The following is a 57671-nucleotide window of genomic DNA, read 5'->3' as shown; positions in this document are numbered from 1 at the left end:
TAACTTTAACTTAGATAGAAAATCTTATAACCACACATCAAAAACGACAGACGCTGAAAAGACAGCCCAACAAGAAGCAGTTTTAAACAAATCATTCCGTCAAGCCATTAACTTTGCCTATGACCGTACAGCTTATGGAGCTCAGTCACAGGGGGAAGAGGGAGCAACAAAGATTATCAGAAACTTGCTCGTTCCACCTTCATTTGTAACACTTGATGGTAAAGATTTTGGTGATGTCGTCGCTTCTAAGATGGTTAACTACGGCCAAGTATGGCAAAATATTAACTTTGCTGACGGACAAGATGCCTACTATAATGCTGATAAGGCTAAAGAAGCTTTTGCACAAGCTAAGAAAGAATTGGAAGCTAAGGGTGTTCAATTCCCTATCCACCTAGACTTACCAGTTGACCAGTCTGTGAAGAAGGGTGTCCAAGAGGCAAGTTCATTTAAGCAATCTATTGAGTCTGTCTTAGGCACAGATAACGTCGTTATCGATATTCAAATGTTGAGTACAGAAGAAATGGATAGTATCGGTTACCTTGCGAATACAGCGGCTCAAAAAGACTATGACCTCTACAATGGTGGTTGGGGACCTGACTATCAGGATCCATCAACTTATCTTGATACCCTTAACCTTACAAATGGTGGTTCATTGCAAAACCTTGGATTAGAACCTGGTGAAAGTAATACTAAAGCAACTGCAGTTGGTTTGGATACCTATACTAAGATGCTGGAAGAGGCTAATGCTGAACAAGATTTGAACAAACGTTATGACAAATATGCTGAAGCTCAAGCATGGTTGGTGGACAGCTCTCTAGCAATTCCAAACGTGTCTCTTGGTGGAACACCAGGAATCAGAAAAACAGTTCCATTCTCTACTGCCTTCTCTCAAGCGGGTAACAAGGGTGTTGAATCATACAAATACCTTAAGTTACAAGATAAGATTGTCACAACGGCTGAGTATGAAGAAGCTAGACAAAAATGGCTGAAAGAAAAAGAAGAATCTAATAAAAAAGCCCAAGAAGAATTAGCTAAACACGTTAAATAATCAGTCTATTCAACAGGAAAAACGATAGTTTCTCAGGAAGCTATCGTTTTTGTATAGTTTGAAACTATAACTAGCTCTTGAAAACAAGAAAACGAAGGATCCAAAATAAGTGGTACAATAGTTACTATAGATTTGGAGGTAAAGTATGAGCAAATTATTTCATATCAACACAATTTTAGCACAAGCAGGGATCAAGTCTGATGAAGCAACAGGTGCTTTGGTTACACCAATCCACTTTTCAACGACTTATCAGCATCCAGAATTTGGTCAATCCACTGGATTTGACTATACTCGCACTAAAAACCCAACTCGTAGTAAGGCAGAGGAAGTCTTGGCAGCTATTGAATCAGCCAAGTATGCTTTAGCGACTAGTTCAGGTATGTCTGCCATTGTACTTGCCTTTAGTGTCTTCCCAGTAGGAAGCAAGGTTTTGGCTGTCCGTGACCTTTACGGTGGTTCTTTCCGCTGGTTCAATCAAGTGGAACAGGAAGGACGTTTCCACTTTACTTATGCAAACACAGAAGAAGAGCTAATTGCTGAGCTAGAAAAGGATGTGGATGTACTTTATATTGAAACACCAACCAACCCTTTGATGTTGGAATTTGATATCGAAAAATTGTCAACATTAGCTCATGCTAAAGGTGCTAAAGTTGTCGTTGATAATACCTTCTATAGCCCGATTTACCAACGTCCAATTGAAGACGGGGCAGATATCGTCCTTCATTCAGCGACAAAATACCTTGCAGGACATAATGATGTTCTAGCTGGTGTAGTTGTGACAGACAGTGCGGATTTATACGAAAAACTCTTTTACAATCTCAATACGACTGGGGCTGTTTTGTCACCATTTGATAGTTATCAATTGATTCGTGGTCTTAAGACCTTGTCACTTCGTATGGAGCGCTCAACAGCCAATGCCCAAGAAATTGTAGCCTTTTTAGAACAATCACCTGCAGTTAAAGAAGTCCTGTATACAGGACGTGGGGGGATGATTTCCTTTAAAGTAGCTGATGAGAAGCGTATTCCTCATATCTTAAATACCTTGAAAGTATTCTCTTTTGCTGAAAGTTTAGGTGGGGTTGAAAGTCTGATTACATACCCAACTACTCAAACCCATGCAGATATTCCTGCAGAGGTTCGTCATTCTTATGGATTGACAGATGACCTCTTACGTTTGTCTATTGGAATTGAGGATGTTAGAGATTTGATTGAAGACTTGCGTCAAGCCTTGTAAGGATAAAACTATGGGAAAATATGATTTTACGACCTTGCCCAATCGTTTTGGACACCATACATACAAATGGAAAGAAGCAGAAACTGACCGTCAAGTATTACCGGCTTGGATTGCTGATATGGACTTTGAGGTGTTACCTGAGATTCGTCAGACAGTCCATGACTATGCAGAGCAATTAGTCTATGGCTATACCTATGCTAGTGATGGGTTGATTGAAGCTGTTCAAAATTGGGAGGAAAAGCAGCATGGTTATCGCTTTGATAAGGATGCCCTAGTCTTTATCGAGGGAGTGGTACCTGCCATTTCAACAGCTATTCAAGCCTTCACCAAGGAAGGTGAAGCAGTGCTCATTAACACACCGGTTTATCCTCCTTTTGCTCGCAGTATTAAGCTCAATAATCGTAGACTAATCACCAACTCTCTAGTAGAAAAAGACGGACTTTTTGAGATTGATTTTGATCAATTAGAGAAAGATTTTGTCGAAGAGGATGTGAAACTCTACGTTCTCTGCAATCCTCATAATCCTGGTGGACGTGTTTGGGGAAAAGAGGTTTTGGAGAAGATTGGACAACTGTGTCAAAAACATGGAGTTTTGCTAGTTTCTGATGAGATTCACCAAGATTTAGCCTTGTTTGGAAACAAGCACCAGTCATTCAATACGGTAAATGAAGCCTTCAAAGAATTTTCACTGATTTTAAGCAGTGCTACCAAGACCTTCAACATTGCCGGAACGAAAAATTCCTACGCTGTCATCGAGAATCCAAAGTTGAGACTTGCTTTCCAAAAGCGCCAGCTTGCTAATAATCAACATGAAATCTCAGGTTTAGGATATTTGGCAACAGAAGCAGCCTATCGCTATGGGGAAGATTGGTTGTCAGAACTCAAAGAACTAATCGAGAAACACATCAATTATGTAGTCGATTTGTTTGGGAAAGAAACGAAAATCAAGGTCATGAAACCTCAAGGGACCTATCTTATTTGGCTTGATTTTTCAGCCTATGAAATTAGCGATGAAGAACTAAGAAAACTCTTGAGAGACGAAGCCAAGGTTATCCTGAATAGGGGCTTGGACTTTGGTGAAGAAGGAGCCCTTCACGCTCGCTTAAATGTAGCCATGCCTACATCTGTCTTGGAAGAAGTTTGTCAACGAATCATTGCCACTTTTTCAAATTATTAAAAACCTAGCCTTTTAGGAGAAAAGTACTCCTAGAAGGCTATTTTTATAGGCAGAAATGTGGTATAATTAAGAGATAAAGTAAAGGGGAAACTATGGCTAAATTGATTCCAGGAAAGCTTCGAATGGAGGGAGTAGAACTCTACGAAACTGGTCAGATTGAAATCATCAAAGAACAAGACCATCGCATCTATGCGCGTGTAGCGGATGAAGAAATTCGCTATAGTTTGGATGATGATTTGATTTTTTGTACCTGTGCTTTTTTCAAAAAAAGAGGTTACTGTGTTCATTTGGCGGCATTGGAATATTACCTAAAAAATGACCAACTAGGACAAAAAATTTTACTCAATCTAGAGGCTAATCAGGAAGAAAAGGAAACTGTTGAGACACAAGTGACTTTCGGAGGAAAATTCTTGGAGTCTATCCAAACACCTAGTCAGTCTGACCGCTATCAGCTTTCTGCTCAAGGACAGGTGGAAGCAGGAACCAATCGCATTATCTGGACCTTAAGAATTGGTCTTTCTAAGCAAGAAAAGTTTTATGTGATTAGGGATATCCCTCTTTTCTTAAAAGTCATAGAGGCCGCTAAACCATACATGATAGGAAAACATTACGAGACCTCATTAAGACTTGAGTATTTTGATAAAGCCAGCCAAGAAGTTTTGAGTTTCTTGCTAGGCTTGATTGAGGAGAAAACAGTCAACCCTACTTTTTTCCAAAATCAAGGGCGACATCTCTATTTCCCTAAGACTTTTTTTGAGCAAGGTGTCAGCCTTCTGATGGGCTTAGATGTATTCCAATTTGATCACCAGCTTACAACATATCATCATCTTCTTTTCCAAGATTTTGATGGTCAAGCAGGTTTGTTTTCTTTTGAGATTAAAGAACAATCCAACTATTATGAGATGGAAATCCTCGAACGGACAGGGGTCAATGTCTTTTATGGGGGACAAGTCTTATTCTCTAAAGGCAATTTTTGCCTGATGACGAAAAAACAGGCTAGTTTATTAGATGCGCTTAGAAAAGTTCCTTTAGATCATAGTGGCAGGAAAATCTTGCAGTTTGATAGTAGCGTTCGAGATCTCTTAGCTTCGACTCTGTTCCAGTTTAAAGAACTCGGAAAAGTAGAGGCACCTGAGTCTCTTAAAATCCAATCTTTTCGTCCCTCTTTCTACATGGAACGAGAAGAGGACGGATCTATTCGTTTAGATATGCAGTTCCAATATGAAACTTGCTTAGTAACTACTCGAAATGAACTAGAGAATCTCCCTTTTGCGAGTGATATTCAACTAGAAAAACAGATTTTTCAGTTGGCTTTATCTGCTGGATTTGAAGCAGATTTTCGTTCATGGCGTCAGAGTTTGAAAGCTGATGCAGTCCATACGTTCTTTCAGGAAATTTTGCCAGCCTTTGTGGCCCTTGGAGAATTAAAGATTTCTGAGAGCTTGCAAAATCTTTATCAGGTTCAGAAACCTCAAATTCATATCTCATCCAAGGGAAGTCTTTTAGAAATTCAATTTGATTTTCAAGATATAGATCAAGAAGAAATCAATCGAGCAATGAAGGCTCTGGTTGAAAAGCAAGATTATTATATTTCTTCCACTAACCAGGTTTATTATTTCGACGAAGAGACCAAACGTATCCGTCAGGATTTGGATGATTTGGGAATGGAAGAGATAGAGAGTGATTCTTTCCATGCTCGCAAGTCTTTGGCTTATACCCTATCTCATCTGTTTAAGGATCAAGACCAAGTAACATTTACCGAAGAATTTCGTCATTTGGCCCACGATTTGACGCATCCAGAGGATTTTCCGATGACAGCTCTGAATATCAAAGCTGATCTCAGAGATTATCAGAAAAAGGGGATTCAATGGCTTCAAATGCTTCACCATTATGGATTTGGTGGGATTTTGGCGGATGATATGGGACTTGGTAAGACCTTGCAAGCTATTGCCTTTCTGAGTAGCCAGCTTCAGGAGAATAGCCGTGTCTTGATTCTTGCTCCATCGGGTCTCATCTATAATTGGGCCGATGAGTTTCAAAAATTTGCACCAAATTTGGATGTAGTTGTTGTGCATGGATTGAAGCCTTATCGCGAGACTATTTTAGCAGAAAAACATCAGATTTATGTGACTAGTTATGCTACTTTCAGGCAAGATAGCGAGATTTATCAGGATTTATCTTTTGACTTTCTATTTCTAGATGAAGCCCAGGTGATGAAAAATGCCCAGACTAAAATCGCGAAAACGTTGAGAAAGTTTGTGGTACCATCAGTTTTTGCTCTATCTGGAACACCGATTGAAAATAACATTGGCGAATTGTGGTCTATTTTTCAAATAGTCTTGCCAGGACTTTTGCCAGCAAAAAAAGACTTTATGAAATTGCCTGCTGAGAGAGTGGCACAGTTTATCAAACCATTTGTCATGCGTCGAAAAAAAGAGGATGTTCTTACAGAGCTACCTGATTTGATAGAAGTTGTTTATAAGAATGAACTGGAAGACCAGCAAAAGGCCATCTATCTAGCTCAACTTCAACAGATGCAAGAGCGTTTGGGTCAGGTGACTGATTCAGAATTTCAACGAAATCGAGTTGAAATTTTAACAGGACTCATGCGCCTTCGCCAGATTTGTGATACTCCTGCCCTATTTATGGAAGATTATAAGGGAGATAGCGGGAAGCTTGATAGTTTGCGAGATTTGCTAAGTCAAATTGCTGAGGGAAATCATCGTGTACTCATCTTCTCTCAATTTAGGGGAATGTTGGACCGCATAGAAAAGGAGTTGCCACAGCTTGGCTTGACATCCTTTAAAATTACAGGTTCAACTCCTTCACAGGAACGCCAAGAAATGACCAAGGCCTTTAACCAAGGTGAGTGCGATGTATTTTTGATTTCTCTAAAAGCTGGTGGGGTTGGTCTCAATCTTACTGGTGCGGACACGGTTATTCTGGTCGACTTATGGTGGAATCCAGCAGTCGAATCGCAGGCTATTGGTAGGGCTCATCGCATGGGACAAGAACAAGCTGTTGAAGTTTATCGCCTAGTAACTCGAGGAACAATCGAAGAGAAGATTCAAGAGCTACAAGAGCAGAAAAGAAATCTGGTCTCAGAAGTCTTGGACGGAACAGAGTCTCGTGGAAGTCTGACACTTTCTGAAATTCAAGAAATATTAGGAATTTCTGAAGCCAAGACTTGAAAAATCAAGACTTTACGCTATAATGGAGTATTGAAAGGAAATAAAAATGAAGCAAGAACGATTTCCAATAGTGTCAGATGATGAGATCATGCTGACAGAGATGCCATTTATGAATTTATATGATGAGTCGGATCTCATCAGTAATATCAAGGGAGACTACCAGGACAAAAACTACTTGGAATGGTCACCAATTACTACCGAAAAAAAGTCACCGGTTCAAGCATCAGATAAGCTACCTGATAAGAAGGAAAAATCCTATGCTGAACTTGCTCGTGAAGAAGCAAGAGCTGATCTAAAACGGAAACGTTCAGCAAAGTATTTGACTCAAGATGTTAGTTTTACGAAACGTTATAAACCTTCAATTAATGTAGTAAGACAGGCAAATCAGCCTACGGCTCCTTTCCAAAAGGAAAATCCTGGGGAGCTAGCAAAATTTAGTGACAAACTAACTCAGAGCCATTATATTTTGGCTGAAATGACACCTCAGATGCAGCAAACTACCAAAGAAGAGCATCTCGGACCAAAAAAGAATAATTATGATTTTCTAAAGAAAAGCCAGATTTATAACAAAAAAGTAAATCAAACAGAAAAAGAACGTAAAATTGCTCAAGAGTTGAACTTGACAAATATGACAGAGTAAAGGGGAAAAAGATGGCAAAAACCTATCATTTTATCGGAATTAAAGGATCAGGAATGAGTGCCTTGGCTTTGATGTTGCACCAAATGGGGCACAAGGTCCAAGGATCTGATGTGGAAAAATATTACTTTACACAACGTGGGCTAGAGCAAGCAGGAATTAAAATTTTACCTTTCGATGAGAAAAATCTTCAAGGTGATTTAGAAATTATCGCTGGGAATGCCTTTCGTCCAGATAACAACGTTGAAATCGCCTATGCAGACAAGAATGGGCTAAGCTACAAACGTTATCATGAGTTTCTTGGTAGCTTTATGCGTGACTTTATCAGCATGGGGGTTGCTGGTGCACACGGTAAGACCTCAACAACTGGGATGCTTTCTCACGTCTTGTCACACATTACTGATACTAGCTATCTAATTGGAGATGGTACAGGTCGTGGCTCTGAAAATGCCAAGTATTTTGTATTTGAATCAGACGAGTATGAACGCCACTTTATGCCATATCACCCAGAGTACTCTATCATTACTAATATCGACTTTGACCACCCTGACTATTTTACAAGTTTAGAGGATGTCTTCAACGCCTTCAATGATTATGCGAAACAAATCAGCAAAGGTTTGTTTGTCTATGGTGAAGATCCAGAGTTGCGTAAGATTACGTCTGATGCTCCAATCTATTATTATGGCTTTGAAGCAGAGGGCAATGACTTTGTAGCTAGCGAACTTCTACGTTCTACGACAGGGTCAACTTTTACAGTTCACTTCCGTGGTCAAGAACTGGGTCAATTCCACATTCCAACTTTCGGACGCCACAATATCATGAATGCAACAGCAGTGATTGGTTTGCTTTATACTGCTGGCTTTGACTTGAATTTAGTACGTGAACACTTGAATACTTTTGGAGGCGTTAAGCGTCGCTTTACAGAAAAGATTGTCAATGATACTGTTATCATCGATGATTTTGCGCATCACCCAACTGAAATTATCGCAACTCTAGATGCTGCACGTCAAAAATACCCAAGCAAGGAAATCGTTGCTATTTTCCAACCGCATACCTTTACTCGTACAATTGCTTTGTTGGATGATTTTGCGCAAGCCTTGAACCAGGCTGATGCAGTTTACTTAGCAAAAATCTATGGTTCTGCTCGTGAAGTTGACCATGGTGATGTTAAGGTTGAAGATTTAGCAGCCAAGATTGATAAAAAACATCAAGTCATCACTGTTGAAAATGTATCTCCTCTCCTAGACCATGATAATGCTGTCTATGTCTTCATGGGAGCTGGCGATATTCAATCATATGAATACTCATTCGAACGTCTCTTGTCAAATTTGACAAGCAATGTTCAGTAAGGAAAATTATGGAATTTCCAATTAATATCAGGGAAGCTCAGGTTTCAGATATCGAACACATTTGTTTGATACAAGAGAGTAGCCAGAATTCCCAAGATATATTGACTCGAGAAATATTAGAAGAACGTATCCGCAATTTTGCGGATACGTTTCTCTTAGCTAGTCTGAATGAGCAAGGGATTGCTTATATCTCAGCGACGATTCTCACGAACGACTCTTTAGACAAATGGATAGTAACTATTAGTAAGGAAGATTTTAGGCGAGATAACGCAATCATCCTTGAAGAGATATCCGTACATCCAGACTTTCAGAAACAAGGTTTTGGAACCTTGTTACTTGCAAGTCTTAAGGAAGTTGCCTGTCAGAAAAATAGTCCAGCTATTTATTTGCTCTGTAAAGATGAGTTGCTTTCCTACTTTGAAATGAATGGGTTTCTGGAACAAGGAATTGTAGAAGGGGAAAGGAGCAGTGAAGTTGCCTTTCTTATGTGTTGGAGAAATCCTTTTTACCAGGAGGAATTATGATTATTCGACAAGCTAGACTTAGTGACTTAGATCGTATTTTGGAAATTGAATTAGAGAATTTCTCAATTGAAGAAGCCATACCTCGCTCTGTTTTTGAAGCACATTTAAAGGAGATTAAAACTAGTTTTCTAGTTGCAGAAAAAGAAGGTGAGATTCTCGGTTATATTGAAGGTCCAGTAGTCCCTCATCGCTATTTGCAGGACCAATCCTTTACAGAAGAAACAGAAGACCACAGTCATCAAGAAGGTGGGTATATATCTGTGACATGTCTGTCTGTTGCAAAGAAGGCTCAATCCTTGGGGCTTGGAAGAAAACTCTTAACTGCCTTAAAGGAGGTGGCTCTCAAGCATGAACGTGAGGGGATCAATCTGACCTGCCACGACTACCTCATTGAATACTATGAAAAGCATGGTTTTGTGAATGAAGGCAAGTCTAAGTCTCAATTTGCTGGAGAAGAATGGTATGACATGGTCTGGGAAAATAGGAATTAGAGGGGAGAAAGGCTTATAAGGTTGCTTTTCTCTAGTTTTTAAGATATAATATTAAGGATTATCAACAAGGAGGTAAATACCTTTGAGCGAAAATTCAAATGAAGAAGAAAAGTTAAGTTTTAAAGAGCAAATTTTACGCGATTTAGAACGACTTAAAAGAGAGGCCAACGAAGCCGAACAAACTGATGATCTCTTTTCAGCTTTAGAAGATTCTTCTAAATCAACTCCAGAAAAAAAAGAACCAAGTATTTCTGAAGAAGAGTTAATTGCAAAAACAGTTTCAACTGTGGACCAATTGATTGATAATGCACCAGTTGTCCCTCCGCGTCCAACTGTTACAGAAGAAACTGCAGAAGAGGTAGTCGAGTCACCTCAAACAATCTCTGAAAAAGAAGAAAAATACTCGATTCCAACTAGGGTTTCAGTTTCTTACCAAACTCAAGATGCTTCTCCCGATGAAGATAAAGCAGTAAGCTTTGCCTCAAGCAAAGAAGAGTTTACAAATGAAAATCATGCTGAAGATAAATCTGAAGCGGCAGAACTTCCTAGAAGAAGTCGTAGAGAATCTGTAAAACCAATTAAGAAAAAGAAAAAATCTCGCTTAAAAGGATGTTTAGTAACAACGTTGGTACTATTGATTCTATTTGGTGCGGGTGGATTCTTTGGCCTTAGTTATGCTAAATCAGCCCTACAACCTGTAGACCCAAATTCTAAACAATATGTGAGAGTTCAAATTCCAGATGGAGCCAATACACAACAAATTGGTTCAGCTTTAGAAAAATCTGGAGTCATTAAAAATGGTTTGGTCTTTACAGTATATGCCAAGTATAAAAACTACACTGAATTGAAGTCTGGTTATTACAACTTGCAAAAGAGCATGAGTGTTGAGGATGTGATTAAAGAATTACAAAAGGGTGGCACACCTGAACCTCAAGAAGTTACTCTTGCAGAATTAACGATTCCTGAAGGTTATACTTTGGAACAGATTGCTCATACTGTTGGTCAACTTCAAGGTGAATTTAAAGAGCCTATGACAGCAGAAGCTTTCATGGCTAAGGTCCAAGATGAGACCTTTATTGCCCAAGAGGTTGCCAAATATCCAAACTTACTTGAAAGCTTACCAGCTAAAGATAGCGGTGTCCGTTATCGCTTAGAAGGATATCTTTTCCCTGCAACATATGCTATCAAAGAAAGCACTACAATTGAAAGCTTAATTGATAACATGCTTGCAGCTATGGACAAGAACCTCTCTCCACATTATGCGGCTATCAAGGAAAAGAACTTAACTGTTAATGAGCTCTTGACAATTGCGTCACTTGTTGAGAAAGAAGGAGCAAAAACAGAGGATCGTAAGTTGATTGCTGGAATTTTCTACAATCGCTTGAATCAAAATATGCCTCTTCAAAGTAATATTGCTATCCTTTATGCAGAAGGTAAACTTGGTCAAAACATCAGTCTTGCTGATGATGCAGCTATTGATACTTCTATTGATTCACCTTACAATGTCTATACAAAAGTAGGTCTAATGCCTGGACCGGTTGATAGTCCAAGCTTAGATGCTATCGAATCAAGTATCAATCAAACAAAGAGTGACTATCTCTACTTTGTGGCCAATGTTCAAGATGGTAAAGTTTACTATGCAACAACACGAGAAGAACATGACCGTAACGTTCAAGAACATATCAATAGTAAATTACATCAATCAAATAGCACAAACTAAAATTATGTGGTTTTCCACATAATTTTGCTTTAAAAAAGTAAAATATATTTAAAAAATTAAAAGAAAGTTGAGAAAAATGGTAGAAAAAACTTATCCAATGACATTGGAAGAAAAGGAAAAACTAGAAAAAGAATTAGAAGAATTAAAATTAGTGCGTCGTCCTGAAGTCGTAGAACGTATCAAGATTGCTCGTTCATACGGTGATTTGTCCGAAAATAGTGAGTATGAAGCAGCTAAGGATGAACAAGCCTTTGTTGAAGGACAAATCTCAAGCTTGGAGACAAAAATTCGTTATGCAGAAATCGTTAATAGCGATGCAGTTGCTCAAGATGAAGTTGCCATTGGAAAAACTGTAACCATCCAAGAAGTTGGAGAAGACGAAGAGGAAGTTTACATTATCGTTGGTTCAGCTGGTGCAGACGCTTTTGCAGGTAAAGTATCAAATGAAAGTCCAATTGGTCAAGCCTTGATTGGTAAGAAAACAGGTGATATTGCTACAATCGAAACACCTGCTGGAAGCTATGATGTTAAGATTTTAAAAGTTGAAAAAACAGTTTAATAGGATAGAAAAGAAGGAGTAGATACAGGGAAAGCGCTTCCTATCACTCCTTTTCTTCATTCTAAAAACTTGAGGAGACTAGATGAATTCAGAAAATAAACATAAAAAGAAAAGTAAAATGGAACGTGGATTAACCAATCGTCACGTTCAGGTGATGGCCATTGCGGGAACAATTGGGACTGGACTATTTTTGGGAGCTGGTCGCTCTATTAGTTTAACGGGACCTTCGATTGTCCTTGTCTATATGATTACGGGTGGTTTTATGTATCTCATGATGCGAGCTATCGGAGAGATGTTGTACCAGGACCCAGAGCAACATACCTTTATCAATTTTATTACTCGTTATCTAGGTAAGGGCTGGGGCTATTTCTCAGTTTGGTCTTATTGGTTATCGGTGATCTTTATCGGAATGGCTGAAATAACAGCCATCTCTCACTATGTTCAGTTTTGGTTTCCATCCTGGCCATCTTGGTTGATTCAGGTTGTTTTTCTAACAATTTTAGGACTGGTCAATCTGATTGCTGTTAAAATCTTTGGAGAAGTAGAATTTTGGTTTGCCATGATTAAAATTGTGGCTATTCTTGCCATGATTGCGACAGGTGTTTTTATGGTTTTGACCGGCTTTGAAACTCCTTATGGTTCAGCAAGCCTGACAAATATCAGTGAGCATTTCTCCCTTTTCCCAAATGGTGGTATGAACTTTGTCATGGCCTTCCAGATGGTTTTCTTTGCCTACTTGATGATTGAATTTATCGGTGTTACTACATCTGAAACTAAGGATCCAAGAAAAGTATTGCCTAAGGCTGTTAAGGAAATTCCTTTGCGAATTATCTTTTTCTACGGTGGAGCTCTCTTAGCTATTATGTCTATTATTCCTTGGCGTGAGCTTTCTGCAGCAGATTCACCATTTGTAACGGTATTTGAACTTGTTGGTCTTAAGTGGGCGGCTGCTTTGATTAACTTTGTTGTCTTGACTTCAGCAGCGTCAGCCTTGAATTCAACCCTTTACTCAACAGGTCGTCACTTGTATCAAATTGCCCATGATTCACCCAATCGTTTCTTGAAGGCTATTAAGGCAGATACTCTCTCACGACACAACGTTCCTCAGAATGCAATCATTGCTTCTGCCGTATTGATTGGTTTTGCTGCCTTCATCAATGTTCTTCCTGGAGTATCAGATGCCTTTGCTTTGATTACAGCTTCTTCATCAGGTGTTTATATCGCTATCTACATCTTGATCATGGTAGCCCATCTCAAATATCGTAAGTCTAAAGACTTTATGGCAGATGGCTATCTCATGCCTCAATATCGCTTGCTAAATCCTCTGACCATGCTCTTCTTTATCTTTGTGTTTGGAACACTCTTCTTACAAGAGTCAACTGTAATGGGAGCTAGAGGTTCAGCAATCTGGATTGTCGCTTTTGGGATTTACAGCCAATGGAAGTTTAGAAAATAAGTCAGAAGCTCATCAACTCAGGTTGGTGAGTTTTTTTAATTTGACAGTTATTTAAAATAGGAATATAATCAAGGCGTAAGTGTCTTTGAGGAGGGTTTGATGCATATTAGATTGGAGAATACAGAGTCTCAGAAAGCACAAGAAATAGGGAATTTGATTCGCTCTTATAATCGTTCTATAAGGGAAACTGCTGAAAGTGAGCCACTTAATCTTTATATCGAAGATGAACAAGGTCAACTCCTAGCTGGCTTAGTAGCAGAGACTTTCGGGAATTGGTTAGAAATTGAGTATTTGTTTGTGAAGGATGACTTGCGAGGACAAGGAATTGGTTCCCAACTATTGCAGCGAGCAGAAAGTGAAGCTAAGAATAGAAATTGTCGCTACGTTTTTGTGAATACGTATCAGTTTCAAGCGCCAGCCTTCTATCAGAAACATGATTACCAGGAAGTCTTTACCTTAAAAGACTATCCCTGCACTGGACAAAGGCACTATTATCAAAAAGATTTGTAAATTAAAATTGGGAATGAAATAAAGTGATTAGATACATAATGATGGAGATAGGCTAATGGATATCATACTAGATATGGGAAATGTTCTATTGGAATGGAACAAGGATAAGATTTTGAAAGCTGTAGCTAAAACCCAGAAAGATTATCTGATATTAGACAAGGCTATTTTTCAGTCGGGACTATGGGAAAGGTTGGACCTGGGGACCTTGACTCGAGAAGAATTGGTTGATAAGGTTCTTTCCCTATTAGGAGATTGCTATCAGAAAAAGGTTGAAGAAGTCATTTGGAACTGGCCTGCCTATATCGATATTTACACGGAAGTCTTTCCGCTTCTTGCACGTTTAAAGGAAAAAGGCCATCGTATTTTTGTCCTATCTAATACCTCACCAGTTTTTTATGAATTATTGAAAGATCAACTAGCACCTCTAGAAAAGATTTTAGATGGGTTTGTTCTTTCCTGTGATATCAAGGCTATCAAACCTGATCGAAAAATGTTTGAAGAAATCCTCCGTAAATATCAGTTGGATCCAGCAAATTGTGTCTTTCTTGATGATATAGCAGACAACACTAACATGGCTGAAAGTTTAGGCATCAAAGCCTATCAAGTCAAACAGAGAAGTGACGTTGTAGATATTTTGAAAAAATTTGAATAAGCTGAAAACTCTCTATCATTTAGTTGGTAGAGAGTTTTTGTTAAAAAAATCGTACAAAATGACAGATATATATTGCATAATGTAAATTATATGATATAATGAACTTGGAAAGAAGCGAAACTTTTTTAAATCTAAAAGGAGGTAAGAAGTGGCTAAGAATTTAAAATTAAAACTCGCTCGAGTGGAGCTTGAACTGACACAAGGTGACTTGGCAGAAGCTGTGGGTGTGACTAGACAAACTATCGGTTTAATAGAAGCTGGGAAATACAATCCTAGTCTTTCCCTTTGCCAATCCATTTGTAGATGCTTAGGGAAAACTTTAGATCAATTATTTTGGGAGGAAGAAGATGAAAAATAGATTTTATTATTATCAATTATTGGATGAAAGAGAAGAACAACTGATGAATAAAGCTGGTGCAGAGAGTTTTCATATTTCTATCGGATTATTGTTTCTAGCTTATTTCATATCAGTGTTAGCACCAAGCTTTTTTAATCCTAGCATGCTTCTCGCTATTATTATCATAGGGAATTTTTACTTTATCAATCGTGCTCGCAATCTCGGTGTGACCTACTATAGTCGTTTTCATTTTACAATTTTAGGTTGCCTATTATTAACTCTAGTGATTACAGCTACCTTGATGCTACAGAACTACCAGTTCAATATCGAAATTTATCAGCACAACCCTCTACATATTAAGTATATTTATGCATGGGTCATTACATATCTCCTTTATCTTCCTTGGGTCTTTATTGGAAACTTAGGATTAAAAAGTTATGGTGAATGGGCTCAGAAAAAGTATGAAAAAGATATGGATAAGCTCGAGAGCATGGAATAGCTTGTTAGCTTTTTATCAATATCGATAAATTGTGTTATAATAGTACTAAATTATGAGAAAAGAAGAAACATTTTCATCTTTTTACAAATAGGGAAGAAGGACAGTATATGTACCCAGATGACAGTTTAACTTTGCACACAGATTTGTATCAGATTAACATGATGCAGGTTTACTTCGACCAAGGCATTCATAACAAGAAAGCAGTTTTTGAAGTTTTTTTCCGCCAACAACCTTTCAAAAACGGTTATGCTGTATTTGCAGGTTTGGAACGAATTGTGAACTACTTAGAAAACCTGCGCTTTTCTGAGAGCGATATTGCTTATTTGGAATCACTTGGTTATCATGGTGCCTTCTTGGAATATCTCCGTAATCTCAAGTTGGAATTGACTGTACGTTCTGCTCAAGAAGGAGACTTGGTATTTGCCAATGAACCGATTGTTCAAGTGGAAGGTCCTTTGGCTCAGTGTCAATTAGTTGAAACAGCCCTCTTGAATATCGTCAACTTTCAAACATTGATTGCGACTAAGGCGGCTCGTATTCGTTCAGTCATTGATGATGAACCTTTGATGGAATTCGGAACACGTCGTGCGCAAGAAATGGATGCAGCTATCTGGGGAACTCGTGCGGCTGTTATTGGTGGTGCCAATGGAACTAGTAATGTACGCGCAGGGAAGCTCTTTGGTATTCCGGTTTTAGGGACTCATGCCCATGCTTTAGTACAAGTTTATGGAAATGATTATCAGGCTTTCAAGGCTTATGCCTCAACGCACAAAAACTGTGTCTTTCTAGTAGATACATACGATACTCTTCGCATCGGTGTTCCAGCAGCGATTCAGGTTGCGCGTGAACTTGGTGACAAGATTAATTTCCTTGGTGTCCGCATTGACTCTGGAGATATGGCCTATATCTCTAAAAAAGTTCGTCAACAACTGGATGAAGCAGGATTTACGGATGCTAAGATCTATGCATCCAATGATCTTGATGAAAATACCATCCTTAACCTCAAGATGCAAAAAGCTAAGATTGACGTCTGGGGTGTAGGTACTAAACTCATCACTGCTTATGACCAACCAGCACTTGGAGCAGTTTACAAAGTTGTTGCTATTGAAGACGAGAATGGTCATATGCGCAATACCATTAAACTTTCAAATAATGCAGAGAAAGTTTCAACACCAGGTAAGAAACAAGTTTGGCGCATCACCAGTCGTGAAAAAGGTAAGTCAGAAGGTGACTATATTACCTATGATGGTGTCGATGTTGCTAGCATGACTGAAATCAAGATGTTCCATCCAACCTATACTTACATCAAGAAAACTGTCCGTAATTTTGATGCTGTTCCACTCTTGGTAGACATTTTCAAGGAAGGTAAGCTGGTTTATGACTTACCAAGTCTGCCTGAAATTCAAGCCTATGCTCGTAAGGAATTTGATAAGCTCTGGGATGAATACAAACGCGTACTGAACCCACAACATTATCCTGTGGACTTGGCTCGTGACGTATGGCAAGACAAGATGGACTTGATTGATAAGATGCGTAAGGAAGCTCTAGGCGAAGGAGAAGAAGAATGAGTTTACAAGAGACCATTATCCAGCAACTAGGTGTAAAACCAGTGATTGACGCCAAGGAAGAAATCCGTCGTTCGATTGACTTTCTAAAAAGATATTTAAAGAAACATCCTTTCCTAAAAACTTTTGTATTGGGTATTTCTGGAGGACAAGACTCGACCTTGGCAGGACGCTTGGCTCAACTAGCTATAGAAGAAATGAGAGCTGAAACAGGGGATGATAGTTATAAATTCATCGCAGTTCGCCTGCCTTATGGGGTGCAAGCTGACGAGGATGATGCTCAAAAAGCCCTAGCTTTTATTCAGCCAGATGTTAGTTTGGTAGTCAACATTAAAGAGTCTGTAGATGCTATGGCAGTGGCTGTAGAAGCAACAGGGAGTGCAGTTTCCGATTTTAACAAAGGAAATATCAAGGCTCGTAGCCGAATGATTGCCCAATATGCCCTTGCAGGTGCTCATAGCGGAGCTGTTATCGGGACGGACCATGCTGCGGAAAATATCACAGGTTTCTTTACCAAGTTTGGTGACGGTGGTGCAGATATTCTCCCACTCTATCGCCTCAATAAACGCCAAGGAAAACAACTCTTGAAGGAGCTTGGAGCTGATCCAGCCCTCTATGAAAAAGTTCCAACAGCAGATTTGGAAGAGGAAAAACCAGGCATTGCAGACGAAGTAGCCTTGGGAGTCACTTACAATGAAATTGATGATTACCTCGAAGGTAAACAAGTAAGCCCAGAAGCCCAAGCAACCATTGAAAAATGGTGGTACAAAGGCCAACACAAACGCCACCTACCAATCACAGTGTTTGATACGTTTTGGGAGTAAAAAAGTCCGGGGGACTTTTTTAGCCCGAGCATAGAAATGAGAAAGCGAAGAAGGTTCAAAGGGACCTTTTTCGCTTTATAACTTGAATAGGGGAATAAGATAGGTCAATGCAAGTTTGAACCCAACCATAAAATAGAAAGTGAGTTACGATTATGAAAGCACTAGGTACACAAACTATTGAGACAGAACGTTTGATACTAAGGAGATTTGTGGAAGATGATGCTCAAGCCATGTTTGATAATTGGGCTTCACGCTCAGAAAATCTGACCTATGTGACTTGGGATCCACACCTAAATGTCGAACAGACTCGAAATTCTATAGGCAATTGGGTAAAATCCTATGACGATCCAGATTATTACAAATGGGCTATTTGTCTCAAAGAAAGTCCAACACATGTCATTGGAGATATTAGTCTGGTCAGTGTGGATGAAGAAAACTCTAGCTGTGAGATAGGATATATCTTAGGGATGGACTACTGGGGACGAGGAATCATGACAGAAGCCTTGAAGTCAGTTTTATCATTCTGTCTGGATGAGATTAGATTTAAAGAGGTTGATGCTTGCTATGTAAGTCTAAACCCAGCATCTGGTCGTGTTATGGAAAAGGCGGGTATGACTTTTTGGAAGACGATTCCAAATGCAGTTGAACGAAAAGGCTATATAGCTGATAAAATTTATTATCAAATCAAAAAATAAGATGGAAAAGTCTCACTTTTCCATCTTATTTTTTATAGATTGATTTTAATCAAAGTAAAGCAAATCTTTGATGGTACTTGTAAAGAGGTCAAAACCGTCTTTTGTAACAACACCACAGTCTTCGATGCGTACTCCGACTTTACCAGGGATATAGATACCAGGCTCAACTGAGAAGCACATACCTTCTTCGATAACCATGTCGTTTCCTTCCATGATTGAAGGGAATTCGTGGACATCCATACCGATACCGTGTCCGAGACGGTGGTTGAAGTATTCACCATAGCCAGCTTTTTCGATAACTTCACGGGCAGCACGGTCTACTTCATGTGCAGTCACACCAGGTTTGATAAAGTCAAGGGCAGCTTGTTGTGCTTCCAGAGTCAAGTTGTATATATCTTTCTTGAATTGGTCAGGTTTACCAACAGCGACTGTACGAGTCATATCTGATGCATAACCATTCACCATCACACCGAGGTCAAAGAGGAGAAGGGCATTGTTTTCGACCTTGTTGGCTCCAGGAATACCATGTGGATTTGCAGCGTTATCACCTGTCAAAACCATAGTATCAAAACTCATTTCATAGCCTTCGCGTTTCATGGCAAAATCAATCTGTGCGATAATATCAGTTTCAGTATTATCAAGAGAGATATTGTCAAAACCAACTTTGACAGACTTGTCTGCATAGACACCTGCTACCATCATCTTTTGCACTTCGTCAGCTGACTTGATCAAGCGCATACGCTGGATCAGTGGAGTCAAGTTTTCAAATTCGGCAGTTTCAAAGACAGATTTTAAACCGTGGTATTTAGTCAAGATGAGGTTGTCAAACTCAACTGCTACACGTTTGAAATCAAGTTGTGGCAAGGCGTTTTGGATTTTTTTCCAAGGATTTTCAGAGTCCACATAACCAACAACCGGGAATGAAACAGTGCTAGTTGCTCGCTCAACTTCAAGGGCTGGGACAAAGAGAAGTGGTTCCTGGTCTCCAAGGACAAAGAGGAACATTTGGCGTTCGTGTGGATCACTGTAAAAACCAGTGAGGTAATTGATAGTGACGGGGTCAGATACGACTGCGACGTCTAACTTTTCAGATTCGAGATATGTTACAATTTGTTGTAATTTAGACATATGTTACCTTCTTTCTACCCCTCTATTTTTGCAAAAATTAGTAGAAATTGCAAGAGAGAAGGGGAAAAGAGCCTAAAAAAATTCCAACAGCTAATAGCATGTTGGAATAGAAAGATTAGTTGAATTCTGCCTTGCTTTTCACATCGCTGTATTCTTCAGCGACTTCTTGGCTCAGGATATCCTCATAAGCTGGAAGGACGATGTCCTGACCATACTTTTTCTTGAGGGCAGTAGTGACCAAGCGATAGGCTAGGTTGGCATTACGAGATAAGATAGGCCCGTGGAAATAAGAACCGAAAACATTTTTATAGTGAACACCTTCTCCGATTTTCTCTTCATTATTTCCATTTCCGTATACGACCTGCCCGAGTGGTTTTTGGTCATCTGAGAGGAAGGTACGGCCTTGGTGGTTTTCAAAACCATAATAGGTTTCATCGAATTCTTCGTTATGAATTTTAATATCACCAATAAAGCGGTTGTTGGTTTGGTTGAGTGTGTAGTGTCCCATGACACCCAAGCCTTCGATACGTCTTCCAGAAGCTTCGATATAGTATTGTCCCAACAGTTGGAAGCCACCGCAGATAGCAAGGACAACACCATCATTTTGGATAAAGTTATCGATGCTTTCTTTTTTAGCAGGCAAATCACCAGCAATGATACTTTGTTCAAAGTCTTGGCCACCACCGAAAAAGGCGATGTCGTAGTGATTTTCATCGAAATCATCATGAAGTGAAACGATATCAACTGTTACATGGGCCCCAAGCTTTTCAGCTACGTACTTGAGCATGAGGATATTCCCGTTATCTCCGTAGGTATTCATGAGGTTACCATAGAGGTGGGCGATATTTAGCTGGTAAGGATAGTTGCCGTCTTTTGAGGAAAGTGAAGTATAAACCATTAGTTCATCTCCTTTCTAACAAGCTGACGATTGGCTAGTAATTCTCGGAATTCCAACATAGCTGTATAGGTCGCAAGGATATAGGCATGCTTGCAGTCTTGAGCTTCTATCGTTTTGAGAACTTGTTCCAGGCTACTTGTTTCAGTGATTTTATCGGCTGGATAGCCAGTCACTCGAAGACGACGAGCAATTTCAGAATGACGAACGCCACCGGCGTTGATTTCTGGGATATCCATCTCAGTAATTTGTTCAAAATCAGCATCCCAAATCCAGCTGGTATCAATTCCATCTGCATAGTTGGCATTTAGGAGAACAGAAAGGCTAAACGGATAAGGAGCTAATTTTATCATCTCAATAGCTTGGGTAGCACCAACAGGATTCTTGATGAGAACCAGCGTGCACTCCTTATCACCGATATGGAAGGTCTCCTGGCGACCGAATACAGCGCGACTCTTGTCAAATCCTTGCTTAATCAGTTGAGAATCAGCACCAAGGTAACGCGCGATAGCTACCGCAGCGAGAGCGTTGTAGATATTGTAGAGTCCACCGATTTGAATACCGTATTCCTGTCCGTCAATAACAAAGCGGGAACGATTATTGGTCAGCTCAACCAATTCTGTCAGACGGTAGTCCAAGTCAGGACGTTTACATCCACAGTTTTCGCAGATATAAGCTCCTAAATTGGCATAAGTATTAAGCTCATATTTCAAAATACTTTGACAGTCTGGACAGAGAATACCTTCAGTATTGTAGTGAGCCAGTTGTGCTGGACCTTTTTCCATATCAAAGCCAAAATACTGAACTGGATTTGGAATAGCAGGCTTGTAGAAAAGTGGACTATCACCGTTTAGCAGAACAGTGGCAGTAGGAACTTTGCGAATAGCGTCCAAAATCATGTTATAGGTTGTGTAAATCTCACCGTATCGGTCCATTTGGTCACGGAAGATATTGGTAATGACGAAAAGATTAGGCTGGATATAGTCACAGATGTGTGAGAGACTAGCTTCATCGATTTCAAGAACCGCAATATTTTTTCCAGTTTTTGAAGATTTTGCAGTCAAGAAAGTAGTCGTAATCCCTGTGATCATATTGGCACCACTTGGATTAGTTAAAACTTGACCATAAATTTCCTTTAGGATACCGACAGTGAGAGCGGTTGTCAAGGTTTTCCCATTGGTACCAGTTACCACAACAATTTCGTAGTTCTTCGCTAAATTTTGTAGAATATCTTTATCAAATTGAAGGGCGAGTTTTCCAGGTAGCGTACTTCCACGGCCAAGACGGCTCAAAATAAAGTGAGAAGAACGCCCAGCAAGAAGGCCCAAAGTAGTTTTAAATTTCATGTTTCTATTATATCATAAAAGCTTGAAAAGATAGATTTGAGATTTCAGTGAAGAAAAAACAGCCCGACGAGGGCTGCTTTCTAAAATTATACTCAATGAAAATCAAAGAGCAAACTAGGAAGCTAGCCGTAGGTAGTACTTGAGTACGGCAAGGTGAAGCTGACGTGGTTTGAATTTGATTTTCGAAGAGTATTAAATCGCAAACAAATCGTTTAGGTTCTCAGCCATAGTTGGGTGAGTAAAGATTTGTTTAGCCAAATCTGTGTATGGGATATGATGGTTCATAGCAAGAGTAATCAAATTGATAATTTCATGAGATTCTTGACCAAAGAGGGTCACACCCAAGATTTCCTTAGTTTCAGGGTTTACCACAGCTTTGAAGGCACCACGCAAATCGCCATTAACATGACCACGAGGCATGCCAGCAACTGGAAGTTCCTTGACAGCAACTGGTCCACCTGCTGCTCTGGCTTGGTCTTCAGTAAGACCAACTTGTGCCAAAGGTGGGTTGAGGAACATAGCGGTTGGAACAGCTCCACGTGTTTCAAGATTATAGCTACCATCCCCTGTCAAGTAATTAAAGACAATACGGAAATCATCTAATGAAATATAAGTGAATTGAAGACCACCATTGACATCACCTACTGCAAAGACACCTGGAACGCTTGTTTCCAAATGCTTATTAACCTGGATACCACCACGCTCAGTCAAGGCAATATCGGTGTTTTCCAAGTGAAGAGGTTCAATATTAGGCTTGCGTCCTGTCGCATAAAGGAGTGCATCAAAACGGAAGTCTCCTTTATCAGTAACAACGACAACTTCATCACCGTCATTCTTAACTTCGGAAGTTTTAACACCTTGCTCAAAGACAATGCCGTCCTCTTCCATGTATTCCTTAGCCAACTTAGCAATAGATGGCTCCACACGTGGCAAGAAGCTAGTCGCTGCATCCAAGACAGTCACTTGGCTACCCAAACGGTTATAAAGGCCAGCAAATTCAAGACCGATATTACCACCACCTAAGACACCTAAACGTTTTGGCAAGGCTTCAAGGGTTTGAATACCAGTTGAATCGTAGACATGCTCAGTTGTTGTCAACCCAGGAATCGGCAAGACATTAGACACAGCACCTGTATTGATGACAATAGTTTCAGCCGTAAGCTCTTGGCGGTCATCACCAGCCACTACTTCGATGACCTTATTTGACACGAAATGTGCCTCTGCATCAATGACATCAACGCCATTGTCTGCCAACATTTTATAATTCTTAGCGTTAAGACGACCAGTCACCGCACCACGCTCTTTCATGGTATCGTCAAATGACCAGCCCTTTTCAGCTGCTACAATCATAGTCTTGGTTGGGATACAAGCAAAATTAATGCAAATACCACCATACATCGCTTTACTGCGCTCGATGACAGCAACTTTCTTACCAGCCGCATTCATCTTAGCAGCCAAAGTCTTACCGGCTTTACCAAATCCAATTACAATTAAATCGTATGTTAACATTTTTAAATCCTCCTATTTGATTTCATTCTAGCACAAGAAAAAAACTTTTGCACAAATCTGCTACGGGAAAAAATATTGGACTAAAATAGTCTAACGAAAGCTTTCGGGAATCAAGTTCAAAAAATAGAAAAATCGTTTACATGTTTTAATCAAGTGGTTAGACTATCTTTTGGCCCTCTCTTGTGATATACTAGATAAGTTGCAAAGAAAGCAGTACTTTTCTTTAGTGGAAAAGAAGCAACACGATCTTTCATAAAAAGATATGAAAAACCGTCATGAAAAGAAAAGTATAAATTAAGCGCTATAGGATGGCTTCGCACCATCTTTAGAAAGAAGAAAAACGTGAAATTTAATGAATTTAATCTTTCTGCTGATTTGTTAGCAGAAATTGAAAAAGCAGGATTTGTAGAAGCAAGTCCTATCCAAGAGCAAACCATTCCTTTAGCTCTTGAAGGGAAAGATGTTATCGGTCAAGCACAGACTGGTACAGGAAAAACAGCAGCCTTTGGCTTGCCAACCCTTGAAAAAATTCGTACAGAAGAAGCAACTATCCAAGCTTTGGTAATTGCTCCAACTCGTGAACTTGCAGTTCAAAGCCAGGAAGAGCTTTTCCGCTTTGGTCGAAGCAAGGGTGTGAAAGTCCGTTCAGTATACGGTGGTTCAAGTATTGAAAAACAAATCAAGGCTCTTAAATCAGGGGCTCATATCGTTGTAGGAACACCAGGACGACTACTTGACCTCATTAAACGTAAGGCTCTGAAATTACATGATATTGAAACCTTGATCTTAGACGAAGCTGATGAAATGCTTAACATGGGATTCCTTGAAGACATCGAAGCAATTATCTCACGTGTCCCAGAAAAACGTCAAACTCTACTCTTTTCAGCAACTATGCCAGATGCCATCAAACGTATTGGTGTTCAGTTCATGAAAGAACCAGAGCATGTGAAGATTGCTGCCAAAGAATTAACAACAGAACTGGTTGACCAGTACTATATCCGTGTTAAAGAACAAGAAAAATTCGACACAATGACTCGTCTTATGGATGTTGAACAACCTGAGTTGTCAATCGTTTTTGGTCGTACAAAACGACGTGTAGACGAATTAACTCGTGGGCTTAAAATCCGTGGTTTCCGTGCAGAAGGGATTCATGGAGATTTGGACCAAAACAAACGCCTTCGTGTCCTTCGTGATTTTAAAAATGGCAATCTCGATGTCCTAGTTGCAACAGACGTGGCTGCACGTGGTTTGGATATCTCAGGTGTGACCCATGTATACAACTACGATATTCCTCAAGACCCTGAGAGTTATGTTCACCGTATTGGTCGTACAGGGCGTGCAGGTAAGTCAGGTCAATCGATTACTTTCGTAGCACCAAATGAGATGGGCTACCTCCAAATCATCGAAAACTTGACCAAGAAACGCATGAAGGGCTTGAAACCTGCGACAGCAGAAGAAGCCTTCCAAGCTAAAAAGCATGTTGCGCTGAAGAAAATTGAACGTGACTTTGCGGATGAATCTATTCGTGGAAACTTTGACAAATTCGCAAAAGATGCCCGTAAATTAGCAGCCGAATTCAGCCCAGAAGAATTGGCCATGTACATCCTTAGCTTAACGGTTCAGGATCCAGATAGTCTTCCAGAAGTTGAAATTGCACGTGAGAAACCATTACCATTCAAACCATCTGGTGGTGGATTTGGTGCAAAAGGCAAGTCTGGTCGTAGTGGCCGTCGTGGTGACGACCGTCGAGATCGTGATCGCCGTGGCAATGGTCGTCGTGATGATTTCAAAAAAGGCAGTCGCAAGAACGACCGCTTTGAGAAGGAAAAACGTTACCGTAAGGATAATAAAAAACCACGTAATACTTCAAGCGAGAAGAAGACAGGCTTTGTGATTCGTAACAAAGGAGATAAATAACAAAAAAAGCGGTTCACTGTGGTGGATCGCTTTTATATATAAGGAGACCAAAAGTCAAGAAAATAATCATACGAGAGTTTGTATTTATATATTTGTTATCTTGTAATATTATCTTATCAAAAATATAGAAAGCTGTCAATAAGAAAATACAAAAAATTAGCAAAAATTTTCGAATACGCTTGAATTGCAATTCAATAAATAATTTTCAGATAATTGTTGAAATAGTCGCAATTTTATGATATACTGAAAGCGATTATATGCGAGGTAAAACATGGCAAATTTATTAGAAAAAACAAGAAAAATTACGTCTATCCTGAAGCGTGCGGAAGAAAAGCTTCAAGATGACCTACCATACAATGCAATTACACGTCAATTGGCTGATATTATTGACTGTAATGCCTGTATTTTAAACAGTAAGGGACGTCTTCTAGGATATTTTATGCGCTACAAGACCAATAATGACCGTGTAGAGCAATTTTTCCAATCAAAGATTTTCCCTGATGAATATATTCAAGGGGCTAACATGATCTACGATACGGAGGCTAACCTCCCGGTGGAGCATGATTTGACCGTTTTCCCAACAGAAAGTCGTTCAGACTTTCCTGATGGATTGACTACGATTGCTCCGATTCATGTTTCTGGTATCCGCTTGGGTTCTTTGATTATTTGGCGTAATGACAAGAAATTTGAAGAAGAGGACTTGATCCTTGTTGAGATTGCAAGCACTGTAGTTGGAATTCAATTGTTGAACTTCCAACGTGAAGAAGACGAGAAAAATATTCGTCGTCGTACAGCAGTCACTATGGCAGTTAATACCCTTTCTTATTCTGAATTGCGAGCAGTATCAGCTATTTTAGGAGAACTAAATGGTAATGAAGGTCAATTGACAGCTTCTATCATTGCAGATCGTATCGGTATTACACGTTCGGTGATTGTCAATGCTCTTCGTAAACTCGAATCAGCAGGGATTATTGAAAGTCGTTCTCTTGGTATGAAAGGAACTTATCTCAAAGTTCTAATCCCAGATATTTTTGAAGAAGTGAAAAAGAGGAACTATTAATGGCTAAAGCACTAATTTCTATTGATTATACAGAAGATTTTGTAGCGGATCATGGGAAACTGACTGCGGGTGCTCCAGCTCAAGCAATATCTGATGATATATATGGGGTGACCCAAAAGGCTTTTGAACGTGGAGATTATATCTTTTTCACCATCGATGCCCATGAAGAAAATGATGTTTTTCATCCTGAAAGTAAACTCTTCCCGCCACATAACATTATTGGGACTAGTGGACGAAATTTGTATGGCAAGTTAGCCGACTTCTATCAGGAACATGCTGATGATAGTCGTGTTTTCTGGATGGACAAGCGTCATTATTCAGCATTTTCTGGGACAGATTTGGATATCCGTCTCAGAGAGCGTAAAGTGGATACTGTCATTTTGACGGGAGTTCTTACAGATATTTGTGTCTTGCATACAGCCATTGATGCTTATAATCTTGGTTATCAGATAGAAGTTGTGAAACCGGCAGTAGCATCCATTTGGCCTGAGAATCATGCCTTTGCACTTGGACATTTTAAGAATACACTTGGTGCGAAATTGGTTGATGAAAATTTGCTTGAAATTACAGAATAATACATTTCAAGATGAAAAAATCTGAAAAAAGTCTTGACAATTTTTTTCAAAGTTGATATACTAGTAAAGTAATCGACGCGGGGATGGCGGAATTGGCAGACGCGCAGGACTAAGGATCCTGTGACCGCTTTAGGTCGTGAGGGTTCAAGTCCCTCTCTCCGCATAGGAAAAGAGTTAGCTTTGGCTAGCTCTTTATTTTTTTACCATTTGAGGGCAAATTTTATTTGCTCTTTTTTATTTCATAAACATTTCATATTTGAATATTATAATGGATTTACAAATATGGAGGTGCTATATGAATTCCATTCAAAGAGCATGGGCTTACGTCAGCAGAAAAAGACTGAGAAGTTTCCTATTATTTTTGATTCTCTTTGTCTTATTGGCAGGTATATCTGCTTGTTTGACGCTCATGAAGTCCAACAAAACGGTAGAAAATAATCTCTATCGCTCACTGAATATGTCTTTTTCGATTAAAAGAATAGAAGCAGATCAGACTTTTCAACTGTCTCAACTAGATGACCTTAAAAAGATAAAGGGCCTTGAGAAGATTTCACCTGAGCTAGAAACAATAGCCAAGTTAACTGACAAAGAAGTCGTTACTGGAGAACAAAGTATCCAAAGGGATGATTTGACAGAGGCTGAAAAAAATCTTATCAGTTTGATTGCTTTGGAAGATTCTTCCAAGGATGTTTCTTTTACAAGTTCAGCCTTTACCCTTAAAGAAGGAAGACATATCGAAAAAGGGGATCGAAAAAAAATCTTAATCCACGAAGATTTAGCCAAGAAAAACAATCTAAAAGTAGGAGAGAAGATTAGCTTAAACCCTGCTCAAGTAGAAGGAAATAGTGGACAAACACTAGATTATGAAATCGTAGGTGTTTTCTCAGGTCAGAAGCAAGAGAAATTTACCGGTCTATCATCAGACTTTAGTGAAAATACGGTCTATACAGACTACGAAAGTAGCCAAAATTTACTTGGCAACAAGGAAGCTCAAGTTACTGCAGCCCGTTTCTATCTTGAAAATCCAAAAGATATGGATGGTATCATTCAAGAGGTTGAAAAGTTATCCCTGGAAAACCAAGGGTTCCAAGTTGAAAAGGAAAATAAGGCCTTTGAACAAATCAAGGATTCAGTTTCGACCTTCCAAACCTTCTTACAGATTTTCCTCTATGGCATTATGATTGCTGGTGTAGGGGCGCTGATATTGGTCTTGTCACTTTGGTTACGAGAGCGAGTCTACGAGGTTGGTATTCTATTGGCACTAGGGAAGGGAAAAGGAGCAATCTTTAGCCAATTCTGCCTGGAAGTCATCATAGTTTCATTGGCAGCTATTTTACCAGCATTTCTTGCAGGAAATGCCATTACTTCCTATCTTTTAAAAACTGTACTAGCAAGTGGCGATCAAGCTGCACTACAAGATACGCTAGCAAAAGCAACTAATCTTTCAACAAGTCTTCTTTCATTTGGAGAATCTTATGTTTTTCTCCTTGTGATTAGCTCCTTGTCAGTTGCACTTTGTTTTATCTTTTTATTTAGAAAATCACCGAAAGAAATTTTATCATCTATTAGTTAATAAAGGAGAAATCATGACTTTACTACAATTACAAGATCTTACTTATCGTTACAAAAACACTGCAGAAGCAGTATTATATAAAATCAATTACGATTTTGAACCTGGAAAATTCTATAGCATCATTGGAGAATCAGGAGCTGGGAAATCTACCCTCTTATCACTATTAGCAGGCCTTGATAGCCCAGTAGAAGGTGCTATTAAGTTTGAGGGTAAGGACATTCGTGAACAAGGTTATTCTTATCACCGTATGCACCATATCTCGCTAGTTTTCCAAAACTATAACTTGATTGATTATCTTTCTCCGTTGGAAAATATCCGCTTGGTCAATAAAAAAGCTAGTAAGGATACCCTTCTTGAACTTGGTTTAGATGAAAGTCAAATCAAGCGGAATGTTCTCCAATTATCAGGTGGGCAGCAACAACGTGTTGCCATTGCTCGTAGCCTTGTATCTGAAGCACCAGTGATTTTAGCTGATGAACCAACCGGAAACCTAGATCCTAAGACAGCTGGGGATATCATCGAACTCCTCAAATCTCTTGCTGAGAAAACAGGCAAGTGTGTGATAGTTGTGACCCACAGTAAGGAAGTAGCACAGGCGTCAGATATTACACTGGAATTGAAGGATAAAAAGCTGACTGAAACAAGAAAAAAAAGTAACTAAATCTTTTAAATATATATAAGTGAAGTAAATCTAGAAAGGAATCTTATGTTACACAACGCATTTGCCTATGTCACAAGAAAATTCTTTAAGTCGCTTGTGATCTTTCTCATCATTCTCTTGATGGCTAGTTTGAGTTTAGTCGGCTTGTCTATCAAGGGTGCGACAGCCAAGGCTTCTCAGGAAACCTTTAAAAATATCACCAATAGTTTTTCTATGCAAATCAACCGCAGGGTCAACCAAGGAACTCCACGTGGTGCAGGGAATATCAAGGGTGAAGATATTAAAAAAATTACTGAAAATAAGGCTATCGAATCCTACATCAAACGAATCAATGCTATCGGTGATTTAACTGGTTATGAACTAATTGAAACGCCTGAAACCAAGAAAAATCTAACGTCTGATCGAGCTCAACGTTTTGGAAGCGGCTTGATGATAACAGGTGTCAACGACTCTTCTAAGGAAGATAAGTTTGTATCAGGCTCTTACAAGCTGGTCGAAGGTGAGCATTTAAAAAATGACGACAAGTACCAGATTCTCATGCATAAAGATTTGGCAGAAAAGCATGGATGGAAGGTAGGAGACAAGGTCAAACTTAACTCCAATATCTACGATGCGGATAATGAAAAAGGAGCCAAGGAAACTGTAGAAGTCACTATCAAAGGACTTTTTGATGGACATAACAAATCTGCTGTGACCTACTCACAGGAACTATATGAAAATACAGCAATCACAGATATTCACACAGCTGCCCAACTCTATGGATATACAGAAGATACAGCTATCTATGGAGATGCTACCTTCTTTGTGGCTGGAGATAAGAACATCGATACGGTCATGCAAGAAATAGGATCCATCAACGGTATCAACTGGAAGATGTATAGCTTAATCAAGAGTTCATCAAACTATCCTGCTCTTGAACAATCCATCTCAGGCATGTACAAGATGGCTAATCTCCTCTTCTGGGGTAGCTTGAGCTTCTCAGTTCTCCTACTTGCTCTCTTACTCACGCTATGGATTAACGCCCGTCGTAAAGAGGTTGGAATTCTTCTTTCCATTGGTCTTAAACAAGTAAGTATTCTAGGTCAATTTATCACAGAAGCAGTTATGATTGCAATTCCAGCACTAATTTCAGCTTACTTCTTAGCTAACTATACTGCTCGTGCCATTGGAAATACAGTGCTTGCAAATGTCACATCAGATGTGGCTAAGCAAGCTAGTAAGGCAGCCCAAGCCTCTAATCTTGGTGGTGGTGCAGAAGTGGACGGCTTTAGCAAGACTCTTTCAAGTTTAGATATATCCATTCAACCTTCTGACTTTGCTATTATCTTTGTACTTGGCTTGGTTCTAGTGGTACTAGTTATGGCACTTGCTTCAAGTAATCTCCTATTTAAGCAACCAAAAGAACTTTTGATAGATAGTGAATAAAAAAACCTGCTACCTATTCTCACTCAAATGAGATATAATATAGGTAGCATTTTTGATAGAAAAGGATTTATATGAAAATTCTAATTGTAGAAGATGAAGACATGATCCGTGAGGGAATTAGTGATTACTTGGCGGATTGTGGATATGAAACCATTCAGGCTGCAGATGGTCAAGAAGCCTTAGAACAATTTTCAAATCACCAAATAGCTCTGGTTCTCTTAGATATTCAAATGCCTAAACTCAATGGTTTAGAGGTTTTGTCAGAAATCCGTAAGACCAGCCAAGTTCCAGTCTTGATGTTGACAGCCTTTCAGGACGAAGAGTATAAAATGAGTGCCTTTGCCTCACTAGCAGATGGATATCTAGAAAAGCCTTTTTCCCTATCTTTGTTAAAGGTACGAGTAGATGCTATTTTCAAGCGTTATTATGATACTGGTCGAACCTTTTCCTATAAGGATACCAAGGTTGATTTTGACAGTTATAGAGCTAGTGTAGCGGGGAAAGATGTTTCTGTGAATGCAAAAGAACTAGAAATCTTAGATTATCTGGTCAAAAATGAAGGTAAAGCCTTAACTCGGTCGCAGATTATCGATGCTGTTTGGAAGGTGACAGATGAGGTTCCATTTGACCGAGTGATCGATGTCTATATCAAGGAACTACGGAAAAAACTAGACTTAGACTGTATTCTTACCGTGCGGAATGTCGGCTATAAATTGGAGAGAACATGAAAAGACTGAGTTTATTTAAAAAGATTTTTATCTATACCTTCTCGGTATTCTGTACCTTAGTCATTTGTTTGCATTTGGCCATCTATTTCCTCTTTCCTACTACCTATCTCAGTCATCGTCAGGAGAGTATCGGACAGAAGGCAACAGAAATTGCTCAAACCCTCCAAGGAAAAGACAGTCAAACTATCCAGGAAGTACTTGAACTTTATTCTCAAAGTAGCGATATAAAGGGAACCATCAAGGGTGAAATGACTCAGGATAAGTTAGAAGTCAACGACAATCTTCCAATTGATAGAGATCGACAGACGGCCTCCTTGGTCATTGAGGAAAGAGAGGTCCAATCTAAGGATGATCAGACCTTGACCATACAGTTTATTGCTTCTATGGATTTGCAGAAAGAAGCAGAAGATATGAGTCTGCAATTCCTACCCTATACTCTGTTAGCTTCCTTTCTGATTTCACTCCTGATTGCTTATATCTATGCGAGAACTATCGTAGCTCCAATATTGGAAATCAAGCGAGTAACTCGAAGGATGATGGACTTGGATGCAGAAGTGAGATTGCGCGTGGATTCCAAGGATGAGATTGGGGATCTCAAGGAGCAAATCAATAGTCTCTATCAGCATCTCTTGACCGTCATTGCGGACTTGCATGAGAAAAATGAATCCATCCTCCAGTTAGAAAAGATGAAGGTTGAGTTTTTGCGAGGAGCTTCCCATGAACTGAAAACACCTCTAGCTAGTCTGAAAATTCTTCTGGAAAATATGCAAGCAAACATTGGGCGCTACAAAGACCGTGACTATTACCTGGGAGTTTCTTTGGGTATCGTGGATGATTTAAGCCACCACGTCCAGCAGATTTTATCCCTTTCTTCCGTTCAGGAATTACGAGATAAAAAGGAGGAAATCAACCTTCTTGAGATGACTAATCTTCTATTGAAGGACTATGACTTGTTAGCCAAGGAGAGAGAAATCACTGTAGAGAATCAACTCACTAACCAACAAACTTATCTAAATCCTTCTGTACTCAAGCTGATTCTTTCAAATCTTATCAGTAATGCGGTGAAGCATTCTATCCAAGGTGGCTATCTAAAAATTGGGACAGAAGATGACTGGTTTTTTATTGAAAATACCTGTACAACAGAAGAGCAAGATAAGTTTGAACAATCTTTTACAACTTCTAGTCGCCAAAGTAAGGGAGCTGGTTTGGGACTATTTGTGGTCAAGAGTTTATTAGAGAACGAAGAAATTGACTATTATTTTGAAAGAGATGAGAATCACTTAGTATTTTTCATGAAGCTACCACAGGTCAATCCGGAAAGTGATTAAGAAAGGGTTTACATCAATCTGATTGGAAGAAATTCAATCTAAAGTATGGGAAAAACTAGATTTTTTTATCAAAAAGTGATAAAATGAACAATGTAAATGGGATATCCCATAAAAATATACAGGAGGCCTGATAAAATGGCAATCGTTTCAGCAGAAAAATTTGTCCAAGCAGCTCGTGACAACGGTTATGCAGTTGGTGGATTTAACACAAACAACCTTGAGTGGACTCAAGCTATCTTGCGTGCAGCAGAAGCTAAAAAAGCTCCAGTTTTGATCCAAACTTCAATGGGTGCTGCTAAATACATGGGTGGTTACAAAGTTGCTCGCAACTTGATCGCTAACCTTGTAGAATCAATGGGTATCACTGTACCAGTAGCTATCCACCTTGACCACGGTCACTACGAAGATGCACTTGAGTGTATTCAAGTTGGTTATACTTCAGTAATGTTTGACGGTTCACACCTTCCAGTTGAAGAAAACCTTGAAAAAGCTCGTAAAGTTGTAGAATTTGCTCATGCAAATGGTGTATCAGTAGAAGCTGAAGTTGGAACTATCGGTGGTGAAGAAGACGGAATCATCGGTGATGGCGAATTGGCTCCAATCGAAGACGCTAAAGCAATGGTTGCAACTGGTATCGACTTCTTGGCAGCTGGTATTGGTAACATCCACGGTCCTTACCCTGCAAACTGGAAAGGTCTTCACCTTGACCACTTGCAAAAATTGACTGAAGCTGTACCAGGATTCCCAATCGTATTGCACGGTGGATCAGGTATTCCTGATGACCAAATCCAAGCAGCTATCAAACTTGGTGTTGCTAAAGTTAACGTTAACACTGAATGCCAAATCGCATTCGCTAACGCAACTCGTAAATTTGCTCGTGACTACGAAGCAAACGAAGCAGAATACGACAAGAAAAAACTCTTCGACCCACGTAAATTCTTGGCTGACGGTGTAAAAGCTATCCAAGCATCAGTTGAAGAACGTATCGACGTATTCGGTTCAGAAGGTAAAGCTTAATCTAGCTTAACCCTATAAAACAGAAACCTGCCCGTGAGGGTGGGTTTTTTCGTTTTCTAACTCTTCTCAATCGTATTTAAAAAGTGATATAATGAAGATGGAAGAAAGCATTTAGTGATTTTTGGTAAAACTAGCTTTTTAATCAACCCTTGAAAGGAAAGATAGCCATGATATTCGACCAGTCCTTGCAAGCCTACCTACATGAAGTAGATGGTGTTTTTCTAGCTTGGGAAGAAAAACCAAGTGGAAATTTTGAGATGGAGGCTCAGTTGCTTGCATCCAATTACCATAAAAACAGGTCTCGTATTCTTGCATTTATATTGCCTCGTTTACAAGAATTTTATGGGTATTTGACAGATGAAGAAGCTACTGAAAAATTGGGTAAACCCATCATCGAGCCAGAAAGACAAACCGTTACTTTCTGCGATCAAACTTTTGATGATATTCATATCTTTTCTTTTGACTATCAGGGGCAGGCATTTGAGTGTCTGGAGAATTTTGCCATTGATGGTTAGTTAAGGTCTGTTTTCAGTTTTAAAAAGAAGGAGAGAGACTGATGAGTACTGCTGATTTTGTCTTTATTGAGAGTAAAGACCCCATATTCCTAGATTTACAAGCCTTTTGTACTGCTTTGAGAGAAAAGTTCCCAGGTATTTTGATCAGAGAAAGGACGAATCCTGAAAAAGCTTACTCGCTTTCTTGGGATTATCAAAGTCCTCAGCTTACTTTGGAAAGTTCACTGAGTAGCAAAAAAATATTTTTGTGATTGATTACTTTGATTCAACGAACAGGTTACAAGATTATGCCTCCTATATCGTCTGGCTTCGGAAATGGTTTCCACCTGAAGAGAAGGTTTCCTTTTGTGATGAAGGATATGAGTATGTGTTTGAACTTCCTAGTGATTTATCCCAAAAGGAGTTTAAAAACTACTTACGAACAAGATTTGATGAGTGAAGAAGAAGTGTGAAAATGAAATATAGAATACTAGAGAAAAACCAATCTAAAGTTGCTAAAAGACTCTAATTTTTGTACAATAATGCTATGAAAAAACTAAAAAAATGCTGTCTTGGACTTCTTAGTTTCATTCTTTTGTTTTTAGGGGCAACATTCATCTTTCATCGTATCAGCTTGGAAAAGGAACAAGCCTTACTAACACCTGTGGGACAGCAAGTTCTTGTCAATGGGCACCAAATGAATGTTTACGTTGAAGGGGACGGTTCAGAGACTATAGTATTTCTATCCGGTGCTGGGATTGCTTCTCCAATCTTGGATTTTAAGGATATATCGGATTCCTTATCAAAAAAATATAAGGTAGTCATCGTGGAACGTGCTGGCTATGGTTATAGTAATGATAGCAATCAATCAAGAGATGTGATGGAGGTTTTGTCTGAGACTCGTCAAGCACTTTCACAAGCAAATGTAACAGGTCCTTTTATCATTCTGTCTCATTCCATAGCGAGTCTTGAGAGTCTGGCTTGGCAGGAGAAGTATCCTAATGAAGTGAAAGCCTTGGTTGGTCTAGATTGGGCATTGCCATCAAGTTATGAGGATTTAAAGGATAATCAAGCCCTACTTTCTGTAGCCTACTGGAGCAGCAAGATTGGTTTGTTACGCTATTTCCCTGAGTCTTTTTATATCAAAAATCCAACGCTGACCGAAAGTGAACGACAACAATATAAATTACTAGCATATAAACAGTTGATGTCACAAGCCATGCTTCATGAATCCCGTTTGGTAAAGGAAAATGCCAAGAAAGTTCCTTCTAGCATCAATCCTAAAATTCCTACCTTACTCATGGTTTCTAATGGTGAAGGCACGACTTTTAGCCAATCAGAGTGGCAACGTTATGTAGAGAGATTTTCTAGTGACCAGTCTAATGTGAAAGTCATCTATATGGATGCACCACATGACCTCTATCATTATCAAAGCGATGCTATTGTTTCTCACATTGAAGAATTTTTAGAGAATAATTGAGGGACTAGAAATTTATTTCAGATTGACGAACATGATTAAATACTGAAAGCTTAGTACTAGAATAATGATAAAATAATGTCTTTTATAAACATCCAGTCTGTTTTTTAAGACAGGCTGGATGTTTTTTTCAAGTATCAAAACTGTTTACTTTTTACTAGAAAAACACTTGTTTCCCCTTATCGATTACATTATAATAGAATGTAATTAAGACCTTTGTGTATAAATTATATAGAGGAGCCCGTTTTAGGATTCAAGAAATGAAATTTGACCATTAAGTAGTATGAATTAATGGTTCTTTTCTAAAGGGAGAGATATATGGCAATGATAGAAGTGGAACATCTTCAGAAAAATTTTGTGAAGACAGTAAAGGAGCCAGGTTTGAAGGGGGCTTTGCGTTCCTTTATTCATCCTGAAAAGCAGACCTTTGAAGCGGTCAAGGATTTGACTTTTGAAGTACCCAAGGGGCAGATTCTAGGCTTTATCGGAGCTAATGGTGCTGGGAAGTCGACAACCATCAAAATGCTAACAGGGATTTTGAAACCGACATCTGGTTTTTGTCGGATTAACGGCAAGATTCCCCAGGATAATCGCCAAGATTATGTCAAGGATATTGGAGTCGTTTTCGGACAACGTACCCAGCTATGGTGGGATTTGGCACTGCAAGAGACCTACACGGTTTTGAAGGAGATTTACGATGTGCCAGACTCGCTTTTCCATAAGCGTATGGACTTTTTGAATGAAGTTTTGGATTTGAAGGAATTTATCAAGGATCCTGTGCGGACTCTTTCATTGGGTCAACGGATGCGGGCGGATATTGCGGCTTCCTTGCTTCACAATCCCAAAGTTCTCTTTTTAGATGAGCCGACTATTGGTTTGGATGTGTCGGTCAAGGATAACATTCGACGTGCTATCACCCAGATTAATCAGGAGGAAGAGACAACTATTCTCTTGACCACTCACGACTTGAGCGATATTGAGCAACTCTGTGATCGGATTTTTATGATTGACAAGGGGCAGGAGATTTTTGATGGGACGGTGAGCCAGCTCAAGGAGACCTTTGGCAAGATGAAGACTCTCTCCTTCGATCTGACGCCAGGTCAAAGTCATCTCGTCTCTCATTATGAAGGATTACCTGATATATCCATTGATAGACAAGGAAATAACCTGACTATTGAATTTGATAGTTCCCGCTACCAATCAGCTGATATTATCAAGCAAACCTTATCTGATTTTGAAGTCCGTGATTTGAAGATGGTAGATACGGATATTGAAGATATTATCCGTCGCTTCTATCGAAAGGAGCTCTAAGATGGTCAAATTGTGGAGACGTTATAAACCCTTTATCAATGCAGGGATTCAGGAGTTGATTACCTATCGAGTAAACTTTCTTCTTTATCGGATTGGCGATGTCATGGGGGCTTTTGTGGCCTTTTATCTCTGGAAGGCTGTCTTTGATTCCTCGCAAAATCCTTTGATTCAGGGCTTCAGTATGGCGGATATCACCCTCTATATCATCATGAGTTTTGTGACTAATTTATTAACTGAGTCAGATAGCTCCTTTATGATCGGTGATGAGGTAAAAGATGGCTCTATTATCATGCGCTTATTAAGACCAGTCCATTTTGCGGCCTCTTATCTTTTCACCGAGCTTGGTTCCAAGTGGTTGATTTTTATCTCTGTTGGACTGCCATTTTTAAGTGTCATTGTTTTGATGAAAATCTTATCTGGGCAAGGGATTGTAGAAGTGCTGGGACTAACTACCCTTTATCTTTTTAGCTTAACGCTGGCCTATCTGATTAACTTTTTCTTTAATATCTGTTTTGGTTTTTCAGCATTTGTGTTTAAAAATTTATGGGGTTCTCAAGTATTTAAGGCTTCACTAGTATCCTTTATGTCTGGGAGTTTGATTCCCTTGGCTTTCTTTCCAAAGGTCATTTCAGATATTCTGTCCTTCTTACCTTTCTCATCCTTAATTTACACTCCGGTCATGATTATTGTTGGGAAATACGATGCTAGCCAGATTCTTCAAGCACTTTTGCTTCAGCTTTTCTGGCTTATAGTGATGGTGGGCTTGTCTCAGTTGATTTGGAAACGAGTCCAGTCATTTATCACCATTCAGGGAGGTTAGTATGAAAAAATATCAACGCATGCATCTGATTTTTATCAGACAGTACATCAAGCAAATCATGGAATACAAGATAGATTTTGTGGTTGGTGTGTTGGGAGTCTTTCTGACTCAAGGCCTGAACCTCTTGTTTCTTAATGTACTCTTTCAACACATCCCCTCGCTAGAAGGTTGGACCTTTCAAGAGATTGCCTTTATCTATGGATTTTCCTTAATTCCAAAGGGATTAGATCATCTCTTTTTTGACAATCTCTGGGCTTTAGGTCAACGACTAGTTCGAAAAGGGGAGTTTGACAAGTATCTGACTCGTCCTATCAATCCTCTCTTTCACATCCTCGTTGAGACCTTTCAAATTGATGCCTTGGGTGAACTTTTGGTCGGTGGAATTTTACTAGCGACAACGGCGACTAGCATTGCTTGGACTCTTCCAAAATTCCTGATTTTTCTAGTTTGTATTCCTTTTGCGACCTTGATTTATACTTCCTTGAAAATTGCTACAGCCAGCATCGCTTTTTGGACCAAGCAGTCAGGTGCCATGATTTACATTTTCTATATGTTTAATGATTTTGCCAAGTATCCTATTTCTATTTACAATTCGTTCCTTCGTTGGTTAATTAGCTTTATTGTACCTTTTGCCTTTACGGCCTACTATCCTGCCAGCTATTTCTTGCAGGGCAAGGATGGACTCTTTAATATCGGTGGTTTGATTCTGATTTCCCTTGTCTTCTTTGTCATTTCTTTGAAACTATGGGACAGGGGCTTGGATGCCTACGAAAGTGCGGGTTCGTAAAAGGAAGAAACTCAAAGTCTCGTCTTAGGACAGGCTTTTTTTAATGGAGATAAAATTCCTTGACATCCTTCCTTATAGTGCTATACTATAAGAGTAATCGCCGATTTAGCTCAGTTGGTAGAGCAACGCACTCGTAACGCGTAGGTCACAGGTTCGATCCCTGCAATCGGCAGTGTGAAAGAAGTCCTCTCGGACTTCTTTTTTCTTTTAATAAGATTTTGACCACATAGTCTATCATGACTACCACATAGACAAAACCTATTGTTTAGGTTTTTTATTTCTGTTATAGTATTAACTGTCAAAGGGAGATAAAGCTTCCTATCAAAATAGAAAATGAGGTAGAATTATGAAAAAAGTATTAGGGATCGGATTTTTAGTTATTGCAGTAGCGGTCTTGTATTTTGGTTTTGTTGGATGGCCAAGTTTGGATGTCAACATCTGGGCCCTCTTTCCAGTAGGTCTATTTCTATTCTTTACACTTGAAAATCTAGTGAAAAAAGATTACAAGGCTAGTCTCATGTGCCTGATCATTGCTTTTATCATTGCAAATGCTATTCTGGATATCTTACCACTTTCAAGTGGTTTGGTTATCGGTGCTGGAGTGCTGGCTTGCGTGGGAATTGGATTTCTCTTTCCAGATGTTAAAAAGAAAGAAGCGTAATACAAAAAAGTCTCGAGTTTTCTCGAGACTTTTATTTTATTTACCTGCGTAATATTTTTGAATACCTTTGACAATCCCAGCAACCAATCTATTTTGGTAGGCATCGCTACGAATTTGTTGGTTTTCATTGAAATTGTCAATATAACCAAGCTCCAATAGAACGGCTGGTTTATCAGTTTCTCGAAGGACCGCAAAGCTACTTTGGAGGAGGCCAGCATCCTTAGCGCCAGTTTCAGCTAGGAGTGAAGAGTGGATATCAGCAGCAAGGCGATTGCTTTCACTGATACGATCAGGGTGATTATGCCAGTATGAATTAATCCGAGAAGGATAGCCAGCAGCTTCTTCGTAAGAATAAGTCTGAATACCAGAACGGTTAGAAGCAGGGCTTCCGCTAGCATTGAAGTGGATGCTAATGAAGATATCGGAGTTCGTGTTATTGGCTATTTTTGAACGTTCGGTGACAAAGTCGACATAGACATCACTATCTCTCGAAGAAAGAACTGTATAACCAAGACCTTGGAGTTCCTTGCGTAGTTTTTTATAAACTTGCATGGTGAGGTCTTTTTCATTAGTGTTATAATAAACAGCACCTGGATCTTTACCACCGTGTCCTGGATCTAAGAAAACGGTATATGTGTATTTTCCTTTTTCAAATCCACGACTTACTGGCACTTCACCAATCCATTTTCCATTACTTTGGAACTGATGTGCTTTTCCATCGATTTTATGAGTTCCTGTGACATAGACCCCGCTATCTTCTAGGTAATACCAAGCATTATAGTAGTTATCAAAAATCCATTCATTCTTGGCCATGTAACCACCTGACTTAAGGTAGTAGGAGCCAATCCATTCACGCGCAGCGTATGCACCACCTGATTTCAAGTAGAACCAGCTATCATAGTTTTTATCGAAAATCCATTCTTTTTCAGCCATAGCCCCACTAGCTTTTAGGTAGTAGCTACCTTGCCATTGGTTACTTGCCATAGTGGCATCTTTGTTAAAGTAGTACCAGATACCACCAATTTTATCCCACTTATTTTTGATTAATCTACCAGAAGATTGAGCATAGTACCATTGTCCATCTTGTTTGACCCAAGCCCTCTCAGCCATAGCCCCACTATTGGTAAAGAGATAATCATCAAAAATGGTGTTGCTGAGCATGATACCGTCTTTATCAAAGTAGTACCATACACCGCCAATCTTTTTCCAATCTTGTTTAACGATTTTTCCAGATGGATTAGCATAATACCAGTTATCTTTAATTTTAGCCCAGCCACTACTGACCATAGCCCCGCTGCTAGTCAGAATGTACCCATCATAGATCGTATCGCTGAGCATGATACCATCCTTATCAAAGTAGTACCATTTTCCGTGAATTTTTTTCCAATTGACTGTAGCCTTGTTAGCTTCATAGAAGCGCCAGATATTTTCTTCAAATATCCAACCATCTTTTTTATCTTTTGGAACCTGGCTTTCTTCTTTCTTAGCTGAAGTTTTACTTGGGTTTGTTGTAGAAGTTGTTGGTATGCTTGAACTTGCTTCAGTAGAAGGAACTGGTTCCTTTGTTTCAACCTTGTTAGCTGTTGTAGTTTGTTGCGTCGTCTCTGCTGAAGTAGTTTGTACTTTATTTTCTTCAGCTAAAGCTGGGTTTGTTGCAAATCCTAGGTAAGTAAGCGTGATGGCACTTGCCAAGAACGTTTTTTTCACTTATTTGATCTCCTATTTATTTTTTAATAATCTCTTTTTAAAATGTCATTAGAAAAGCACCTCAAATGGAACATCGGATTGCCAACTTTGTTGAGGTGCTGGCGAAAATTGATAGTGATTTATTTCATCATAAAGATTTGAACAATCATGATGATGTAGATGAGCAATGTGAGTAGGAATCCAGCTCTCCAAAAGAATTTCAGAAATTTTGGATAATAAAAACTACGTTTTTTGCTCAAGAAGAAAAAGGCTAGAATGATAGCCAGCAAGGATAATGCTGCTCCCAAAACGGGAAGTTGATTGTGTGTAAAAACCTTAGCACTGATAAAATAATATTCAAAAATTAGAAAAGGAAAAGCCAAATCAGCAAAGTTGATGCCCCTTTTCTTTAACTTAAAGAATCTGCTCAGAATAATTGCTAAAGCCAAGGTTAATACCAAAAGCAAGACGGAAGCGAGTTTCATTAAAATCATAACAATATTGTATCATAAAACTTGAATAATAGAAAAGCATATTCTTTGATTTAACAGTGTTTTTCTAAAAATTTTTGTTTAGAAATTGATTTTTTATACTTTATACAAATTCAGTGTATGTTGAATACAAAAATGGTAATAGTTTGAGTCTTCAATATAAATCTTTTTTATGGTGACCATAGAAAATATATATTAGTCAGAAGAGAAGGTTAGTAGTAGAATGAGTAGCAAATAAAACAAAGGAGTTTCTTATGAAATTAGTTACGTTATGGTCAAAACTCTCACTAGGAATCCAATTATTGGTGGCTTTGGTCTTGGGTGTGATTGCTGCGGTCATATGGCCACAGTTCGCAGGATTTTATCAGTTTTTAGGTCAAGCCTTTATTAAATTGATCAATATGGTTATCATTCCACTAATCTTTCCAACTATTGTTGTTGCAGTAGCCGGCGTTATCGGGAAAAAATCTTTCGGGAAAATCTTGACCAAGAGCTTGGTTTACTTTTTTGCCGTGACAACTGCTATTACGCTCTTGTTTGTATTTGCTAGTTACTATTTAGGATTTGGACAAGGTGTGAACATTGGTCAAACTGGCGGAAACCTTGATGGAATTGCCAATAATGTAAAATTTAGCGAATTTCTCCTTGGTTTTATTCCGTCAAATATCGTCAAATCTCTTTCAGATGGTGCTCTATTGCCGATTATCGTTTTTGATATCTTTCTTGGTTACGGAATTGGTAATCTTAAGTCTGAGAAATCTCAGAAAATTATCGAAGGTTTCCAAATCTGGATTGAAGCCATCTACAAGATTGTTGCAGTGATTGTTAAATTATCACCGATTGGGATTTTTGGATTTATCGCCAAAGATGTTGCAACGACTGGTGTTGACAAGTTGATTGGGCTTGGTCAATTTGTAATCGGAACTTACTTGGCTTACGCTGTTTTAGTTCTCCTTATTTTCCCTTTGATTGCTCTATTCTTTAAAGTACCATATTTGTCAGCCTTTCGTGAAAATTGGAGTCTTTTGACACTGGCTTTTGTTACTGGTAGTTCTAGTGTTGTCTTGCCTTCACTTCTTAAAGATTTGAAAAAACAGGGCCATGACGAGCATACAATTGATTTAGTTGTTCCTTTAGGATATACTTTTAACTTAGAAGGAGCAGCAGTTTATTTCTCTGTAGCTACGATTTTTATCGCGCATACCTACGGCATTCAATTTTCTTTATCAAGTCTCTTGTTCACTGTTTTACTTTTGACTTTGATTGGAAAAACTGCGGCAACCGTACCATCAGGAGCTATCGTGGTTCTATTAGCTGCAGCACCTCAACTGGGCTTGCCAGTTGAAGGAGTAGCCTTGATCTTTGCAGTTGATTTCTTTGTCAATGCTGGCCGTACTATGATTAATGTTTTGGGTCAAATCTTAACAGTCAGCGTTATCGAAAAAACAGAAGGATATATTTTAGAAGAAGAAAAGGAAAGCCAACTATCAGTCAGCTTTTCTTAAGGAGATGATAAGTAATGAGTGAAGCAAAAGTTTATGTGATTCATGAGAATCTTGAATGGACCAAGCATTTGATCAAATGGTTGGAAGAACTAGAAGTCCCTTATGAACTGTGGGATTTGTCTAGTGGAATTTTGGATCTGCAAAGTCCACCGCCACAGGGTATCTTCTACAATCGTATGTCTGCGTCTTCTCACACAAGAGGACATCGCTATGCGCCAGAATTTACAGAGCAGGTGATTACTTGGTTAGAAGCCCACGGACGCAAGGTTGTGAATGGAACTGGGGCTATCAACCTAGAAATCAGTAAAGTCAAACAATATTTGAAGCTACATGAGTCTGGCATTGAGACTCCTTCGACAGTTGCAGTTTTGGGCCAAGAAAATATCATTGAAGCAGCCAGAAAATTGAACATCTATCCATTGATTACCAAGCACAATCGAGCAGGTAAGGGGTTAGGAGTTCAACTCTTCCAAAATGAAGAGGAACTGGCAGCTTATGTCAATAGTCCTCTCTTTGAACCATCAGTGGACGGGATTACCTTGTTACAAGCCTACATCAAACCAAGTGATGGACGCATCCGTCGTTCAGAGTTTATCAATCAGAAGTTTCTCTATACTGTTTCAATCGATTCTTCAGATGGATTCCAACTTTGTCCAGCAGATGGTTGTCAAATTGGCAAGAGACCAGAACAACTAGAAACGTCTGAAAAATTCCAGATTACAGAACCTTTACCAGATTCTCGAAGAGAAGCTTATGAGAACTTCCTTAAGAATGCTCAGATTGAAGTTGCTGCTATTGAATGGGTTCAGTCAGAGAGTGGTGATATTTATGTTTATGATGTAAATACCAACACAAACTACAATCCTACCGCAGAAAAAAATGCCAATATTTTTGCTCACCAACATTTGGCTCAATATCTAAAATCAGAGTTGCAAGCCCTAACGAGTGGACAATAAAGTACTAAAGAAAATCCCCCAGTATTAAATGACTGGGGGATTGATTTGTTTATACTTTTCGAAAATCTCTTCAAACAACGTCAGCTTCGCCTTGCCGTACTCAAGTACAGCCTGCGGCTCGCTTCCTAGTTTGCTCTTTGATTTTCATTGAGTATTAATCGATAAAAAATTATTGATTAACCTTGAAGTCTGGATCTTTAAGACTTTGGACACTCGCATTAATCACAGCACCGACAATCAATAACTTGGCAATGATAATGAACCAAAACATCATGACAACAACAATGATGGAACTGAAAAATCGAACGTCGACAAGATAGTTGACATAGTTATTGAAATAAGCTGAAAAGATGGTTAATAAAGAAATAAGAGTAACGAATACGAATAGACTTCCAGGAAGGACGTAACGAATACGACCGATTTTCACGTTTGGAAGTAAGTAATAAATCATGATGAGGATTGCAAAGAGGAATACATAAACTAAAGGCCCTGTAAAATTTTGTAAGTAACTAAATAGGGAACTCTCAGATTTCCAGTAGTTCTTAAGAAAGTCTAGTAACATATGACCAAACATACTAAAGAAGAGAATGATGGCAAAGAGAATCTGTAGACCCAAACTTACCAGGATACTCATCAGTTGATGAGAAATAAGACCTCTGTTCTTAGCGATTCCATAAGCTTTATTAAAAGCCTTTTGGAGGAAATTCATGGATTTTGAGAAGGTCCAAAGGGCTGATATCACCGCAAAACTCAAGAGTCCAGCAGATGGTTGTGTCAATACTTCGCGGGCAATCTTTGCTACTACGTCATAGATTGTATCTGGTAAAAATTCCTTTAGTGAAATCAGAAAATCAGAGATTGGAATCTGAAAATAGGGAAGTATATTGACCACTATCATGAGAAGTGGAAAGATTGAAATCAACCAATAATAGGCCACAGCTACACTGGTTAATTCAATATCTGAAACACGATAGTAGTGTAAAAAAGCTTTCAATAAGGGCCTATTAGTTAGTTGTTTCCACAACTCTTTCATTGCATAATCCTCCACAATATAGTCTCTCTTTTAACCTAAATCTTAATTTCTGCGAACTAATTCCATCATATCATAAGGTAGCGTGTTGGCTGATTCTTTTAGGGAATAAGTTTCTAGGTTGTTTACATTTTGTCGTAGTTTTTTAGCATACTGGGCTGAGATGAGTTTTTGTTTCTCGTACTCAAAGATGCATTTACGTTCTAGATAATAACCTCTCAACATTTCGTCGATATTATTGGGTTTAATACGATTGATAACCCGCTCCACAAAGGCACCACTGGTAATATGACTGGTTTCACGTAGACGAGAATCCTGCATAAAGCTAATTAGAGAACTCTTATAAATTCCTTTGAGGTTTTCCAAACTTTCGATGATGATTTCAGTGTTGGCTAGGTAGAGTTCAGCAATCTGGTCATAGTCAATAGCCAGAAGTCTTTGGGTTTCTTTGTTCTTCAAGGAACGAAGGGTTTTGCCAAATGTGAGCAACTCGTGTAGGAGAAAACGTATAATCCGAATAGAAACAAGGAAGTAGTAGGTTAGTCGAGAAGTGAAGTTTCGTTTAATATTTTTCTCCATGCTTTTCAGATAACGTTGGTAGACACGATATCCTCTTTCGCCGATTTTGCCTTCTTCGTAGGCCTGCTCCAAACCATCGCTCTCGATACTGAGAATCAATAGTTTCAGAGCTTCCCAGTCTTCCTGGATTTCCTTATTTTCCAGGCTGAGGATGAGGTTTTCAATCCGTCCATGATAATTATCGATCGCCGCATAGAGGGGAACCTTATTTTTGGTATTGTCCAAATCTTTCTCTAACTCCATGGCAACATCGTTTAAGATAGCGATGTGCATGAGCTGATCTTTAGATGGTTCTTGCTCTTCCGAAAGGTGTGGCAAAACTACTAAACCAGTAAGAAAACTGACCAGTGTTACACCTGCGACGAGAAAGAGAAGGAGAGGATATTCTTGCTCTAGATTTGACGGTATCAAGAGGATAGTAGCAATAGAAACTGTTCCCTTAACTCCAGAAAATGTTAGAAGAAGCATATCTTTGACATACTTGTGGAGACTTTTTTGAAGTTTCTTAATACGCAAAGCGTAAAACCCATAAATCATTACAAAGCGGATGGCAAAGAGTAGGAAGGTTAAAAGAAAGACTGTGACGAGAAGAAGCACTTTGTTGTAAAAAGCACTCTTCAGAATCGGCTCCGCAATCATCTCCAGTTCCATTCCCAACAGAACGAAGACAGAACCATTGAGCATAAAGGTTACAGTGTGCCAGACGGTTTCAGTCACAGTATCCACCTGGGCTTCGAGAAGATTTATCTTTTTAAAACGACTCGCTTTTAAAATACCAGCAACAACGACTGCGATAATTCCAGAAACATGAATTCCTTCAGCGATGAAGAAGGTTAGAAGTGGTAAACTAAGATCTAGCAGCAGTTCACTGGCTATATCAGTAGCACGGACACTGAGTAGGAAGGAGTGGAGGAATCGATTGATTAAAGCCGTCATAAGACCAACTGCAATCCCTCCAACGATAGAGATCGCCAGAGATATTCCTGCTTGAGTGATTGAAAAAGTTCCAGTTGTCCATGCGATGAGGGCTACACGAAAAGCAATTAGCCCAGAAGCGTCATTTAACAGGCCTTCTCCTTTTAAGATATTTGAAATGCGTTTTGGAAAGGTAAAACGTTCAGAAAGGGAAGCAAAAGCAACGAGATCTGTAGGACCAAGTGCAGCACCGACTGCGACGCAGGCAGCTAATGGCAAGCCAATCCAAAGGACATGGGCAAGGCCTCCCATACTCAATGTTGATACAAAGATAACAGGGAAAATAAGGTAGAGAACAATTTTCCAGTGCTTTAGAATAGAGGTTACATCTGCCTCTTGAGCCTCGCGAAAGAGGAGAGGACCAATCACTAAAGCTAGAAACAATTCAGTGTCTAAGTGATACTGGTTATTCGGTAAGCACAGACCAATCCCAATCCCCAGAAGTATTTGAATCAGGGGCATGGGTAAAAAGGGAAGTAGTTTATTGGTCGTACTAGAAACAATTAGAACAAGTAAAAATATCAAGAGATAAAAAAGTAAATCCATCTTCTACCTCCTTATTTTTGTTTTCGATAAGCTTCAAAAAGTTCCTTTTGTTCTTGGATTTTTTGATCAATCTTCGAGCAATCCTTGTGCTCGATTTTCTTTTGACAACGCTCCATTTCAAGTGTGATCATTTTTTTCTTGATTTTTAGCATCTTTTTGCTCATATGAGCTTCATCTAACATACCAACTTCCCGTTCATGTTGGGTTGATTCAACGAATTTGTGGCGAAGTCCTTCTATTTTATCTCGTAGGTATTGTTTATCCATGGCGATACCTTTCTAATTTTTCAATCATAACTAAAAATGGTGGATTGTTGATTTGGTTGAGGGTACGATAGATCGTAGCGGTATATTCTTGTTGTGGCAACTGACTGACAAAATCTAAGACAGCATCTCGCTCTATATTTCCCCCCTCATGCCCGTAGTATATCATGATGGCTATCCGTCCGCCCTTAACAAGCACCTGACAGAGTTTTTCTAGTGCCTCAAGGGTTGTCTGAGGTTGAGTGATAATGCTTTTATCAGCAGAAGGCAAATAACCTAGATTGAAGATAACCGCCTTGACTTCTGTCACATATTGATCCACAGTTTCGTGGCCCTGCAGGATTAAGTCTACATTGGTCAAACCTGCTTCTTGGATACGTTGACTTGTTTTTTCCAGAGCTTGTTCTTGGATGTCAAAAGCATAGACTTGTTTAGCCAATTTGGCAAGAAAAAGTGTATCGTAGCCATTTCCCATGGTCGCATCCACAACAATATCCTCTGGGGTAATGACTTGGGCAAGAAAATCATGCGCCATTTCAAGTGGTCTTTTCATTCATAAACTCCTGTTTTAAAGCCTTGCAACCTTGTACACTTCCTCGACGTCTCATTTCGGCTTCAATGCTATTTAAAACTTCCCATTTGTTGAGACTCCACATAGGACCAATCAACATATCTATAGGTGCATCTCCTGTAATTCGATGAATGACAATATGTTTGGGAATAATTTCTAGCTGGTCGCAGATGACTTTGACATATGCATCTTGACTCATCAGTTGCAAGCGCCCTTCATGATAATCCCGTTGCATTCGAGTGTTGGTCATGAGGTGAAGTAGGTGAAGCTTAATCCCTTGAATATCATTATCTGTAACACAACGGCGAACATTTTCAACCATCATCTCATGGGTTTCACCTGGCAAACCATTAATCAAGTGAGCAACAATCTCAATCTTAGGATATTTTCTTAAGCGTTTGACAGTCTCCACGTAGAGTTCATAGGAGTGGGCACGGTTTATCAATTCAGAAGTTTCTTCATAAGTAGTTTGTAAGCCTAACTCTACAGTAACATGCATTCGCTCTGATAACTCTGCCAAGTATTCGATAGTCTCATCAGGAAGACAGTCAGGTCGAGTACCGATATTGATGCCGACAACACCTGGTTCATTGATGGCTTGCTCATAACGCTCGCGAATCACTTCCAACTTTTCATGTGTATTGGTGAAATTTTGGAAATAAACCAAATACTTTTTGACATCAGGCCATTTACGATGCATAAAGTCAATCTCTTTATAGAATTGCTCGCGAATAGGAGCATCAGGAGCAACGATTGCATCTCCAGATCCAGAAACCGTACAAAAAGTACATCCTCCATGGGCTACGGTACCATCACGGTTGGGACAGTCAAAACCTGCATCGATAGGAACTTTAAATGTCTTTTCTCCAAATAAATTTCGATAATAATCATTCAAGGTATTATAAGATTTCATAGCTCATATTATATCAAAAATCACCAGCAAACTCAAAATCGGTAAACCTTTGAAGATTGTTAAAAAGTTTGAACATCAAAAAAAATAAAAAAAATCCTTTACAAAAAAATTTAAAGTGGTATAATAGAGGTGTTAAAAGTGCAAACGTTTTCGTAAAACGTTTGCCGAATAAATATAAAGGAGATTTGAATGATGAAAGCTACATTCAAAAATGTCTTGTCTTTCGAGTTTTGGCAGAAATTCGGTAAGGCTCTAATGGTGGTTATCGCTGTTATGCCAGCGGCTGGATTGATGATTTCAATCGGTAAGTCACTTGCATTGATTGACCCAAACCTTGCTCCCCTAGTTATTACTGGTGGCGTACTAGAGCAAATTGGTTGGGGAGTTATCGGTAACCTACATATCTTATTTGCTCTTGCTATCGGTGGTAGCTGGGCTAAAGAACGTGCTGGCGGTGCTTTTGCCGCTGGGCTTGCTTTTATTCTTATCAACCGCATCACTGGTACAATCTTTAGTGTAAGTAGTGATATGTTGAAAGATCCTAACGCTATGGTTTCAACACTCTTTGGTAACTCTATCAAGGTTTCTGATTATTTCATCAGTGTGCTTGAAGCTCCAGCTCTTAACATGGGTGTGTTTGTAGGGATTATCTCAGGTTTTGTAGGGGCAACTGCCTTTAACAAATACTATAATTTCCGTAAACTTCCTGATGCCCTCTCATTCTTTAACGGGAAACGTTTTGTACCATTTGTAGTTATTCTTCGCTCAGCAATCGCTGCAATTCTTCTTTCAGCTTTCTGGCCAGTTGTTCAAACAGGTATTAATAACTTCGGTATCTGGATTGCTAATTCACAAGAAACAGCACCAGTTCTTGCACCATTCTTGTATGGTACTTTGGAACGCTTGCTCTTGCCATTTGGTCTTCACCATATGTTGACTATCCCAATGAACTATACAGCTCTTGGTGGTACTTACGATATTTTAACTGGTGCAGCAAAAGGCACTCAAGTATTTGGACAAGATCCACTTTGGCTTGCATGGGTAACAGACCTTGTAAACCTTAAAGGTACTGATGCTAGTCAATACCAAACATTGCTAGATACAGTTCATCCAGCTCGTTTCAAAGTTGGACAAATGATTGGTTCATTCGGTATTTTAATGGGTGTGGCTGCTGCTATTTACCGTAATGTTGAAGCAGACAAGAAACACCAATACAAAGGTATGATGATTGCGACAGCTCTTGCAACTTTCTTGACTGGTGTTACTGAGCCAATTGAATATATGTTCATGTTCGTTGCAACACCTCTTTACCTTGTCTACGCTGTTGTTCAAGGTGCTGCCTTTGCTATGGCTGATATTGTTCACCTTCGTGTGCACTCATTCGGTTCAATTGAATTCTTGACTCGTACTCCACTAGCTATCAATGCTGGTCTTGGTATGGATATCATTAACTTTATCTGGGTAACAGCACTATTTGCAGTTATCATGTACTTTATCGCCAACTTTATGATTCAAAAATTCAACTATGCTACTCCAGGACGTAACGGAAACTACGAAACTGCTGAAGGTTCATCAGAATCTGCTGCTTCTGGTGAGTCAAAAGTTGCAGAAGCTTCTCAAGCTGTCAATATCATTAATCTTCTTGGTGGACGTGCGAACATCGTTGATGTGGATGCATGTATGACTCGTCTTCGTGTTACTGTACAAGATGCTGAAAAAGTTGGAACAGAAGAACAATGGAAAGCTGAAGGAGCTATGGGACTTGTCATGAAAGGACAAGGTGTCCAAGCTATCTACGGACCTAAAGCTGACGTTTTGAAATCAGATATCCAAGACCTTCTTGACTCAGGTGAAGTGATTCCTGAAACTCTTCCAAGTCAAATGGCAGCTTCTCAAAAAGGCGCTGTTGTATACAAAGGTGTGACGGAAGAAGTTTACTCAGTTGCTGATGGTCAAGTGATTGAATTGGAACAAGTGAAAGACCCAGTCTTCTCACAAAAAATGATGGGGGATGGATTTGCAGTGGAACCAGCAAATGGAAACATTGTATCTCCAGTTTCAGGTACTGTATCAAGTATCTTCCCAACTAAACATGCTCTTGGTCTTGTGACTGCAGAAGGCCTCGAAGTACTTGTTCACATCGGTCTTGATACTGTAAGCCTTGAAGGAAAACCATTTGATGTGAAGGTTTCTGAAGGCCAAGCAGTAGCTGCTGGTGATCTCTTAGTCAAAGCTGACCTTGGTGCTATTCAAGCAGCCGGTCGTGAAACTACAACTGTAGTTGTCTTTACAAATGGCGATGCAATTAAATCAGTTAAATTAGAGCAAACAGGTTCTCTTGCAGCTAAAACACCAGTTGCTAAAGTAGAATTGTAATCGATTAGGGGTTGGAAGTATTTTTCCAACCTCTTGTTTATAGGAGAAAAGCATGAAGTTTTTAACCCTTAATACTCATAGTTGGATGGAAAAAGATCCTGAAGAAAAATTTCAGCTCTTGTTGCAAGATATACTTGAAAACAAGTATGATTTAATTTGTTTTCAGGAAATTAACCAAGAAATCACCTCCGAGCAAGTAGAGGCTGGTCCACTTTATCATCCGTTACCTTCAGCAGAACTGATTCACCAAGACCACTATGTCCGCCTTATGGTAGAGAAATTAGCTGCAAAAGGACTCAAATACTATTGGACATGGGCTTATAACCATATTGGTTATGATCGTTACCATGAAGGTGTTGCAATCCTATCTAAAACACCAATTGAAGTGCGTGAAATTTTAGTTTCAGATGTGGATGATCCGACAGATTACCACACACGACGAGTTGCTTTAGCAGAAACAGTAGTTGAAGGTAAAGAACTTGCTGTTGCGAGTGTGCATCTCTCTTGGTGGGATAAAGGCTTCCAAGAGGAATGGGCGCGTTTTGAAGCAGTTCTGAAAGAATTAAATAAGCTTCTCTTATTAGCAGGTGATTTTAATAATCCTGCAGGCCAAGAGGGCTACCAAGCTATTTTAGCTAGTCCACTAAACTTACAAGATGCATTTGAAGTTGCAAAAGAAAGAAGTGGTAGTTATACTGTTCCGCCTGAAATTGATGGTTGGAAAGGAAATACTGAACCTCTACGAATTGATTATGTCTTTACAAGTAAAGATATTCAGGTAGAGCGTCTGCAAGTAGTTTTCGATGGCAAACAAAGTCCTCAAGTTAGCGATCACTATGGTCTTCAGGCAGAACTCTCATGGAAAAACTAAACCAGGATTTTTAGTAAAAATAAATAACTTCCCCTTCTACTGACAGAAGGGGTTGATTTATTTAAAGAGTTAATATAGTTAAAGTTTTTTATTGAATAACTTGTAAAATATCATAAAATCCTTTAAAATAAAAATGTTGGAGGAATTTATGATTGTAAATCAAATTATGCGTATGATCCCGACGCTAAAGGTAAATAATAGAAATTTAAATGAATCATTTTATATTGAGACTTTGGGTATGAAACCCTTACTTGAAGAGTCAGCCTTCTTATCATTAGGAGACAAATCAGGCATTGAAAAGTTAGTTTTAGAAGAATCACCAAGTATGAGAAGCCGTAAGGTTGAAGGGGTAAAAAAATTAGCTAGATTGATTGTAAAAGTAGAAAATCCATCTGAGATTGAAGCGCTACTAGCTAGAACGGAAAAGCTTCCTCAACTCTATAAAGGAAACAAGGGATATGCTTTTGAGGTTCTTTCTCCAGAAGGCGATTGTGTCCTTGTCCATGCGGAAGATGATATTAGAGATTTGGAAAAGGTTGAAGATGAATTCACTTTTTCAAAAGACGAGAACATGCAATATTTGACGGCGTTTGAAATCTCAGTGGAAGTTAACTTGCCAGAAGATACAAGCAGCCTACTTGAAAAAGAAGAAATCGAAAATCGAATCGCTTTTAGAGAAGCTCAAGGCGGTGATTTACTTGTTGAAAATAATGTAACTTGGGACTTGTCCATGTTGAAATTCCAAGTGAAAGAACTTGACCTAGCAAGTCTTCGCCAACGTTTTGAAGCTACAGGTTACTTTATTCCTAAATCTGAGAAGTTCTTCCTAACTAAGGATACCAACAATGTCGAATTGTGGTTTGAAGCAGTATGAAACAAAAAATCATTCAAAAAATAGAGCAACAAATTGAGGCAGGGATTTATCCTGGTGCCTCTTTTGCGTATTATCAGGATGGCGTTTGGTCAGACTGGTATCTAGGAAAAGCAAATCCTGAAATTGGTGAGAAGACGCGTGAAGGGTTGGTCTATGATTTAGCAAGTGTGAGCAAGGTCGTTGGAGTTGGGACGGTTTTAACTTTCTTGTGGAAGGAAGGAAAAATCGAGTTAGACCAGTCCATAACAGCTTATCTACCAGAGGCGGATTACCCAGATATCACCATTCGACAACTCCTCACTCATGCCACAGACTTGGACCCTTATATTCCCAATCGTGACCAGTTGAATGCAGAAGAATTGAAAGAAGCTATGTTTCATCTGAATCGTCGAGAGAAAAGAGCTTTTCTATACTCAGATGTGCACTTTCTCTTACTAGGTTTTCTTTTAGAATCTTATTTTGAAAAGGATTTGGATCAGATTTTACAAGAGCAAGTTTTGAATCCTTGGGGAATGAAGGAAACTCGGTTTGGTCCAGTTAGCAGTGCTGTTCCAACGGTTCGTGGACAGAAAGCAGGAGTGGTACATGATCCCAAGGCGCGTTTACTAGGTAGACACGCTGGGAGTGCAGGTTTATTTTCAACTGTTCATGATTTAAAAATCTTCCTAGAGCATTATTTACAGGATTCCTTTGCTGAAGACTTAAGTCAAAATTATTCAGACTTGGATGACAAGGAACGTTCATTGGCTTGGAATGTAGAAGGTGATTGGCTGGATCACACAGGTTATACTGGAACTTTTATCATGTGGAATCGACAGAAACAAGAGGCGGCAATCTTTTTATCTAATCGAACTTATGAGAAAGATGAGCGTGCTCAGTGGATATTCGATCGTAATCAGGTCATGGACTTGATTCGTGAAGCAGACTAAGGAGGGCCCATGTCTAAAGCGTTAAAAGGAACTCTTTTTACAGTGATTGCAGGTATCGCATGGGGTCTATCAGGGACTAGCGGTCAATACTTAATGGCTCATGGAATTTCTGCTCTTGTTTTAACCAATATCCGTTTGATTATTGCAGGACTCCTTTTGGTTCTTTTGTCCTATATCAAGTCTAAGGAGCAATTCATATCTTTTCTAAAAGATAAATCAAGTCTGTTTTCTCTCTTGTCATTTTCTTTGTTTGGGCTCTTTTTAAATCAATTGGCCTATTTATCAGCTATTCAGGAGACAAATGCTGGAACAGCGACGGTCTTACAGTATGTCTGTCCAGTTGGAATCTTAGCTTATACTTGTATAAAAGATAGGGTAACGCCTTCTATAGCTGAAATTATTTCTATGATTTTGGCTATAGGTGGGACCTTTCTCATTGCAACCCATGGGCAGTTGGATCAGCTTTCTATGACACCAGCTGGACTCTTCTGGGGCTTATTCTCAGCTCTGACCTATGCTCTTTATATCATTTTACCCATTAATTTGATTCAAAAGTGGGGGAGTATTTTGGTCATCGGTGTGGGAATGATGATCTCAGGTTTTCTAGCAGTGCCTTTTACAGGGATTATCGGGGCTAGTATTCCCTTATCTTTTGATATCTTTCTAGCTTTTGCAGGAATCATTCTGATAGGAACGGTCTTTGCCTATACTGCCTTTCTTAAAGGTGCCAGTATGATTGGACCAGTCAAGTCTAGCCTTCTAGCTTCGATTGAGCCCATCTCTGCAGTATTTTTTGCCTTCATGATTATGGGAGATATTTTTTATCCTGTAGATTTTCTAGGTATGGCAATGATTTTACTGGCTGTGACTATTATTTCTTTGAAGGATTTAATGTTAGAAAAGAAACAGACTCCAAAAAGGTCATAAAAAATCCACTCTTTATTTAAGTGGATTTTTTATGTTTAGATATTTAAATATTTAATTTTTGTTTTCGTATGGCAAGATCAAGTTCAAGATGATACCTGTCATAGCTGAGAGAGCAGTACCAGAAAGTGTAACAGGTCCAAGTTTAAGGATTGCTCCACCAAGTCCAAGTACCAACATCGCACTTGCGATGATTAGGTTACGCATTTGACCAAAATCAACACGTTCCTTGATCAAGACTTTCAAACCGTTGCTTGCGATAACCCCGTATAGAAGGATTGACATACCACCAAGTACAGCGTTTGGAATTGTAGAAATCAAGGCAGTAAATTTACCAAGGAAGCTAAGGGCGATAGCGATAAAAGCAGCGTTACGGATAACAGAGACAGAAGCGATGCGAGTCATACCAATAACCCCTGTATTTTCACCGTAAGTTGTATTTGCTGGTCCACCAAGGAAGGCAGAAACAGAAGTTGCGATACCATCACCGAGAAGGGTGCGGTGAAGACCTGGATCTTTCAAGAATTGGCGTCCACAGATTTGACTTAGAACGGTGTGGTCACCGATATGTTCAGAAATGGTTACGATAGCGATTGGTAAGATGGCGATTGTTTCAGGACCAAAGTAAAGGTCGTATTGTTTGAAGGCACCACCTGTATTGAATGGTAGGTAGAAGCCAGGAATTTCAATCCAGTTAGCTTGAAGAACAGGAGTGAAGTCAACCAAGCCGAGCGCTAGCGCAAAGAGATATCCACCGATAATGGCAAAGAGGAAAGGAATAATACGAAGGAAACCTTTTCCTTTCGTATTGATAAAAGCAGCAATCAAGAAAGTAACAACGGATACAAGAGCGTTTTTCCAGTTGCCGTCTGCGACAAGGCCAGCGTTGGTTACAGCAGAACTTGCAAGTCCAAGACCGATAACGATGATCATTGGTCCGATAATGATTGGAGGCAAGAGTTTATCAATCCATTTTGTACCTGCGAAGCGAACACTTGCAGCAACAAGGACATAAACAAAACCAGTCAGGATAACCCCTGTTTGAGCAGCAGATACATCACCCCCCATTTCTTTCATGGCAAGTGACATGGCTGTAATAAAGGCGAAAGAAGAACCAAGATAAACAGGAACTCTAAAACCTGTTGCAATCATATAGATGAGGGTACCAACCCCTGAAGCAAAGAGGGCAACGGATACAGGCATTCCCAAAATCAGTGGGACCAAAATTGTTGCACCAAACATAGCAAAAACGTGCTGGAAGCTGAGAAGAATTCCCTTACCAGCAGAAGGACGTTGGTCGACGTCTAATAACAAATCAACAGTTGATTCTTGTTTCATAAATACCTCACTTTTGGGCATCAAAAAAGAGCCCATTATTTTACAGCAATAGGCTCTCAGAGTAAGACTTCATTAAAAAATAATTGACCACATTTTAATGAATGTTATGTATATCTGCGTCTTCGTCACCTCACGGGATGACATTAAAAACCTTTGCTTAGGATAGTATAGCAGAAAAAATTCGTTTTGTAAACGAATTTTTCCCTAGCCCAGAAATAAGAAAGCGAGGTATGATTTTGTAAATCATTTTTTCCCGAGCCTAGAAATAAGAAAGCGAGGTTGATTTTGGCAGATGTCCGATTAATCATTCTAAAGTGGGCGTTTATTTGGCAAACCTGCTTTTCTTGGGTATTTATTTGGAGTTTCTTTTTTCTTTTCTACTATTGTTATGTAACGAGGGTCTCCATTGGGAAGAGTATAGCTGATGTTGTCCTCAACTTTGCTAAAGAGAAGGTTAAGAGCATTTTTTGCCTCTGTCAATTCCTCGGGTGCATTGCTTGCCTTGAGTGCGAGTAATTTGCCACCAACTTTTAGAAAAGGAATGGTTAATTCAGATAAGACTTGCATACGAGCAACTGCTCGAGCTGTGACGATATCAAACTGAGCACGAAAATTCTTGTCTTGACCGAAATCTTCTGCACGTCCATGGTAGAAGTGAACATTTTCTAACCCTAATTCTTGGGCTAAGAGATTAAGGAAGTTGATTCGCTTGTTTAGAGAGTCAATAATGGTCACATCTAGCTGAGGGTAGAGAATCTTCATAGGAAGACTTGGGAATCCTGCACCAGCGCCAATATCAAGTAACTTAATTTCTTGGTTTTCTATCAACCCTTGTAGGATAGGAGCGATGGAATCATAAAAGTGTTTAAGATAAACTTCTTCCTTTTCAGTAATTGCAGTCAGGTTGATTTTTTGGTTCCACTCGACTAAGAGTTCAAAATAGTGCTCAAATTGTGCTTTTTGCTGGTCAGTAAGATTAATATTCTGTTCAGCAAGTAGTGTGTAAAAAGTTTCTGGTTTCATAGTTATATCCTTCTTGTATATCATCTTATTTTACCACAAAAACATGGAAATTTGATATACTTGTACTAATCAAAAGGCAGAAAGGAGCTTTATGATGAATTGGATTTTTTATGGACTTCTTGCTCTAATTATTTTCTTGGTAATTGACTGCTATAATAAATTGGTGAAAAATCGTATGCAGACCAAGGAAGCTTGGAGTCAGATTGATGTTCAGTTGAAGCGTCGAAATGATCTCTTACCAAACTTAATTGAAACAGTAAAAGGTTACGCTAAATACGAAAGTTCTACTCTAGAAAAGGTGACTGAACTCCGTAGACAAGTAGCTGCAGCAACTACACCTGCAGAAGCCATGAAAGCTAGTGATGCACTGACTCGTCAGGTAACTGGTATTTTTGCGGTTGCAGAGAATTATCCTGACTTGAAGGCTAGTAGCAATTTTGCTCACTTACAAGAAGAACTGACTAACACAGAAAATAAAATTTCTTATTCACGTCAGCTCTATAATAGTGTCGTTAGCAACTACAATGTTAAATTAGAAACTTTCCCAAGTAATCTGGTTGCAGCTATATTTAGCTTCAAGGCAGCGGATTTCCTTCAAACTCCAGAAGAAGAAAAGGCTGTGCCTAGAGTTGATTTTAATG

Annotated in this window: 55 protein-coding genes and 2 tRNA genes (2 of these 57 cut by a window edge); 44 read left to right on the top strand and 13 right to left on the bottom strand. The window is 39.2% G+C overall.

The window, feature by feature from the left end; all coding sequences use genetic code 11:
• The 18 genes from ACXYSK_RS04320 to ACXYSK_RS04235 form a co-directional block, all read left to right on the top strand.
• Positions 1-1048 carry the 3' portion of a peptide ABC transporter substrate-binding protein gene (locus ACXYSK_RS04320; protein WP_458625168.1) on the top strand. 911 nt of this gene lie to the left of the window's left edge, so the window shows 1048 of its 1959 coding nt (coding positions 912-1959); its start codon lies beyond the left edge, outside the window; the stop codon is at positions 1046-1048.
• 145 nt (positions 1049-1193) lie between these two features.
• The gene (locus ACXYSK_RS04315) at positions 1194-2282 is read left to right on the top strand and encodes a cystathionine gamma-synthase (RefSeq protein ID WP_458625167.1); all 1089 of its coding nucleotides are present in this window, start codon (positions 1194-1196) and stop codon (positions 2280-2282) included.
• A 10-nt stretch (positions 2283-2292) separates the two neighbouring features.
• Entirely contained in the window at positions 2293-3459 is a 1167-nt protein-coding gene (locus tag ACXYSK_RS04310) for a MalY/PatB family protein (protein WP_458625166.1), read from the top strand.
• 92 nt (positions 3460-3551) lie between these two features.
• Positions 3552-6650 carry a DEAD/DEAH box helicase gene (locus ACXYSK_RS04305; RefSeq protein ID WP_458625165.1) on the top strand — a complete coding sequence of 1033 codons (3099 nt, stop codon included), beginning with the start codon at positions 3552-3554 and terminating at the stop codon, positions 6648-6650.
• 46 nt (positions 6651-6696) lie between these two features.
• Positions 6697-7290, top strand: a complete 594-nt coding sequence (locus ACXYSK_RS04300) for a cystathionine gamma-synthase (protein ID WP_458625164.1) — start codon at positions 6697-6699, stop codon at positions 7288-7290.
• A gap of 11 nt (positions 7291-7301) precedes the next feature.
• Positions 7302-8636 (top strand): UDP-N-acetylmuramate--L-alanine ligase, encoded by a 1335-nt coding sequence (gene murC, locus ACXYSK_RS04295; RefSeq protein WP_458625163.1) that lies wholly within the window; start codon positions 7302-7304, stop codon positions 8634-8636.
• 8 nt (positions 8637-8644) lie between these two features.
• Entirely contained in the window at positions 8645-9160 is a 516-nt protein-coding gene (locus ACXYSK_RS04290) for a GNAT family N-acetyltransferase (protein ID WP_458625162.1), read from the top strand.
• Positions 9157-9651, top strand: coding sequence for a GNAT family N-acetyltransferase (locus ACXYSK_RS04285; RefSeq protein WP_458625161.1), 495 nt, complete (start codon positions 9157-9159; stop codon positions 9649-9651). The genes ACXYSK_RS04290 and ACXYSK_RS04285 overlap by 4 nt, the downstream gene beginning before the upstream one ends.
• 82 nt (positions 9652-9733) lie before the next feature.
• Entirely contained in the window at positions 9734-11371 is a 1638-nt protein-coding gene (gene mltG / locus ACXYSK_RS04280; protein ID WP_458625160.1) for an endolytic transglycosylase MltG, read from the top strand.
• 76 nt (positions 11372-11447) lie between these two features.
• Positions 11448-11930 carry a transcription elongation factor GreA gene (gene greA / locus ACXYSK_RS04275; protein ID WP_004252406.1) on the top strand — a complete coding sequence of 161 codons (483 nt, stop codon included), beginning with the start codon at positions 11448-11450 and terminating at the stop codon, positions 11928-11930.
• Between the two features lie 82 nt (positions 11931-12012).
• The gene (locus ACXYSK_RS04270) at positions 12013-13386 is read left to right on the top strand and encodes an amino acid permease (RefSeq protein WP_303942362.1); all 1374 of its coding nucleotides are present in this window, start codon (positions 12013-12015) and stop codon (positions 13384-13386) included.
• Positions 13387-13485: 99 nt separating this feature from the next.
• Positions 13486-13896, top strand: coding sequence for a GNAT family N-acetyltransferase (locus ACXYSK_RS04265; RefSeq protein WP_303942364.1), 411 nt, complete (start codon positions 13486-13488; stop codon positions 13894-13896).
• Between the two features lie 55 nt (positions 13897-13951).
• Positions 13952-14548 (top strand): HAD family hydrolase, encoded by a 597-nt coding sequence (locus ACXYSK_RS04260; RefSeq protein ID WP_458625159.1) that lies wholly within the window; start codon positions 13952-13954, stop codon positions 14546-14548.
• 148 nt (positions 14549-14696) lie between these two features.
• Positions 14697-14906 carry a helix-turn-helix transcriptional regulator gene (locus tag ACXYSK_RS04255; protein WP_006150074.1) on the top strand — a complete coding sequence of 70 codons (210 nt, stop codon included), beginning with the start codon at positions 14697-14699 and terminating at the stop codon, positions 14904-14906.
• Positions 14896-15384 (top strand): DUF6773 family protein, encoded by a 489-nt coding sequence (locus tag ACXYSK_RS04250; protein ID WP_414353865.1) that lies wholly within the window; start codon positions 14896-14898, stop codon positions 15382-15384. Before ACXYSK_RS04255 ends, ACXYSK_RS04250 begins: the two co-directional genes overlap by 11 nt.
• 107 nt (positions 15385-15491) lie before the next feature.
• The gene (locus tag ACXYSK_RS04245) at positions 15492-16952 is read left to right on the top strand and encodes a nicotinate phosphoribosyltransferase (RefSeq protein ID WP_006150417.1); all 1461 of its coding nucleotides are present in this window, start codon (positions 15492-15494) and stop codon (positions 16950-16952) included.
• Positions 16949-17773 carry an ammonia-dependent NAD(+) synthetase gene (gene nadE / locus ACXYSK_RS04240; RefSeq protein WP_458625158.1) on the top strand — a complete coding sequence of 275 codons (825 nt, stop codon included), beginning with the start codon at positions 16949-16951 and terminating at the stop codon, positions 17771-17773. The genes ACXYSK_RS04245 and nadE overlap by 4 nt, the downstream gene beginning before the upstream one ends.
• Before the next feature lie 152 nt (positions 17774-17925).
• The gene (locus tag ACXYSK_RS04235) at positions 17926-18468 is read left to right on the top strand and encodes a GNAT family N-acetyltransferase (protein ID WP_303942372.1); all 543 of its coding nucleotides are present in this window, start codon (positions 17926-17928) and stop codon (positions 18466-18468) included.
• A 45-nt stretch (positions 18469-18513) separates the two neighbouring features.
• On the opposite strand, the gene ACXYSK_RS04230 is transcribed toward ACXYSK_RS04235, so the two are convergent.
• The 4 genes from ACXYSK_RS04230 to ACXYSK_RS04215 all read right to left on the bottom strand — a co-directional run bounded on the left by ACXYSK_RS04230 (position 18514) and on the right by ACXYSK_RS04215 (position 23346).
• Positions 18514-19596, bottom strand: coding sequence for a M24 family metallopeptidase (locus tag ACXYSK_RS04230; RefSeq protein WP_458625157.1), 1083 nt, complete (start codon positions 19594-19596; stop codon positions 18514-18516).
• 115 nt (positions 19597-19711) lie between these two features.
• Positions 19712-20494, bottom strand: coding sequence for a lipid II isoglutaminyl synthase subunit GatD (gene gatD, locus ACXYSK_RS04225; RefSeq protein WP_458625156.1), 783 nt, complete (start codon positions 20492-20494; stop codon positions 19712-19714).
• On the bottom strand, positions 20494-21837 hold the full coding sequence (gene murT / locus ACXYSK_RS04220) for a lipid II isoglutaminyl synthase subunit MurT (protein ID WP_458625155.1): 1344 nt from the start codon (positions 21835-21837) through the stop codon (positions 20494-20496). The genes gatD and murT overlap by 1 nt, the downstream gene beginning before the upstream one ends.
• A 192-nt stretch (positions 21838-22029) precedes the next feature.
• Positions 22030-23346: an FAD-containing oxidoreductase gene (locus ACXYSK_RS04215; protein WP_049503099.1), complete on the bottom strand. Its 1317-nt coding sequence runs from the start codon at positions 23344-23346 to the stop codon at positions 22030-22032.
• A 342-nt stretch (positions 23347-23688) separates the two neighbouring features.
• Here ACXYSK_RS04215 and ACXYSK_RS04210 point away from each other — a divergent pair, with 342 nt between their 5' ends.
• From ACXYSK_RS04210 to ACXYSK_RS04125, 18 genes are all read left to right on the top strand, one after another.
• The gene (locus tag ACXYSK_RS04210) at positions 23689-25263 is read left to right on the top strand and encodes a DEAD/DEAH box helicase (protein ID WP_458625154.1); all 1575 of its coding nucleotides are present in this window, start codon (positions 23689-23691) and stop codon (positions 25261-25263) included.
• A gap of 271 nt (positions 25264-25534) precedes the next feature.
• Positions 25535-26323: a GTP-sensing pleiotropic transcriptional regulator CodY gene (gene codY / locus ACXYSK_RS04205; protein WP_235083978.1), complete on the top strand. Its 789-nt coding sequence runs from the start codon at positions 25535-25537 to the stop codon at positions 26321-26323.
• The gene (locus ACXYSK_RS04200; RefSeq protein ID WP_303942383.1) at positions 26323-26898 is read left to right on the top strand and encodes a cysteine hydrolase family protein; all 576 of its coding nucleotides are present in this window, start codon (positions 26323-26325) and stop codon (positions 26896-26898) included. Before codY ends, ACXYSK_RS04200 begins: the two co-directional genes overlap by 1 nt.
• Before the next feature lie 77 nt (positions 26899-26975).
• A tRNA-Leu gene (locus tag ACXYSK_RS04195) sits at positions 26976-27061 on the top strand.
• 132 nt (positions 27062-27193) lie between these two features.
• Positions 27194-28471 carry an ABC transporter permease gene (locus tag ACXYSK_RS04190; protein ID WP_458625153.1) on the top strand — a complete coding sequence of 426 codons (1278 nt, stop codon included), beginning with the start codon at positions 27194-27196 and terminating at the stop codon, positions 28469-28471.
• A 13-nt stretch (positions 28472-28484) separates the two neighbouring features.
• Positions 28485-29132, top strand: coding sequence for an ABC transporter ATP-binding subunit Vex2 (gene vex2 / locus ACXYSK_RS04185; RefSeq protein WP_458625152.1), 648 nt, complete (start codon positions 28485-28487; stop codon positions 29130-29132).
• Between the two features lie 45 nt (positions 29133-29177).
• Positions 29178-30557 carry an ABC transporter permease subunit Vex3 gene (gene vex3, locus ACXYSK_RS04180; RefSeq protein WP_458625151.1) on the top strand — a complete coding sequence of 460 codons (1380 nt, stop codon included), beginning with the start codon at positions 29178-29180 and terminating at the stop codon, positions 30555-30557.
• 71 nt (positions 30558-30628) lie between these two features.
• Positions 30629-31285: a response regulator transcription factor VncR gene (gene vncR / locus ACXYSK_RS04175; RefSeq protein WP_235083983.1), complete on the top strand. Its 657-nt coding sequence runs from the start codon at positions 30629-30631 to the stop codon at positions 31283-31285.
• Positions 31282-32613 carry a sensor histidine kinase VncS gene (vncS, locus tag ACXYSK_RS04170; protein WP_458625150.1) on the top strand — a complete coding sequence of 444 codons (1332 nt, stop codon included), beginning with the start codon at positions 31282-31284 and terminating at the stop codon, positions 32611-32613. The genes vncR and vncS overlap by 4 nt, the downstream gene beginning before the upstream one ends.
• A 135-nt stretch (positions 32614-32748) precedes the next feature.
• The gene (locus ACXYSK_RS04165) at positions 32749-33630 is read left to right on the top strand and encodes a class II fructose-bisphosphate aldolase (RefSeq protein WP_001019005.1); all 882 of its coding nucleotides are present in this window, start codon (positions 32749-32751) and stop codon (positions 33628-33630) included.
• A gap of 149 nt (positions 33631-33779) precedes the next feature.
• Positions 33780-34145 (top strand): hypothetical protein, encoded by a 366-nt coding sequence (locus ACXYSK_RS04160; protein WP_458625149.1) that lies wholly within the window; start codon positions 33780-33782, stop codon positions 34143-34145.
• A gap of 41 nt (positions 34146-34186) precedes the next feature.
• A complete protein-coding gene (locus ACXYSK_RS04155) occupies positions 34187-34396 on the top strand; it encodes a hypothetical protein (RefSeq protein WP_458625148.1) in 210 nt (69 codons plus the stop codon).
• A gap of 275 nt (positions 34397-34671) precedes the next feature.
• Entirely contained in the window at positions 34672-35604 is a 933-nt protein-coding gene (locus ACXYSK_RS04150; RefSeq protein ID WP_458625147.1) for an alpha/beta fold hydrolase, read from the top strand.
• Between the two features lie 315 nt (positions 35605-35919).
• Positions 35920-36912 (top strand): ABC transporter ATP-binding protein, encoded by a 993-nt coding sequence (locus ACXYSK_RS04145; protein ID WP_001240803.1) that lies wholly within the window; start codon positions 35920-35922, stop codon positions 36910-36912.
• Position 36913: 1 nt separating this feature from the next.
• Positions 36914-37732 carry an ABC transporter permease gene (locus ACXYSK_RS04140; RefSeq protein ID WP_458625146.1) on the top strand — a complete coding sequence of 273 codons (819 nt, stop codon included), beginning with the start codon at positions 36914-36916 and terminating at the stop codon, positions 37730-37732.
• A gap of 1 nt (position 37733) precedes the next feature.
• Complete coding sequence (locus ACXYSK_RS04135) at positions 37734-38519, top strand: ABC transporter permease (RefSeq protein ID WP_458625145.1); 786 nt, start codon at positions 37734-37736, stop codon at positions 38517-38519.
• A 99-nt stretch (positions 38520-38618) separates the two neighbouring features.
• Positions 38619-38691, top strand: a tRNA-Thr gene (locus ACXYSK_RS04130).
• Between the two features lie 174 nt (positions 38692-38865).
• Positions 38866-39180, top strand: a complete 315-nt coding sequence (locus ACXYSK_RS04125) for a hypothetical protein (RefSeq protein ID WP_458625144.1) — start codon at positions 38866-38868, stop codon at positions 39178-39180.
• A gap of 36 nt (positions 39181-39216) precedes the next feature.
• Here ACXYSK_RS04125 and ACXYSK_RS04120 read toward each other — a convergent pair whose 3' ends face one another.
• Together ACXYSK_RS04120 and ACXYSK_RS04115 are read right to left on the bottom strand one after the other, a co-directional pair.
• Positions 39217-40887: an N-acetylmuramoyl-L-alanine amidase gene (locus tag ACXYSK_RS04120; protein WP_458625143.1), complete on the bottom strand. Its 1671-nt coding sequence runs from the start codon at positions 40885-40887 to the stop codon at positions 39217-39219.
• 119 nt (positions 40888-41006) lie between these two features.
• A complete protein-coding gene (locus ACXYSK_RS04115; protein WP_025170012.1) occupies positions 41007-41366 on the bottom strand; it encodes a DUF3397 domain-containing protein in 360 nt (119 codons plus the stop codon).
• A 245-nt stretch (positions 41367-41611) separates the two neighbouring features.
• Here ACXYSK_RS04115 and ACXYSK_RS04110 point away from each other — a divergent pair, with 245 nt between their 5' ends.
• Together ACXYSK_RS04110 and ACXYSK_RS04105 are read left to right on the top strand one after the other, a co-directional pair.
• Entirely contained in the window at positions 41612-42862 is a 1251-nt protein-coding gene (locus ACXYSK_RS04110) for a dicarboxylate/amino acid:cation symporter (RefSeq protein WP_458625142.1), read from the top strand.
• A gap of 14 nt (positions 42863-42876) precedes the next feature.
• Positions 42877-43818 carry an ATP-grasp domain-containing protein gene (locus ACXYSK_RS04105; RefSeq protein WP_458625141.1) on the top strand — a complete coding sequence of 314 codons (942 nt, stop codon included), beginning with the start codon at positions 42877-42879 and terminating at the stop codon, positions 43816-43818.
• A 169-nt stretch (positions 43819-43987) separates the two neighbouring features.
• Here the strand turns inward: ACXYSK_RS04105 and ACXYSK_RS04100 are convergent, their stop codons facing one another.
• The 5 genes from ACXYSK_RS04100 to ACXYSK_RS04080 are packed head-to-tail and all read right to left on the bottom strand — an operon-like array spanning position 43988 to position 48695.
• Positions 43988-44851, bottom strand: coding sequence for a YihY/virulence factor BrkB family protein (locus ACXYSK_RS04100; protein WP_458625140.1), 864 nt, complete (start codon positions 44849-44851; stop codon positions 43988-43990).
• Positions 44852-44893: 42 nt separating this feature from the next.
• Entirely contained in the window at positions 44894-46948 is a 2055-nt protein-coding gene (locus ACXYSK_RS04095) for a cation:proton antiporter (protein ID WP_458625139.1), read from the bottom strand.
• Positions 46949-46959: 11 nt separating this feature from the next.
• The gene (locus ACXYSK_RS04090) at positions 46960-47214 is read right to left on the bottom strand and encodes a hypothetical protein (RefSeq protein ID WP_458625138.1); all 255 of its coding nucleotides are present in this window, start codon (positions 47212-47214) and stop codon (positions 46960-46962) included.
• Positions 47207-47764: a tRNA (mnm(5)s(2)U34)-methyltransferase gene (locus tag ACXYSK_RS04085; RefSeq protein WP_458625137.1), complete on the bottom strand. Its 558-nt coding sequence runs from the start codon at positions 47762-47764 to the stop codon at positions 47207-47209. The genes ACXYSK_RS04090 and ACXYSK_RS04085 overlap by 8 nt, the downstream gene beginning before the upstream one ends.
• A complete protein-coding gene (locus ACXYSK_RS04080) occupies positions 47748-48695 on the bottom strand; it encodes a TIGR01212 family radical SAM protein (protein ID WP_458625136.1) in 948 nt (315 codons plus the stop codon). Before ACXYSK_RS04080 ends, ACXYSK_RS04085 begins: the two co-directional genes overlap by 17 nt.
• Positions 48696-48884: 189 nt before the next feature.
• Here ACXYSK_RS04080 and ACXYSK_RS04075 point away from each other — a divergent pair, with 189 nt between their 5' ends.
• The 5 genes from ACXYSK_RS04075 (at position 48885) to ACXYSK_RS04055 (ending at position 54672) form a co-directional block, all read left to right on the top strand.
• On the top strand, positions 48885-51071 hold the full coding sequence (locus ACXYSK_RS04075; protein WP_458625135.1) for a PTS transporter subunit IIBC: 2187 nt from the start codon (positions 48885-48887) through the stop codon (positions 51069-51071).
• A gap of 52 nt (positions 51072-51123) precedes the next feature.
• Entirely contained in the window at positions 51124-51942 is an 819-nt protein-coding gene (locus ACXYSK_RS04070; RefSeq protein WP_458625134.1) for an endonuclease/exonuclease/phosphatase family protein, read from the top strand.
• Between the two features lie 148 nt (positions 51943-52090).
• The gene (locus ACXYSK_RS04065) at positions 52091-52816 is read left to right on the top strand and encodes a CppA N-terminal domain-containing protein (RefSeq protein WP_458625133.1); all 726 of its coding nucleotides are present in this window, start codon (positions 52091-52093) and stop codon (positions 52814-52816) included.
• Positions 52813-53745, top strand: a complete 933-nt coding sequence (locus tag ACXYSK_RS04060) for a serine hydrolase domain-containing protein (protein ID WP_458625132.1) — start codon at positions 52813-52815, stop codon at positions 53743-53745. Before ACXYSK_RS04065 ends, ACXYSK_RS04060 begins: the two co-directional genes overlap by 4 nt.
• A gap of 9 nt (positions 53746-53754) precedes the next feature.
• Positions 53755-54672: a DMT family transporter gene (locus ACXYSK_RS04055; RefSeq protein ID WP_458625131.1), complete on the top strand. Its 918-nt coding sequence runs from the start codon at positions 53755-53757 to the stop codon at positions 54670-54672.
• Between the two features lie 51 nt (positions 54673-54723).
• On the opposite strand, the gene ACXYSK_RS04050 is transcribed toward ACXYSK_RS04055, so the two are convergent.
• On the bottom strand, positions 54724-56007 hold the full coding sequence (locus tag ACXYSK_RS04050) for a uracil-xanthine permease family protein (protein WP_458625130.1): 1284 nt from the start codon (positions 56005-56007) through the stop codon (positions 54724-54726).
• Positions 56008-56316: 309 nt separating this feature from the next.
• Positions 56317-57030: a 16S rRNA (guanine(527)-N(7))-methyltransferase RsmG gene (rsmG, locus tag ACXYSK_RS04045; RefSeq protein ID WP_458625129.1), complete on the bottom strand. Its 714-nt coding sequence runs from the start codon at positions 57028-57030 to the stop codon at positions 56317-56319.
• Between the two features lie 94 nt (positions 57031-57124).
• Here rsmG and ACXYSK_RS04040 point away from each other — a divergent pair, with 94 nt between their 5' ends.
• A protein-coding gene (locus ACXYSK_RS04040; protein ID WP_458625408.1) for a LemA family protein crosses the window boundary here: on the top strand, positions 57125-57671 show its 5' portion. 14 nt of this gene lie beyond the right edge of the window; the window shows 547 of its 561 coding nt (coding positions 1-547); it begins with the start codon at positions 57125-57127; the stop codon falls past the right edge of the window.

It is taken from the genome of Streptococcus sp. V919, from assembly GCF_054353475.1.
The sequence above is the reverse complement of the archived record's forward strand: the minus strand, read 5'-3'. Positions and strand labels throughout refer to the sequence as shown.

What these genes read in the sequence shown, in the direction of transcription:
- ACXYSK_RS04315 (WP_458625167.1), top strand. Translation starts at nt 1,194, where the DNA reads ATGAGCAAATTATTTCATATCAACACAATTTTAGCACAAGCAGGGATC.
- ACXYSK_RS04310 (WP_458625166.1), top strand. Translation starts at nt 2,293, where the DNA reads ATGGGAAAATATGATTTTACGACCTTGCCCAATCGTTTTGGACACCAT.
- ACXYSK_RS04305 (WP_458625165.1), top strand. Translation starts at nt 3,552, where the DNA reads ATGGCTAAATTGATTCCAGGAAAGCTTCGAATGGAGGGAGTAGAACTC.
- ACXYSK_RS04300 (WP_458625164.1), top strand. Translation starts at nt 6,697, where the DNA reads ATGAAGCAAGAACGATTTCCAATAGTGTCAGATGATGAGATCATGCTG.
- murC (WP_458625163.1), top strand. Translation starts at nt 7,302, where the DNA reads ATGGCAAAAACCTATCATTTTATCGGAATTAAAGGATCAGGAATGAGT.
- ACXYSK_RS04290 (WP_458625162.1), top strand. Translation starts at nt 8,645, where the DNA reads ATGGAATTTCCAATTAATATCAGGGAAGCTCAGGTTTCAGATATCGAA.
- ACXYSK_RS04285 (WP_458625161.1), top strand. Translation starts at nt 9,157, where the DNA reads ATGATTATTCGACAAGCTAGACTTAGTGACTTAGATCGTATTTTGGAA.
- greA (WP_004252406.1), top strand. Translation starts at nt 11,448, where the DNA reads ATGGTAGAAAAAACTTATCCAATGACATTGGAAGAAAAGGAAAAACTA.
- ACXYSK_RS04270 (WP_303942362.1), top strand. Translation starts at nt 12,013, where the DNA reads ATGAATTCAGAAAATAAACATAAAAAGAAAAGTAAAATGGAACGTGGA.
- ACXYSK_RS04265 (WP_303942364.1), top strand. Translation starts at nt 13,486, where the DNA reads ATGCATATTAGATTGGAGAATACAGAGTCTCAGAAAGCACAAGAAATA.
- ACXYSK_RS04260 (WP_458625159.1), top strand. Translation starts at nt 13,952, where the DNA reads ATGGATATCATACTAGATATGGGAAATGTTCTATTGGAATGGAACAAG.
- ACXYSK_RS04250 (WP_414353865.1), top strand. Translation starts at nt 14,896, where the DNA reads ATGAAAAATAGATTTTATTATTATCAATTATTGGATGAAAGAGAAGAA.
- ACXYSK_RS04245 (WP_006150417.1), top strand. Translation starts at nt 15,492, where the DNA reads ATGTACCCAGATGACAGTTTAACTTTGCACACAGATTTGTATCAGATT.
- nadE (WP_458625158.1), top strand. Translation starts at nt 16,949, where the DNA reads ATGAGTTTACAAGAGACCATTATCCAGCAACTAGGTGTAAAACCAGTG.
- ACXYSK_RS04235 (WP_303942372.1), top strand. Translation starts at nt 17,926, where the DNA reads ATGAAAGCACTAGGTACACAAACTATTGAGACAGAACGTTTGATACTA.
- ACXYSK_RS04230 (WP_458625157.1), bottom strand. Translation starts at nt 19,596, where the DNA reads ATGTCTAAATTACAACAAATTGTAACATATCTCGAATCTGAAAAGTTA.
- gatD (WP_458625156.1), bottom strand. Translation starts at nt 20,494, where the DNA reads ATGGTTTATACTTCACTTTCCTCAAAAGACGGCAACTATCCTTACCAG.
- murT (WP_458625155.1), bottom strand. Translation starts at nt 21,837, where the DNA reads ATGAAATTTAAAACTACTTTGGGCCTTCTTGCTGGGCGTTCTTCTCAC.
- ACXYSK_RS04215 (WP_049503099.1), bottom strand. Translation starts at nt 23,346, where the DNA reads ATGTTAACATACGATTTAATTGTAATTGGATTTGGTAAAGCCGGTAAG.
- codY (WP_235083978.1), top strand. Translation starts at nt 25,535, where the DNA reads ATGGCAAATTTATTAGAAAAAACAAGAAAAATTACGTCTATCCTGAAG.
- ACXYSK_RS04200 (WP_303942383.1), top strand. Translation starts at nt 26,323, where the DNA reads ATGGCTAAAGCACTAATTTCTATTGATTATACAGAAGATTTTGTAGCG.
- ACXYSK_RS04190 (WP_458625153.1), top strand. Translation starts at nt 27,194, where the DNA reads ATGAATTCCATTCAAAGAGCATGGGCTTACGTCAGCAGAAAAAGACTG.
- vex2 (WP_458625152.1), top strand. Translation starts at nt 28,485, where the DNA reads ATGACTTTACTACAATTACAAGATCTTACTTATCGTTACAAAAACACT.
- vex3 (WP_458625151.1), top strand. Translation starts at nt 29,178, where the DNA reads ATGTTACACAACGCATTTGCCTATGTCACAAGAAAATTCTTTAAGTCG.
- vncR (WP_235083983.1), top strand. Translation starts at nt 30,629, where the DNA reads ATGAAAATTCTAATTGTAGAAGATGAAGACATGATCCGTGAGGGAATT.
- vncS (WP_458625150.1), top strand. Translation starts at nt 31,282, where the DNA reads ATGAAAAGACTGAGTTTATTTAAAAAGATTTTTATCTATACCTTCTCG.
- ACXYSK_RS04165 (WP_001019005.1), top strand. Translation starts at nt 32,749, where the DNA reads ATGGCAATCGTTTCAGCAGAAAAATTTGTCCAAGCAGCTCGTGACAAC.
- ACXYSK_RS04155 (WP_458625148.1), top strand. Translation starts at nt 34,187, where the DNA reads ATGAGTACTGCTGATTTTGTCTTTATTGAGAGTAAAGACCCCATATTC.
- ACXYSK_RS04150 (WP_458625147.1), top strand. Translation starts at nt 34,672, where the DNA reads ATGAAAAAACTAAAAAAATGCTGTCTTGGACTTCTTAGTTTCATTCTT.
- ACXYSK_RS04145 (WP_001240803.1), top strand. Translation starts at nt 35,920, where the DNA reads ATGGCAATGATAGAAGTGGAACATCTTCAGAAAAATTTTGTGAAGACA.
- ACXYSK_RS04140 (WP_458625146.1), top strand. Translation starts at nt 36,914, where the DNA reads ATGGTCAAATTGTGGAGACGTTATAAACCCTTTATCAATGCAGGGATT.
- ACXYSK_RS04135 (WP_458625145.1), top strand. Translation starts at nt 37,734, where the DNA reads ATGAAAAAATATCAACGCATGCATCTGATTTTTATCAGACAGTACATC.
- ACXYSK_RS04125 (WP_458625144.1), top strand. Translation starts at nt 38,866, where the DNA reads ATGAAAAAAGTATTAGGGATCGGATTTTTAGTTATTGCAGTAGCGGTC.
- ACXYSK_RS04110 (WP_458625142.1), top strand. Translation starts at nt 41,612, where the DNA reads ATGAAATTAGTTACGTTATGGTCAAAACTCTCACTAGGAATCCAATTA.
- ACXYSK_RS04105 (WP_458625141.1), top strand. Translation starts at nt 42,877, where the DNA reads ATGAGTGAAGCAAAAGTTTATGTGATTCATGAGAATCTTGAATGGACC.
- ACXYSK_RS04100 (WP_458625140.1), bottom strand. Translation starts at nt 44,851, where the DNA reads ATGAAAGAGTTGTGGAAACAACTAACTAATAGGCCCTTATTGAAAGCT.
- ACXYSK_RS04095 (WP_458625139.1), bottom strand. Translation starts at nt 46,948, where the DNA reads ATGGATTTACTTTTTTATCTCTTGATATTTTTACTTGTTCTAATTGTT.
- ACXYSK_RS04090 (WP_458625138.1), bottom strand. Translation starts at nt 47,214, where the DNA reads ATGGATAAACAATACCTACGAGATAAAATAGAAGGACTTCGCCACAAA.
- ACXYSK_RS04085 (WP_458625137.1), bottom strand. Translation starts at nt 47,764, where the DNA reads ATGAAAAGACCACTTGAAATGGCGCATGATTTTCTTGCCCAAGTCATT.
- ACXYSK_RS04080 (WP_458625136.1), bottom strand. Translation starts at nt 48,695, where the DNA reads ATGAAATCTTATAATACCTTGAATGATTATTATCGAAATTTATTTGGA.
- ACXYSK_RS04075 (WP_458625135.1), top strand. Translation starts at nt 48,885, where the DNA reads ATGATGAAAGCTACATTCAAAAATGTCTTGTCTTTCGAGTTTTGGCAG.
- ACXYSK_RS04070 (WP_458625134.1), top strand. Translation starts at nt 51,124, where the DNA reads ATGAAGTTTTTAACCCTTAATACTCATAGTTGGATGGAAAAAGATCCT.
- ACXYSK_RS04065 (WP_458625133.1), top strand. Translation starts at nt 52,091, where the DNA reads ATGATTGTAAATCAAATTATGCGTATGATCCCGACGCTAAAGGTAAAT.
- ACXYSK_RS04060 (WP_458625132.1), top strand. Translation starts at nt 52,813, where the DNA reads ATGAAACAAAAAATCATTCAAAAAATAGAGCAACAAATTGAGGCAGGG.
- ACXYSK_RS04055 (WP_458625131.1), top strand. Translation starts at nt 53,755, where the DNA reads ATGTCTAAAGCGTTAAAAGGAACTCTTTTTACAGTGATTGCAGGTATC.
- ACXYSK_RS04050 (WP_458625130.1), bottom strand. Translation starts at nt 56,007, where the DNA reads ATGAAACAAGAATCAACTGTTGATTTGTTATTAGACGTCGACCAACGT.
- rsmG (WP_458625129.1), bottom strand. Translation starts at nt 57,030, where the DNA reads ATGAAACCAGAAACTTTTTACACACTACTTGCTGAACAGAATATTAAT.